This window comes from Kitasatospora sp. NPDC093550 (assembly GCF_044764985.1).
GTDB lineage: Bacteria > Actinomycetota > Actinomycetes > Streptomycetales > Streptomycetaceae > Kitasatospora.
This window is the reverse complement of record NZ_JBIWJF010000024.1, coordinates 1-57,671: the sequence shown is the minus strand read 5'-3', so window position 1 is coordinate 57,671 and position 57,671 is coordinate 1. Positions and strand designations below refer to the sequence as shown.

44 protein-coding genes (1 of these 44 running past the window's edge) are annotated in these 57,671 nt (G+C 72.5%); 20 read left to right on the top strand and 24 right to left on the bottom strand.

What is annotated here, in order from left to right; genetic code table 11:
- A protein-coding gene (locus ACIRD3_RS30600) for a hypothetical protein (RefSeq protein ID WP_402223104.1) crosses the window boundary here: on the bottom strand, nucleotides 1-321 show its 5' portion. Its footprint begins 297 nt before the window's first position; only the first 321 of its 618 coding nucleotides appear in the window; its start codon is at nucleotides 319-321; its stop codon lies off the left edge, out of view.
- Nucleotides 322-368: 47 nt separating this feature from the next.
- Here ACIRD3_RS30600 and npdG point away from each other — a divergent pair, with 47 nt between their 5' ends.
- Nucleotides 369-1,061 (top strand): NADPH-dependent F420 reductase, encoded by a 693-nt coding sequence (gene npdG / locus ACIRD3_RS30595; RefSeq protein WP_402223102.1) that lies wholly within the window; start codon nucleotides 369-371, stop codon nucleotides 1,059-1,061.
- 130 nt (nucleotides 1,062-1,191) lie between these two features.
- Nucleotides 1,192-1,383: a hypothetical protein gene (locus ACIRD3_RS30590; RefSeq protein ID WP_402223100.1), complete on the top strand. Its 192-nt coding sequence runs from the start codon at nucleotides 1,192-1,194 to the stop codon at nucleotides 1,381-1,383.
- A gap of 25 nt (nucleotides 1,384-1,408) precedes the next feature.
- On the opposite strand, the gene ACIRD3_RS30585 is transcribed toward ACIRD3_RS30590, so the two are convergent.
- Complete coding sequence (locus ACIRD3_RS30585) at nucleotides 1,409-2,224, bottom strand: site-2 protease family protein (RefSeq protein WP_402223098.1); 816 nt, start codon at nucleotides 2,222-2,224, stop codon at nucleotides 1,409-1,411.
- Between the two features lie 242 nt (nucleotides 2,225-2,466).
- Here ACIRD3_RS30585 and ACIRD3_RS30580 point away from each other — a divergent pair, with 242 nt between their 5' ends.
- The gene (locus tag ACIRD3_RS30580; protein ID WP_402223096.1) at nucleotides 2,467-5,895 is read left to right on the top strand and encodes an AfsR/SARP family transcriptional regulator; all 3,429 of its coding nucleotides are present in this window, start codon (nucleotides 2,467-2,469) and stop codon (nucleotides 5,893-5,895) included.
- 151 nt (nucleotides 5,896-6,046) lie between these two features.
- Here the strand turns inward: ACIRD3_RS30580 and ACIRD3_RS30575 are convergent, their stop codons facing one another.
- The 3 genes from ACIRD3_RS30575 to panB form a co-directional block, all read right to left on the bottom strand.
- Nucleotides 6,047-6,859, bottom strand: a complete 813-nt coding sequence (locus tag ACIRD3_RS30575) for an ABC transporter permease (protein ID WP_402223094.1) — start codon at nucleotides 6,857-6,859, stop codon at nucleotides 6,047-6,049.
- Nucleotides 6,856-7,875 carry an ATP-binding cassette domain-containing protein gene (locus ACIRD3_RS30570; protein WP_402223093.1) on the bottom strand — a complete coding sequence of 340 codons (1,020 nt, stop codon included), beginning with the start codon at nucleotides 7,873-7,875 and terminating at the stop codon, nucleotides 6,856-6,858. Before ACIRD3_RS30570 ends, ACIRD3_RS30575 begins: the two co-directional genes overlap by 4 nt.
- Before the next feature lie 166 nt (nucleotides 7,876-8,041).
- Nucleotides 8,042-8,911 (bottom strand): 3-methyl-2-oxobutanoate hydroxymethyltransferase, encoded by an 870-nt coding sequence (gene panB, locus ACIRD3_RS30565; protein ID WP_402223091.1) that lies wholly within the window; start codon nucleotides 8,909-8,911, stop codon nucleotides 8,042-8,044.
- 288 nt (nucleotides 8,912-9,199) lie between these two features.
- On the opposite strand from panB, the gene ACIRD3_RS30560 reads away from it, so the two are divergent.
- The 3 genes from ACIRD3_RS30560 to ACIRD3_RS30550 all read left to right on the top strand — a co-directional run bounded on the left by ACIRD3_RS30560 (nucleotide 9,200) and on the right by ACIRD3_RS30550 (nucleotide 12,943).
- A complete protein-coding gene (locus ACIRD3_RS30560; protein ID WP_402223089.1) occupies nucleotides 9,200-10,810 on the top strand; it encodes a DHA2 family efflux MFS transporter permease subunit in 1,611 nt (536 codons plus the stop codon).
- Between the two features lie 205 nt (nucleotides 10,811-11,015).
- Nucleotides 11,016-11,669: a TetR/AcrR family transcriptional regulator gene (locus tag ACIRD3_RS30555; RefSeq protein ID WP_402223088.1), complete on the top strand. Its 654-nt coding sequence runs from the start codon at nucleotides 11,016-11,018 to the stop codon at nucleotides 11,667-11,669.
- Between the two features lie 224 nt (nucleotides 11,670-11,893).
- Complete coding sequence (locus ACIRD3_RS30550) at nucleotides 11,894-12,943, top strand: endonuclease/exonuclease/phosphatase family protein (protein ID WP_402223086.1); 1,050 nt, start codon at nucleotides 11,894-11,896, stop codon at nucleotides 12,941-12,943.
- Between the two features lie 11 nt (nucleotides 12,944-12,954).
- Here ACIRD3_RS30550 and ACIRD3_RS30545 read toward each other — a convergent pair whose 3' ends face one another.
- A complete protein-coding gene (locus tag ACIRD3_RS30545) occupies nucleotides 12,955-14,709 on the bottom strand; it encodes an NAD+ synthase (RefSeq protein ID WP_402223085.1) in 1,755 nt (584 codons plus the stop codon).
- 219 nt (nucleotides 14,710-14,928) lie between these two features.
- Between ACIRD3_RS30545 and glnA the strand changes: the two genes are divergently transcribed.
- Both glnA and ACIRD3_RS30535 read left to right on the top strand, forming a co-directional pair.
- Nucleotides 14,929-16,290, top strand: coding sequence for a type I glutamate--ammonia ligase (glnA, locus tag ACIRD3_RS30540; RefSeq protein ID WP_402223083.1), 1,362 nt, complete (start codon nucleotides 14,929-14,931; stop codon nucleotides 16,288-16,290).
- Between the two features lie 187 nt (nucleotides 16,291-16,477).
- Nucleotides 16,478-17,635, top strand: a complete 1,158-nt coding sequence (locus tag ACIRD3_RS30535) for a hypothetical protein (RefSeq protein ID WP_402223081.1) — start codon at nucleotides 16,478-16,480, stop codon at nucleotides 17,633-17,635.
- A gap of 82 nt (nucleotides 17,636-17,717) precedes the next feature.
- Here ACIRD3_RS30535 and ACIRD3_RS30530 read toward each other — a convergent pair whose 3' ends face one another.
- The gene (locus ACIRD3_RS30530; RefSeq protein WP_402223079.1) at nucleotides 17,718-18,506 is read right to left on the bottom strand and encodes a class E sortase; all 789 of its coding nucleotides are present in this window, start codon (nucleotides 18,504-18,506) and stop codon (nucleotides 17,718-17,720) included.
- Nucleotides 18,507-18,719: 213 nt separating this feature from the next.
- On the opposite strand from ACIRD3_RS30530, the gene ACIRD3_RS30525 reads away from it, so the two are divergent.
- Nucleotides 18,720-21,773 carry a bifunctional [glutamine synthetase] adenylyltransferase/[glutamine synthetase]-adenylyl-L-tyrosine phosphorylase gene (locus ACIRD3_RS30525; protein ID WP_402223077.1) on the top strand — a complete coding sequence of 1,018 codons (3,054 nt, stop codon included), beginning with the start codon at nucleotides 18,720-18,722 and terminating at the stop codon, nucleotides 21,771-21,773.
- Between the two features lie 68 nt (nucleotides 21,774-21,841).
- Here the strand turns inward: ACIRD3_RS30525 and ACIRD3_RS30520 are convergent, their stop codons facing one another.
- Complete coding sequence (locus ACIRD3_RS30520; protein ID WP_402223076.1) at nucleotides 21,842-22,810, bottom strand: phosphatase PAP2 family protein; 969 nt, start codon at nucleotides 22,808-22,810, stop codon at nucleotides 21,842-21,844.
- 317 nt (nucleotides 22,811-23,127) lie between these two features.
- Between ACIRD3_RS30520 and pulA the strand changes: the two genes are divergently transcribed.
- The 4 genes from pulA (at nucleotide 23,128) to ACIRD3_RS30500 (ending at nucleotide 34,003) form a co-directional block, all read left to right on the top strand.
- The gene (pulA, locus tag ACIRD3_RS30515; RefSeq protein ID WP_402223074.1) at nucleotides 23,128-28,647 is read left to right on the top strand and encodes a pullulanase-type alpha-1,6-glucosidase; all 5,520 of its coding nucleotides are present in this window, start codon (nucleotides 23,128-23,130) and stop codon (nucleotides 28,645-28,647) included.
- Between the two features lie 556 nt (nucleotides 28,648-29,203).
- Nucleotides 29,204-31,534, top strand: a complete 2,331-nt coding sequence (locus ACIRD3_RS30510) for a M4 family metallopeptidase (RefSeq protein ID WP_402223072.1) — start codon at nucleotides 29,204-29,206, stop codon at nucleotides 31,532-31,534.
- Nucleotides 31,535-31,883: 349 nt separating this feature from the next.
- Entirely contained in the window at nucleotides 31,884-33,647 is a 1,764-nt protein-coding gene (locus ACIRD3_RS30505) for a carbohydrate-binding module family 20 domain-containing protein (RefSeq protein ID WP_402223070.1), read from the top strand.
- 134 nt (nucleotides 33,648-33,781) lie between these two features.
- Nucleotides 33,782-34,003, top strand: a complete 222-nt coding sequence (locus ACIRD3_RS30500) for a hypothetical protein (protein WP_402223069.1) — start codon at nucleotides 33,782-33,784, stop codon at nucleotides 34,001-34,003.
- An 89-nt stretch (nucleotides 34,004-34,092) separates the two neighbouring features.
- Here the strand turns inward: ACIRD3_RS30500 and ACIRD3_RS30495 are convergent, their stop codons facing one another.
- Complete coding sequence (locus ACIRD3_RS30495; RefSeq protein ID WP_402223067.1) at nucleotides 34,093-34,836, bottom strand: SDR family oxidoreductase; 744 nt, start codon at nucleotides 34,834-34,836, stop codon at nucleotides 34,093-34,095.
- 439 nt (nucleotides 34,837-35,275) lie between these two features.
- Here ACIRD3_RS30495 and ACIRD3_RS30490 point away from each other — a divergent pair, with 439 nt between their 5' ends.
- The 3 genes from ACIRD3_RS30490 to ACIRD3_RS30480 all read left to right on the top strand — a co-directional run bounded on the left by ACIRD3_RS30490 (nucleotide 35,276) and on the right by ACIRD3_RS30480 (nucleotide 38,599).
- Complete coding sequence (locus tag ACIRD3_RS30490) at nucleotides 35,276-36,331, top strand: alpha/beta hydrolase (RefSeq protein WP_402223065.1); 1,056 nt, start codon at nucleotides 35,276-35,278, stop codon at nucleotides 36,329-36,331.
- Nucleotides 36,332-36,557: 226 nt separating this feature from the next.
- Nucleotides 36,558-37,418: a hemerythrin domain-containing protein gene (locus tag ACIRD3_RS30485; protein ID WP_402223063.1), complete on the top strand. Its 861-nt coding sequence runs from the start codon at nucleotides 36,558-36,560 to the stop codon at nucleotides 37,416-37,418.
- A 218-nt stretch (nucleotides 37,419-37,636) separates the two neighbouring features.
- Nucleotides 37,637-38,599, top strand: a complete 963-nt coding sequence (locus ACIRD3_RS30480; RefSeq protein ID WP_402223061.1) for a DUF1152 domain-containing protein — start codon at nucleotides 37,637-37,639, stop codon at nucleotides 38,597-38,599.
- A gap of 26 nt (nucleotides 38,600-38,625) precedes the next feature.
- Here ACIRD3_RS30480 and ACIRD3_RS30475 read toward each other — a convergent pair whose 3' ends face one another.
- Together ACIRD3_RS30475 and ACIRD3_RS30470 are read right to left on the bottom strand one after the other, a co-directional pair.
- A complete protein-coding gene (locus ACIRD3_RS30475) occupies nucleotides 38,626-39,171 on the bottom strand; it encodes an FHA domain-containing protein (RefSeq protein WP_402223059.1) in 546 nt (181 codons plus the stop codon).
- 169 nt (nucleotides 39,172-39,340) lie between these two features.
- Nucleotides 39,341-39,901, bottom strand: a complete 561-nt coding sequence (locus ACIRD3_RS30470; RefSeq protein ID WP_402223057.1) for a DUF1697 domain-containing protein — start codon at nucleotides 39,899-39,901, stop codon at nucleotides 39,341-39,343.
- A 101-nt stretch (nucleotides 39,902-40,002) separates the two neighbouring features.
- On the opposite strand from ACIRD3_RS30470, the gene ACIRD3_RS30465 reads away from it, so the two are divergent.
- On the top strand, nucleotides 40,003-40,473 hold the full coding sequence (locus tag ACIRD3_RS30465) for a pyridoxamine 5'-phosphate oxidase family protein (protein WP_402223055.1): 471 nt from the start codon (nucleotides 40,003-40,005) through the stop codon (nucleotides 40,471-40,473).
- Nucleotides 40,474-40,510: 37 nt separating this feature from the next.
- Here ACIRD3_RS30465 and ACIRD3_RS30460 read toward each other — a convergent pair whose 3' ends face one another.
- Nucleotides 40,511-40,867: an arsenate reductase family protein gene (locus ACIRD3_RS30460; protein ID WP_402223053.1), complete on the bottom strand. Its 357-nt coding sequence runs from the start codon at nucleotides 40,865-40,867 to the stop codon at nucleotides 40,511-40,513.
- Between the two features lie 162 nt (nucleotides 40,868-41,029).
- Between ACIRD3_RS30460 and ACIRD3_RS30455 the strand changes: the two genes are divergently transcribed.
- Both ACIRD3_RS30455 and ACIRD3_RS30450 read left to right on the top strand, forming a co-directional pair.
- Entirely contained in the window at nucleotides 41,030-42,256 is a 1,227-nt protein-coding gene (locus ACIRD3_RS30455; RefSeq protein ID WP_402223051.1) for a cytochrome P450, read from the top strand.
- 221 nt (nucleotides 42,257-42,477) lie between these two features.
- Nucleotides 42,478-43,575 (top strand): PP2C family protein-serine/threonine phosphatase, encoded by a 1,098-nt coding sequence (locus ACIRD3_RS30450; RefSeq protein ID WP_402223049.1) that lies wholly within the window; start codon nucleotides 42,478-42,480, stop codon nucleotides 43,573-43,575.
- Nucleotides 43,576-43,713: 138 nt separating this feature from the next.
- Here the strand turns inward: ACIRD3_RS30450 and ACIRD3_RS30445 are convergent, their stop codons facing one another.
- From ACIRD3_RS30445 to ACIRD3_RS30405, 9 genes are all read right to left on the bottom strand, one after another.
- Nucleotides 43,714-44,484 carry an FAD-binding oxidoreductase gene (locus ACIRD3_RS30445; protein ID WP_402223048.1) on the bottom strand — a complete coding sequence of 257 codons (771 nt, stop codon included), beginning with the start codon at nucleotides 44,482-44,484 and terminating at the stop codon, nucleotides 43,714-43,716.
- A 55-nt stretch (nucleotides 44,485-44,539) separates the two neighbouring features.
- Entirely contained in the window at nucleotides 44,540-45,778 is a 1,239-nt protein-coding gene (locus ACIRD3_RS30440) for an MFS transporter (RefSeq protein WP_402223046.1), read from the bottom strand.
- A gap of 134 nt (nucleotides 45,779-45,912) precedes the next feature.
- Nucleotides 45,913-47,163 (bottom strand): hypothetical protein, encoded by a 1,251-nt coding sequence (locus ACIRD3_RS30435; RefSeq protein ID WP_402223044.1) that lies wholly within the window; start codon nucleotides 47,161-47,163, stop codon nucleotides 45,913-45,915.
- Entirely contained in the window at nucleotides 47,160-48,347 is a 1,188-nt protein-coding gene (locus tag ACIRD3_RS30430; RefSeq protein ID WP_402223042.1) for an acetyl-CoA carboxylase biotin carboxylase subunit family protein, read from the bottom strand. Before ACIRD3_RS30430 ends, ACIRD3_RS30435 begins: the two co-directional genes overlap by 4 nt.
- Nucleotides 48,344-49,600, bottom strand: a complete 1,257-nt coding sequence (locus ACIRD3_RS30425) for an acetyl-CoA carboxylase biotin carboxylase subunit family protein (protein WP_402223040.1) — start codon at nucleotides 49,598-49,600, stop codon at nucleotides 48,344-48,346. Before ACIRD3_RS30425 ends, ACIRD3_RS30430 begins: the two co-directional genes overlap by 4 nt.
- Before the next feature lie 88 nt (nucleotides 49,601-49,688).
- Nucleotides 49,689-50,444, bottom strand: coding sequence for an iron-containing redox enzyme family protein (locus ACIRD3_RS30420; RefSeq protein ID WP_402223038.1), 756 nt, complete (start codon nucleotides 50,442-50,444; stop codon nucleotides 49,689-49,691).
- Nucleotides 50,445-50,472: 28 nt separating this feature from the next.
- Nucleotides 50,473-50,745, bottom strand: coding sequence for a 2Fe-2S iron-sulfur cluster-binding protein (locus tag ACIRD3_RS30415; RefSeq protein ID WP_402223036.1), 273 nt, complete (start codon nucleotides 50,743-50,745; stop codon nucleotides 50,473-50,475).
- A gap of 12 nt (nucleotides 50,746-50,757) precedes the next feature.
- A complete protein-coding gene (locus ACIRD3_RS30410) occupies nucleotides 50,758-51,696 on the bottom strand; it encodes a 2-dehydropantoate 2-reductase (RefSeq protein ID WP_402223034.1) in 939 nt (312 codons plus the stop codon).
- Nucleotides 51,697-51,726: 30 nt separating this feature from the next.
- On the bottom strand, nucleotides 51,727-51,891 hold the full coding sequence (locus ACIRD3_RS30405) for a hypothetical protein (protein WP_402223032.1): 165 nt from the start codon (nucleotides 51,889-51,891) through the stop codon (nucleotides 51,727-51,729).
- Between the two features lie 278 nt (nucleotides 51,892-52,169).
- On the opposite strand from ACIRD3_RS30405, the gene ACIRD3_RS30400 reads away from it, so the two are divergent.
- A complete protein-coding gene (locus ACIRD3_RS30400; protein ID WP_402223030.1) occupies nucleotides 52,170-53,087 on the top strand; it encodes a LuxR C-terminal-related transcriptional regulator in 918 nt (305 codons plus the stop codon).
- Between the two features lie 299 nt (nucleotides 53,088-53,386).
- Here ACIRD3_RS30400 and ACIRD3_RS30395 read toward each other — a convergent pair whose 3' ends face one another.
- From ACIRD3_RS30395 to ACIRD3_RS30385, 3 genes are all read right to left on the bottom strand, one after another.
- Nucleotides 53,387-54,946, bottom strand: a complete 1,560-nt coding sequence (locus ACIRD3_RS30395; protein ID WP_402223028.1) for a hypothetical protein — start codon at nucleotides 54,944-54,946, stop codon at nucleotides 53,387-53,389.
- Nucleotides 54,947-54,954: 8 nt separating this feature from the next.
- On the bottom strand, nucleotides 54,955-55,920 hold the full coding sequence (locus tag ACIRD3_RS30390; RefSeq protein ID WP_402223026.1) for a restriction endonuclease: 966 nt from the start codon (nucleotides 55,918-55,920) through the stop codon (nucleotides 54,955-54,957).
- Nucleotides 55,921-56,336: 416 nt separating this feature from the next.
- A partial coding sequence (locus tag ACIRD3_RS30385) for an NAD(P)-binding domain-containing protein (protein WP_402223024.1) occupies nucleotides 56,337-57,671 on the bottom strand: 1,335 nt, incomplete at its 5' end.

Genomic DNA, 57,671 nt, shown 5'->3' with positions numbered 1-57,671 from the left:
GGCGATCACCAGGACGGTGGCGCCGCGCCCGGCCTCGGTCAGACGTCGCAGGCCGTGGGCCAGATGGGCCGGGGCGCCGGGCGCCGGGCGGTGCCGCAGCAGGGTGGGGGCCAGCCGGGGGACGGCGGACCAGGCGGCCTCGTCCGCCAGGTGCGCGGCCAGGTGCCAGGGCTCGTACGCCTCGGTGCCGACCAGCAGCAGCCCGTCCGCCCCGCGCCGCTCCACCGAGCGCCGCAGCGACCCGGCGAAGCCGCCGACCGCCTCCCACCAGCCCGTGCCCGCCAGCCGTTCCCGGAGTGCCGAAACTCTCACCGCGTCCATGCGGGCCAGAATGTCGCGCCGGGGCCGGGGTTTGGCAGGATCGGCCCATGACTTCCCTCGATTCAGCGACAAACCCGGCCCACGACCTGCCGGACGTCTCGCAGCTGGTGGTCGGCGTCCTCGGCGGCACCGGCGACCAGGGGCGGGGCCTCGCCCTGCGGCTGGCCAAGGCCGGCCAGCAGGTGATCATCGGCTCCCGCGACGCCGCCCGGGCCGAGGCCTCGGCCGCCGAGCTGGGCCTCGGCGTGCGCGGCGCCGACAACGCCACCGTCGCCCGGGAGAGCGACGTGGTGATCATCGCGGTCCCGTGGGACGGCCACGCCGCCACCCTGACCGCACTGCGCGAGGACCTCGCCGGCAAGATCGTCGTCGACTGCGTCAACCCGCTCGGCTTCGACAAGCAGGGCGCGTACGCGCTGAAGCCCGAGGAGGGCAGCGCCGCCGAGCAGGCCGCCGCCCTGCTGCCGGACTCCCGGGTCACCGCCGCGTTCCACCACCTCTCGGCGGTGCTGCTGCAGGACGAGTCGGTGGAGGCGATCGACACCGACGTCATGGTGCTCGGCGAGGACCGGGACGCCACCGACGTCGTGCGCGCCCTGGCCGCCCGGATCCCCGGCATGCGCGGCATCTACGCCGGCCGGCTGCGCAACGCCCACCAGGTCGAGGCGCTGGTCGCCAACCTGATCTCGGTCAACCGCCGCTACAAGGCCCACGCGGGCCTGCGGATCACCGACGTGTGACCTCGGGGCGCCGTGTCGACCTCACCCCTGGACCCGCTCCGGAGGTGAGGTCGGCGACAATGGGTGCGGCCGCGCCCCGGCCCGGCCGCACGCGTTCCACCGGCCGCACCCGTTCTAGGAGCCTCCCGCCATGCCCCGCACGTCCCTGCTCGCCCTGATCGTCGTCGTCCTCGCGCTGGCGGCCGCCGTCTTCTCGCTGACCCAGGGCCTGTGGCTGGGCCTGATCTGGCTGCCGCTGGCGGGCGTGGCCAGCAACGTGCTGTGGCTGAACCGCCGCCGGGCGAAGATCGCCGAGGCCGCCGCGGCCGCCGAGCAGGGCTAGCGGGGCTAGCGGGGCACGCCGGCCCTCAGTTCTTCCAGAAGCTGAACAGGTACCGGCCGAGCGTCGCGTAGTCCTGGTCCACGCCGAACAGGTTCATCAGGCCGTGGACGATCCCGAAGAAGAACGAGTTCACCGAGGGCTGCCACAGCAGCGCGAACACCGCGAGCATCCCGTACGGCGCGAACGGCTCGACCGCGCGCCGGGTCTTGTACGACAGCCAGGGCTCGACGATGCCGTAGCCGTCCAGGCCGGGCACCGGCAGCAGGTTCAGCACGGCCGCGCTGAGCTGGAGGAAGCCGAGGAAGCCGAGCGCGCCGGAGAACGGCGAGATGGTCAGCTCGTAGCCGTGCCAGAACGCGTGCACCGTGGGGTCGTCCAGCCAGCCCGCGCCGATCGGGATCAGCAGCACGGCCGCGAACAGCAGGTTGACCAGCGGGCCGGCCGCCGAGATCAGGCTGTGCTTGAGCCGGCCCTGGATCCGGTGCCGCTCGATCCACACCGAGCCGCCGGGCAGGCCGATGCCGCCGAGGATCACGAAGACGATCGGCAGGACGAAGCTGAGCAGCACGTTGGCGTACTTCAGCGGGTTCAGCGTCAGGTAGCCCTTGGCGCCGACGGTGATGTCGCCGCCGTGCAGCGCGGTCCGGGCGTGGGCGTACTCGTGCAGGCAGAGCGAGACCATCCAGCCCGCGACCACGAACAGGAACACCCCGAACGAGGTGTTGCCGTAGCCCGAGTACACCGCCCAGCCGGAGGTGCCGAGTATGGCGAGGAGCACCCAGAACACCGGGCTGATCCGGCGGTCCTCGCTGCGGGAGCGCGGCGTGGCGGCGAAGGTCATGGTGTGGGTGCTCCGTGGGCAGAGGGGGGCGGGACGCGGGCCGGGGTCGATCATGCCGGTCGGGCCGGTGACCGGACAAGCCGCTCCGGGTGAACGTCCGAGCGCCCGGCCGCGTTCCTCCGGCCGTACGGAGGCAGGGCCGGAGGGGGCGGACGAGGCCCGCGGGGACGGCTGGTCGGGGACGGAGCGGAGGCCAGCACAATTGTGCGGCCGGACCCGCGCCGATCGACCAGAATGGTCCGGTGCACTACGGCATCCTCGGGACGACCACGGCCCACCACGACGACGGAACCCCGGTGCCCCTCGGCGGCGCCCGGCTGCGGGCGCTGCTCACCGCCCTGGCCCTGCGGCAGGGCCGCCCGGTGCCGGCCGACCTGCTGGTGGACGAGGTGTGGGACGCCGATCCGCCGCAGGACTCCTCCGCCGCGCTGCAGACCCTGGTCGGCCGGCTGCGCCGCACCGTCGGCCGGGACGAGATCGGCTCCGGCCCGGCCGGGTACTGGCTGACCGGCCCGGGCACCGACCTCGCCGACTTCCAGCGGCTGAGCGCCGAGGGCCGCCGCGCCCTGGACGCCGGGGACCACGCGGTCGCCGCCGAGCGGCTGCGTGCCGCCCTGGCGCTGTGGCGCGGCCCGGCCCTCGCCGACCTGCCGGACCGCACCGGCCCGGCCACCCGGCTGGAGGCCCAGCGCGAGGAGGCCCGCCGGCACCGGATCACCGCCGACCTCGGGCTCGGCCGGGCCGCCGAGCTGGTCGCCGAGCTGGCCGAGCTGTGCGAGCGGCAGCCGCTGGACGAACCGCTGCAGCTGCTGATGCTGCGGGCGTTGCACGAGAGCGGCCGGACGGCCGAGGCGCTGCGCCACTACGAGCGGACCAGGCGTGCCCTGGCCGATGAGCTGGGCGTCGACCCCGGCCGGCAACTCCAGGCGCTCTACGGCGAGTTGCTCGCCCCGCCGGTCGAGGCGCCGAGAAGGCCCCAGCAGCGGCCGGAATCGACGCCGGGGCCGCCGCCGGGATCGACGCCGGGGCCGGCCTCCGGGCCCGAGTCGACCAGGCCCGCCCCGGCGCCGCCACTCCCGCGCGCGGCCGGCAACCTGCGCGGCCGGCTGACCAGCTTCGTCGGCCGCGAGGCCGATCTCGCCGCGCTGCGCGGGTTGTTGGCGGAGCGTCGGCTGGTGACCCTGACCGGCCCCGGCGGCTCCGGCAAGACCAGCCTCTCGGTCGAGGCGGGGCGCGCCGAACTGTCCGCCGGGAGTTGGCCGGACGGCGTCTGGGTGGCCGAACTCGCGCCGCTGGAGAGCCCGGAAGCGGTGCCCGCCGCCGTGGTCTCCGCGCTCGGCCTGCGCGAGATCCTGCTGCACAGCACCAGCATGGTCGCCGAGGTGATCGAGAAGCGCGCCGAGGACCCGGTGCGCCGGCTGGTCGAGCACTGCGGGCACCGCCGGATGCTGCTCGTCCTGGACAACTGCGAGCACCTGATCCAGGCCGCCGCCGACCTGGCCGACGTCCTGCTCGCCGAGTGCCCCGGGCTGACCGTGCTCGCCACCAGTCGCGAGCCGCTCGGCGTGCCCGGCGAGACGGTGCTGCCGGTCGAGCCGCTGCCGGACCCGGTCGCGCTGCGGCTGTTCGCCGAGCGCGCCGCCACCGCCCGCCCGGGCTTCGACCCGCAGGGCGACCCGGAGGCCTGCGCGGAGATCTGCCGCCGGCTGGACGGGCTGCCGCTGGCCATCGAACTGGCCGCCGCCCGACTGCGGGTGATGACGGCGCGCCAGATAGCCGACCGGCTGGACGGCCGGTTCGCGCTGCTCACCGCGGGAAGCCGCACCCTGCTGCCGCGCCAGCAGACCCTGCGCGCGGTGGTCGACTGGAGCTGGGACCTGCTGGGCAAGCGGGAGCGCGCGGTGCTGCGCCGGCTCTCGGTGTTCGCGGGCGGCTGGCAGTTGGAGGACGCCGAGGCGGTCTGCGCCGACGGCACCGACGTGGCCCCCGGCGAGGTCGCCGACCTGCTGCTGTCGTTGGTCGACAAGTCGCTGCTGGTCGCCGACCTGGACGGCGCCAGCCTGCCGCGCTACCGGATGCTGGAGACCATCCACGAGTACGCGGACGAGCGCCTCGCCGAGTCCCCCGCCGAGCGCACCGCCACCGAGGCCCGCCACCTGGCGCACTTCCGCGCCCTGGTCGCCGAGGCCGACCGCGACATCCACGGCCCCCGGCAGCTGCACTGGCTGGCGGTGCTGGAGCGCGAACAGGACAACATCCGGGCCGTGCTGCGCCGCGCGATCGACCTGCGGGACGAGCAGCAGGCGCTGGTGCTCGCCCTCGGCATGAGCTGGTACTGGTCGCTGCGCGGCTACAGCATGGAGGCCCGCGGCTGGTACAACGCGGTCGCCGCCCTGGGCCCGGACCCGCTCGCCGAGGACGCTCCGCCGCCGCTGCCGCTGGAGCGCGGTGTGCTCGCGTACGGCGTGCCGATGCCCGAGGGCGTGGTGGAGGAGTCCCGTCGGCTGCTGGCGATGTACCGGCTGATCGGGCTGTTCGAGGGGAACCTGGACGTGCTGGCCGACCAGGAGGCGGTCGCGGTCGCCCGGCGGCTGCTGGACGTCTACACCCCGGAGCTGCCGCAGGCGTACCGCTTCCCGGCGCTGATGCGCGTGTTCGGCGCCTTCCTGTCCGGCCGGCTGGAGCTGATGAAGGACCTGCTGGACGACGCGGTGGCCGGCTGCGAGCGCTACGGCGGGCCGAGCGACCTGGCGTTCATCCTGCAGGTCCGGGCCAGGATGCTGAACGACTGGCCGCTCGGCGCCGAGCAGAGCATCGCGGACGGCGAGCGCTCGCTGGAGCTGTACGAGCGGGCCGGCAACCTCTGGGGGATCTCCCAGGCGCTGGCCGCCCACGGCGAGGCCCTCGCCAACCGGGGCGACTCCGCGGCCGCCGCGGCCGCGTACGCCCGGGCGATCGAGCTGGCCGAGGAGCTGGGGGCGCCGCAGGAGGTCCCGGTCCTGCGGGTGCAGCTCGGCACCGCCCTGCTGGAGCAGGACATGGAGCGCGGCGAGCGGGTCATCCGGGAGGCGCTGGCCTCCATCGAGTCCCCGGGCGCCGACCAGTCCACCACCGGCGCCCTGATGTTCGGCCACCTGACGCTCTGCGGCGTCCAGGCGCAGCGCGGCCGGTACGAGCTGGCCCTGGCCGAGCTGGACGAGCTCGACGTGGTCAAGCGGGGCGGTTTCGCGCCGAACGTCGTGGCCGGGCTGCTGGCCAGCGCCCGCGGCTGGATCACCGCCCGGGCCGGGGACCCGGACGGGGGCCGAGCCCTGCTGCGCGAGGGCCGCCGGACGCTGCTCTCGACGGTGGCCGGGAGCGGCTTCGCCGAGCACATGACGGCGATGGTGGTCCCCGCGGTGACCGGGGTGCTCTGCGCCTTCGCCCAGCGCGACGGGGATCTGGACCGGGCCCGGACGGCGGCGGTGCTGATCGGCGCGTACGGCGGCCTGCACGGCCCCAAGGGCGGCTACCTGGACCGGGTCGAGCAGGCCCGCGTCTCGGCGGCCCTGCGGGAGCTGCTCGGGGACGAGGAGTTCGAGGCGGCCCGCGCCCGCGGCGACGGGATGTCCCAGCACGAGACGAACGAGCTGCTGGAGGAGCTGATCGGCGAGGGGGCCGCCGAAGCCTGACGGGGGCCGGGCACCCGGTGCGGCCCGGCGGGCCGGTGCCCGTCCCCTGGTCACCGGCCCGCCGGGCCCGTACGACGGCCGGCGCCTGTCCCGGGCGGCCGGCCGCCCCGTCCGCCGGCCCTCCCCCGCGGAGGGCCGGCGCGGTCCGTGGTCAGGTCCGCTTGCGGAAGCGGGCGACCGCGAGCGGGGCGAAGACCGCGGTGGCGGCCACCGACCAGACCAGGACGATCATCACCGGGTGGGCCACCGCCCCTTCGCCGTTGAGCAGCGCCCGGGAGGCGTCGGCCAGCGCGGAGAGCGGGTTGACCTCGGTGAAGGAGCGCAGCCAGCCCGGCATGGTGCTGGTCGGCGCGAAGATCGAGCTGCCGAACTGCAGCGGCATCAGGACCAGCATGGCCACGCCCTGGACGGCCTGGGCGCTGCGCAGCGACATGCCCAGCAGCATCGAGACCCAGACGATCGACATGCCGAAGAGCAGCGACAGTCCGACGGCCGCGAGCACCTCCAGCGGGCCGGTCTTGACCTCGAAGCCGATGCACATCGCGAAGCCGATCAGGATCGCGAAGGAGAGCAGCGCCCGGCAGGTCTCGGCGACGATCTTGGAGAGCAGGACGGCGGAGCGGCCGATCGGCAGGGTCCGGAAACGGTCCATCACACCGGTCTGGAAGTCGCTGTTCAGGCCGGTGCCGACGGCCATCGCGAGGGTGAGCCCGGTCTGCCCGAGCAGGCCGGGGACCATGTACTGCTTGTAGGCGTCCTGGTTGCCGGAGACGGCGCCGCCGAAGACGTAGACGAACAGCACGGTGAAGATCACCGGCATCAGCACGGCGTCGAACATCGACTCCGGGTCGGCCTTGATCCGCATCAGGTTGCGCCGGGTCAGCGCGCCGACGTGGCGCAGGGTTCCGGACAGCCCGATCCGGGAGTCCTCCACCCGGGCGGGGGCGAGCGTGGCGGTGGTCATGCGACGGGCTCCTTGACGAGGCTGGGGGCGGCGTCCGCGGGGGCGGGCTTGCCGGTGATGGCGAGGAAGACCTCGTCGAGGCTGGGCACCTTGGTGTCGATGCCGGCGATCGCGAAGCCGCGGCCGCCGAGCACCGCGATCACGGCGGTCAGCTGCTCGTCGTCGGTGATCGGCACCGCGAGCAGGCCGGTGTCGGCGGAGAAGGTGGCGGTGGTGATGCCGCTGTCGTGCAGGCAGCGGGCCATCTCGGGGAGTTCGGCCGGGCGGGCCGGGCGGACCTGCAGGGTCTGGCCGCCGACCTTGGCCTTGAGCTCGGCGACGCCGCCGTTGGCGATCACCTTGCCGCGGTCGATGACGGTCAGCTCGTTCGCGAGCTGCTCCGCCTCCTCCATGTACTGGGTGGTGAGCAGCACGGTGCTGCCCTCGGCGACCATCCGCTGCACCTCGTCCCAGACCTCGTTGCGGGTGCGCGGGTCCAGGCCGGTGGTGGGCTCGTCCAGGTAGAGCACCCGGGGGCGGCCGATCATGCTGGCGGCCAGGTCGAGGCGGCGGCGCATGCCGCCGGAGTAGGTCTTGGCGGGCCGCTTGGCGGCCTCGGTGAGCGAGAAGCGCTCCAGCAGTTCGGCGGCGCGGGACTTGGCCTCGCGGCGGGGGAGGTCGAGCAGGCGGCCGATCAGGTAGAGGTTCTCGTACCCGGAGAGCAGTTCGTCGACCGAGGCGTACTGGCCGGTGAGGCCGATCGTGCGACGCAGCTGCTTGGGCTGGCGCAGGACGTCGTAGCCGCCGACGAAGGCGGTGCCCGCGTCCGGCTTGATCAGGGTGGAGAGGATCCGGACCAGGGTGGTCTTGCCCGCGCCGTTGGGGCCGAGCACGCCGAGGACGGTGCCCTCCTTCACGGTCAGGTCGACCCCGTCGAGGGCCTTGGTGGCGCCGTAGTGCTTGACGATGCCGCGGACCTCGACGGCGTTGCCGGCGGCGGCTCCCCGGTCGTTCGGGGCGGTGGCGATTCGTGTCATGCCCCAAGGTTGTCCGCGCGGGCTGTCAGCCCCCTGTCAGCCCGGTGCCCGCCGCGGCGGGCCGCTGCCAGGCGGCTGTCACTCCGCTGTCACCGGTGGCCGGGCACGGCAGCGCCCCCGCTCCGGAGTACGGAACGGGGGCGCGGAACGGGTGGCGCTGGCGGGATCAGTGGAAGCTGTGCTCCTCCGCCGGGAAGGCACCGCCGCGGACGTCCTCGGCGAAGGCCCGGGCGGCGTCGCCCAGGACGGTCCGCAGGTCGGCGTACTTCTTGACGAACTTCGGCACCCGGCCGGCCGTCATCCCGGCCATGTCGGTCCAGACCAGGACCTGGGCGTCGGTGTCGGGGCCGCCGCCGATGCCGACGGTCGGGATCGCCAGCTGCTCGGTGACCTGGGCGGCCAGCTCGGCCGGCACCGCCTCCAGCACCACCGAGAACGCACCCGCCTGCTGGACGGCCTTGGCGTCGCGCAGCAGCTGGTGCGCCGCCTCGTCACCGCGGCCCTGGACCGGGTAGCCGCCGAAGGCGTGGACGGACTGCGGGGTGAGGCCGATGTGCGCCATCACCGGGATGCCGGCCTCGACCAGCAGCTCGATCGAGCGGGCGCTGCGCTCCCCGCCCTCCAGCTTGACCGCGCCGACCCCGGCCTCCTTCATCAGCCGGGCCGCGTTGTGCATGGCCTGCGCGGGGGACTCCTGGTACGAGCCGAACGGCAGGTCGGCGACGATCATGGCGCGCTTGGTGCCGCGGACGACGGCGGCGGAGAGCATCACCATCTGATCCATGGTCACCGGCACGGTGGTCTCGTAGCCGAGGTGGCAGTTGCCCGCCGAGTCGCCGACCAGCAGGACCGGGATGCCGGCCTCGTCGAACACGCCCGCGGTCAGGGCGTCGTAGGCGGTGAGCATCGACCACTTCTCGCCGCGCTGCTTGGCGGAGGCGAGGTCGCGGACGGTGACGCGGCGGCTGGTGACCCCGCCGTAGAGGGTGCTGGTCGACGCCTGGTTCTGGGCAGGCGAAGGCGAAGAAGCGTTCATCGAACGGACTCCTGAAGGGTTGTCGTCTCGTGGCGCCGTGCGGCGTCCCCGGATCACCTCCATGCTTGCACGCCCCGGCGTGCGCGCAAAGAGGCGTGCGTTCGTCCCGGTGCGATCCACGCCACACGGCGTGACCGGTGGCCGTGGACGGCGGCCGGGCTTTGCCTCGTTTTTACGAAACGGGGTCGTCTCGTATCGTATTCCCCGCTACTCTGGTGCGGGGGGTTACGAGACGGATCCGGCTCGGAATTGCCCGCCAGTGCCACGCCAACACGGACGGGAAGACCAATGACCACCGCAGCCGCGCCACCCCGTGTGCCGGAAGCCATCCACCGTCGGCGCTGGGCGATCCTCTGCACCCTGGTGCTCGCCCTGCTCGTCGTCGTCCTCGACAACTCGATCCTCAACGTCGCGATGAAGACCATCGCGACCCCCGCTCCGGTCGGCCTCGGCGCCACCCAGAGCGACCTGGAGTGGTCGATCAACTCCTACACGCTGGTGTTCGCCGGGCTGCTGTTCACCTCGGGCCTGCTCGGCGACCGGTTCGGCCGCAAACTCGCGCTGCTGGCCGGCATGGTGGTCTTCGGGATCGCCTCGCTGCTGTCCTCGATGGCCGGCTCGCCCGGTGAACTCATCGGCTTCCGCGCCCTGATGGGCGTCGGCGCCGCGCTCGCGATGCCCGCCACCCTGGCGATCATCATGAACGTCTTCGAGCGCTCCGAGCAGCCCAAGGCGATCGGCATCTGGGCGGGTGCGGTCGGTCTGGCCATCGCCATCGGCCCGATCACCGGCGGTCTGCTGATCGAGCACTTCTGGTGGGGCTCGGTCTTCCTGATCAACGTCCCGATCGTGATCGTCGCGGTGATAGCGATGGCGGTCCTGGTGCCCGAGTCCAAGGACCCGAACCCGGGCAAGCTCGACCCGGTCGGCGTCCTGCTGTCGATCATCGGCCTGGTCGCCCTGATCTACGGCATCATCAAGGGCGGCGAGCTGGCCGACTTCACCGCCGCCGAGGCCTGGGTGCCGACCCTGGTCGGCGTGGTCGCGCTGGCCGCCTTCGTCTGGTTCGAGCGCCGCACCGCGTTCCCCGCCCTGGACGTCACCTGGTTCCGCAACAAGGTGTTCAGCGCCTCCGTGGTGGTCGTCGGCGTGATCTTCTTCGCGCTGATGGGCGTCTCCTTCTTCGGCGTCTTCTACATCCAGAGCGTGCGCGGCTACAGCGCGCTGCAGGCCGGCCTGCTGATGCTGCCGCTGGCCGTGGCCCAGCTGCTGTTCGCGCCGCGGGCCCGGCTGGTGGTCGACCGCTTCGGCGTCGCCGCCACCGCCGCCGCCGGCATGCTGCTGGTCGCGATCGGCTTCGTCGGCTACACCGTGCTGACCGCCACCACCCCGATCTGGGTGCTGATCGTGCTCGGCCTGGTGATGGGCGCCGGCATGGCGCACGTCATGCCGCCGGTCACCGTCGCGATCATGGGCTCGCTGCCCCGCGAGAAGGCCGGCGCGGGCTCGGCCGTCAACAACACCTTCCGCCAGGTCGGCGGCTCGCTCGGGGTCGCCGTGCTCGGCGCGGTGCTCTCCACCGTCTACCGCGACGGGATGTCCGACACGCTGAACCAGCTGCCGGAGAACCTGCGCGACAAGGCCGGCGAGTCGCTGGAGGCCACCCTGGCCATCGCCGACCGGATCCCCGGCGGCGCGGCGCTGATCGGCCCGGCGAACGACTCCTTCATCCACGCCATGCACGTGGTCGCCTCGCTCTCGGTGGGCATCTCGGTGATCGGCGCACTGGTCGCCTGGTTCCTGCTGCCGCGCCGCTCGGCGGCCCCCGCCGGTCCGGCGGGCCCGGCCCCCGAGCAGCAGGGCGAGCCGCTCGTCGAGACCGCGGCCGCGGACGCCTGATCCGCGCCGGGGCGGGTCGGACCCGCCCTCCGGGGCCGGACCGGCCCGGACGACGGATCACGACTGAGTGACAATGGCCCTGTCACCCCGGGTGCGCCCGAGGTGACGGGGCCTCGGTCCGACGGCGGGCGCCCGCCCGCCCCACGGACCGCCAACGACACGGACGGCGCCCGCGCGCCCGGGCAAGCGAGGGAGAACAGCGGGGATGAAGACGGACACCCCGACCGCCGACACGGGGCAGGACTCCGCCCCGGACAGCGGCCAGGCCTGCGCCGCCGCTCGTCGCGGCCGCCCCCGCAGCGAGGCCGCCGAGCAGGCCATCTTCACCGCGGTGGTGGACCTGATGGCGGGCGGCACCACGATGTCCGAGCTCACCATCGAGGGCATCGCCACCGCCGCCGGCGTCGGTAAGGCCACCATCTACCGGCGCTGGCCCAACAAGGAGGCCCTGCTGGTCGACGTGGTCGGCAAGCTGGAGGTCCCGATGCCCGAACCCACCGGCCGCGGCGCGCGGGCCGACCTGATCGAGATGATCGACTACATGCGCCGGCGCGGCCTCGCCAAGCGCACCCGCTGGGTCCTCAAGGCCGCGCTGGGCCAGATGCACAGCCTGCCCGAGCTGCACAACGCCTACCGCGAGCGGGTGGTCAAGCCGCGCCGCGAAGCCGGGCTGGAGCTGATCCGCCGCGCCATGGACGAGGGCGTGCTCCGCTCCGACCTCGACCTGGAGCTGCTCGGCGACCTGCTGATGGGCCCGATCCTCTACCGCAGCATCCTGTGGGACGACTCCGACCTGGAGGACCCGGACCTGGCCCGCACGATGGTGGACTCGCTGATCGACGGCCTCGGACCGCGCTGACCCCGGCCGTCCCCCCGGCGCGCGGCGGGGCCGCCCGCCGGTCCTCCCGGTCGGACGTGGTCTAACTCACCAAACCGGGCCACGCCGGAACCCGCTCCGGGGGAGTGGCGTCTGTCCCGGCATAGGCTGAGCCGGGCGCCCGATCGAACCGGCACCGGTCCGGTACCGCGCCCGTTCCCCCGGGCCCCGGAGCGGCGGACGGCACGAACGAACGGGAGCCAGGGATGACGCAGGCGGACAGGACCGAGCGGACCGCGGCCCCCGGAGGTGCCGAGGACTCGGCCCCCGCGGCCCGGTCCGGCGGCTTCCTCGGCCTGCGGGACTGGGGCCGGGACGCCCGCGGCGCCACCACCTGGCGGCGCGGCCTGGTGATCGCCGTGCTGGCCGTGCTCACCGCGGCCCTGTTCGCCTTCCACGCCGAGGTGCCCAACGGCGTGGGCAACCTCGGCAGCCTGCTGGAGACCTTCCTGCCCTGGGTCGGCCTGGCCGTCCCGGTGCTGCTGGTGCCCGCGCTGCTGCGCCGCTCCGCCACCGCGCTGATCGCCCTGCTGCTGCCCGTCGTGCTCTGGGCCAACCTGTTCGGCGGCCTGCTGAGCGACAAGAGCGGCGGCAAGGGCGACTGGACGGTGGTCAGCCACAACGTGGCCGCCGCCAACACCGACGTACCGGCCACCGTCCGGGGGCTGGTCGCCTCCGGCGCCCAGATCGTCGCCCTGCAGGAGCTGGCCGGCAAGGCGCTGCACGCGTACGAGACCGGGCTCGCCGAGGCCTACCCGTACCACACGGTGGAGGGCACGGTCGGGCTCTGGTCGAAGTACCCGATCAGCGGAGCCACGCCGGTGGACCTCAAGATGGGCTGGACCAGGGCCTTCCGGGCCGAGGTCGGCACCCCGCAGGGCCCGGTCGCGGTGTACGTCGCGCACCTGCCCTCGGTGCGGCTGAAGGCCGAGGGCGGCTTCACCGTCGACCAGCGGGACGTCAGCGCGCAGGCGCTCGGCGACGCGATCGAGGCCGAGCCGGTCAAGAAGGTGCTGCTGCTCGGCGACCTCAACGGCACCATGAACGACCGCAGTCTGGCGCCGATCACCTCGCAGATGCGCTCGGCCCAGGGCGCCGCCGGGGACGGCTTCGGCTTCAGCTGGCCGGCGGCCTTCCCGATGGCCCGGATCGACCAGATCATGAGCAAGGGCGGGCTGAAGCCGGTGGACTCCCGCACCCTGCCCCGGGACGGCAGCGACCACCTCGCGGTGGCCGCCACCTACCGGTTCTCCTAGGCCCTCGTCGGTCAGCCCCGGCGCCAGCGGTTGGTGATCGGCAGGCGGCGGTCCCGGCCGAAGTTCTTCACCGAGATCTTCGGGCCCGGCGGGTACTGGCGCCGCTTGTACTCGGCGGTGTCGACCAGGCGCACCACCCGGTCCACCACCGCCGGGTCGAAGCCCGCCGCCACGATCGCGTCCCGGCCCTCGTCACCCTCGATGTAGCGGGCCAGCACGCTGTCCAGCAGGTCGTAGTCCGGCAGCGAGTCGGTGTCCTTCTGGTCCGGCCGCAGCTCGGCGGACGGCGGCTTGACGATGGTGTTCTCCGGGATCGGGGGCACCTCGCCGCGCCGCTCGGCCTCCTCGTTGCGCCAGCGGGCCAGCCGGAAGACCAGCGACTTGTAGACGTCCTTGATCGGCCCGAACGCGCCCACCGAGTCGCCGTACAGGGTCGAGTAACCGACCGCCAGCTCGCTCTTGTTGCCCGGCGCGAGCACGATGTGCCCCTCCTGGTTGGAGATCGCCATCAGCAGGGTGCCGCGCAGCCGGGACTGCAGGTTCTCCTCCGCCAGGCCGGTCAGCTCGGTGGCCGCCAGGTAGGCGTCGAACATCGGGGCGATGGAGACGGTGCGGAAGTGCAGGCCGGTGCGGCGGGCCAGGTCGGCGGCGTCGTCCTTGGAGTGGTCCGAGGAGTAGCGGCTGGGCATCGAGACGCAGTACACGTTCTCGGCGCCGATCGCGTCCACCGCGATCGAGGCCACCAGCGCGGAGTCGATGCCGCCGGAGAGGCCGATCAGGACCGACCTGAAGCCGTTCTTGGCGACGTACGCCCGGGTGCCGGAGACCAGGGCGGCCCAGATCTCGGCCTCGTCGGACAGCCGCGGCGCGACCCCCGCCGTCAGCGGCTCGGAGGGCGCGGGCCGCGGCCCGCCGTCCAGCTCGGTGCGGACCAGGTGCAGCCCGTCGCTCAGCAGCAGGCCGTCGGTGTGGTCGCTACTGGCGGCCGGCAGGTCGAGGTCCAGCACCAGCAGGTGCTCCTCGAACTGCGGGGAGCGGGCGAGGACCTCACCGTCCGCGCCGACCACGATCGAGTCGCCGTCGAAGACCAGCTCGTCCTGGCCGCCGACCATGTTGACGTACGCCAGGGTGCAGCCCGCCTCGGCGGCCCGGCGCCGGACCAGCTCCAGCCGCTGGTCGTCCTTGTTCCGCTCGTACGGCGAGCCGTTGATCACCAGCAGCAGCCCGGCCTCGGCCTCGCGGGCCGCGGTGACCCGGCCGCCGTCCTGCCAGATGTCCTCGCAGATCGCCAGCGCGACGTCCACCCCGTGCACCCGGACCACCGGCAGCTGGTCGCCCGGGACGAACCAGCGGAACTCGTCGAACACGCCGTAGTTGGGCAGGTGGTGCTTGGCGAAGCGGGTCACCACCTCGCCCCGGTGCAGCACGGCGGCGCAGTTCTGCGGGGACCCGGCCGGGCGGTTGAAGCGCGGCGAGGCGTGCTCGGAACGCCCGAGGTAGCCGACCACCACCGGCACCTCGCCCAGCCCGTCGGCCGCCAGCCGGCCGGCCAGCTCGACCAGCGCGCCGCGGGAGGCCTCGACGAAGGAGCGGCGCAGGGCGAGGTCCTCGACCGGGTAGCCGGTGAGGGCCATCTCGGGGAAGGCGACCAACTGCGCGCCGGCCTCGACGGCCTGCTTGGTCCAGCGCACCACCTCATCGCTGTTGCGGGCGAGGTCACCGACCCAGGGGTCGATCTGGCTCAGGGCGAGACGGAGATTGGGCATGCCCCCGAGTGTAATCGTCTATCTGACGCAATGTCCCGCGAGGGGGTCGCTCCCGGGATTCCCCCCGCCGGCCCGCGTAGGCCGTCGCGTGCCCTTCCCGGGGGTCGGCACTGCCGTGCCGCGCGGTGATCGGCCATGATGGGGTCATTCGCTCACAGGGTCTTCCGGAGGCCTTCCGGGCGTAACACGAGCGTAAAGAGCAGAGGTGAGACTGTCCCCATGGGCAAGCAGCAGCAGTTCGTGCTTCGGACGCTCGAAGAGCGTGACATCCGGTTCGTCCGGCTGTGGTTCACCGACGTGCTCGGGTTCCTCAAGTCGGTCGCGGTGGCTCCGGCCGAGCTGGAACAGGCCTTCGAGGAGGGCATCGGGTTCGACGGCTCGGCGATCGAGGGCTTCGCCCGGGTGTACGAGTCCGACATGATCGCCAAGCCGGACCCGACCACCTTCCAGATCCTGCCGTGGCGCTCGGAGACCCCGGGCACCGCCCGGATGTTCTGCGACATCCTGATGCCGGACGGCTCGCCGTCCTTCGCCGACCCCCGGTTCGTGCTCAAGCGCACCCTGGAGAAGGCCTCCGACCTGGGCTTCACCTTCTACACCCACCCGGAGATCGAGTTCTTCCTGCTGAAGAACCTGCCCGGTGACGGCACCGCACCGGTCCCCGCCGACCAGTCCGGCTACTTCGACCACACCCCGCGCGGGGTGGGCCACGACTTCCGCCGCCAGGCGATCACCATGCTGGAGTCGATGGGCATCTCGGTCGAGTTCTCGCACCACGAGGGCGCCCCCGGCCAGCAGGAGATCGACCTGCGCTACGCCGACGCGCTCTCCACCGCCGACAACATCATGACCTTCCGTCTGGTCATGAAGGAGGTCGCGCTGGAGCAGGGCGTGCACGCGAGCTTCATGCCCAAGCCCTTCTCCGAGCACCCCGGCAGCGGCATGCACACCCACGTCTCGCTGTTCGAGGGCGACCGCAACGCCTTCCACGAGTCCGGCGCCGAGTACCAGCTCTCCAAGGTCGGCAGATCCTTCATCGCCGGCCTGCTGAAGCACGCCGCCGAGACCGCCGCCGTCACCAACCAGTGGGTGAACTCCTACAAGCGGATCTGGGGCGGCTCCCAGCGCACCGCCGGCGCCGGCGGCGAGGCGCCGTCCTACATCTGCTGGGGCCACAACAACCGCTCGGCGCTGATCCGGGTGCCGATGTACAAGCCGGGCAAGCAGGGCTCCACCCGGGTCGAGATCCGCTCCCTCGACACCGGCTGCAACCCCTACCTCGCCTACGCCGTCACCCTCGCGGCCGGCCTGAAGGGCATCGAGGAGGGCTACGAGCTCCCGCCCGGCGCCGACGACGACGTGTGGGCGCTGACCGACTCCGAGCGCCGCGCCCTCGGCATCCAGCCGATGCCGCAGAACCTCGGCGAGGCCATCGACCTGATGCAGCGCAGCGAGCTGGTCGCCGAGACGCTGGGCGAGCACGTCTTCGACTTCTTCCTCCGCAACAAGCGCCAGGAGTGGGAGGAGTACCGCTCCGAGGTCACCCCCTTCGAGCTGCGCAAGAACCTCCAGGTGCTCTGACGTCCGGTCAGGAACTCCTCGGGCCCGCTCCGTTTCGGAGCGGGCCCGACCCGTTCGCCCGGAAGGGTGTCCTCCGCGCTCGCTAATCCGTTGAGCCGATCTGATGACTCTGCAGCGGTGCGAACCATGGCAGGGTGACGCAGGGACGTATTCAGAAGATCCGTTTTGCGGATCATCCTGGAGTGTCATGCGTACTCGAATCACCACCCTGGTCCTGTCCGGACTGGCCTCGGCCACCCTCGTGCTGGGCGCCGGTCACACGGCCTACGCTTCGACCTTCGTCGACCACGGCACGGCCTCCGAGTCGGCGGAGGCCCAGGGCGCATGGGTCGACAGCCTCCTGAGCCTGGCCGGCGAAAGCACGGGCTCCGGCACCAACACCTGGAGCGTCACCAGCCGCAGCCTCACCCAGTGGGACGCCGCGGGGCCGGCCGACACCACCGAGCAGGTCGACCCGGCCCTGGCGGGCGAAGGCAGCCCCGAGCGCGGCCAGTCGATGGACGAGCCGTCGGGGCCCGGGCTCCCCGGGACACTGGGGGCCGGCGGCGAGTCCTGCGAGCAGGGCCCCCACGGGAACTCCGGGGGCCCGGACTGCGTCTGCCCCCCCGGTGAGCACGGTGAGCACGGTGAGCACGGTGAGCACGGTGAGCACGGTGAGCACGGTGAGCACGGTGAGCACGGTGAGCACGGCGGCCACGAAGGCCACGGCGAGCACGGCGAGCACGGGGAGCACGGTGAGCACGGCGGCCACGAAGGCCACGGTGGGCAGCAGCAGGGGCAGGGCAACGAGCAGAACCAGGGGCAGGGCCAGGACCAGGCGCAGGGTCAGGACCAGAACCAGGCGCAGGGCCAGGACCAGAACCAGAACGTGGACCAGAGCCAGACCGGGCAGCAGAGCCAGGGTCAGGACCAGCACGTCGACGTGACCGTCATCGTGCAGAACAACCTCAACAACAGCGCGAACAACAGCGCCGCCAGCACCTCGAACAACAGCTCCACCAGCAACTCGAGCAACGCCGCCAACAACTCCGCGACCAACAACGCGAACAACAACGCGCAGAACAGCCAGGCGGTCTCGCAGTCCAACACCATGGCGAACCAGCAGAGCCAGACCAACCAGCAGTCCGCGTACAACCTGAACAAGGTCAAGTTCGTCTCGGAGGCGCGGCCGCCGCACAAGTCGTCCCACCACGGCGGCTCCGGGCACGAGTCGAAGCCCGCCCACCACCACCACGGGGAGCTGGCCCACACGGGCGCCCAGGGGACGCCGGTCATGCTCGGGCTCTCGGCCGCGCTCCTCGCGGCGGGTGCGGCAGCGATGAGGTTCGGCCGCCGCCGCGCGTGAGGAAGCGCAGGGCTAGCGACGGGCACCGCCCCGGCCGGTCATCGGCCGGGGCGGTGTGCTGTGCGCGTCCGCCGGGCGGGCGCTAGCGCAGCTCGGGGGGCGGGGTGCGGGCCGGGTCCATCGGCTCGTCGCGGACCAGGCTGCCCCAGACGGCCATGCGGTACAGCGAGGTGTAGACGGGGGTGCAGGTCGTCAGGGTGATGTAGCGGCCCGGCTCGGTGTAGGGGGAGCCGGTGGGCACCGGGGCGATGACGCCGGTGTCGGTCGGGGAGGTCTCGGGGAGTGTGGCGTCCACGCGGTAGACGTACCAGTGGTCGCGGGTCTCCACGACCAGGGGGTCGCCCGGCTTGAGCCGGTCCAGGTCGTGGAACATCGCGCCGTGGCCGTCCCGGTGGGCGGCGAGGGCGAAGTTGCCCCGCTCCTCCCACGGCATCGCCGCGGCGTAGGGCGCGGTGTAGGCCCCGGCGACGCCCTCGGAGAGGGTGTCGTCGTCGGTGCCGATCTTGATCATCACCTGGTAGCCGGCACCCAGCGCCGGCACGTGCAGGAAGCCGATGCCGCCGTCGGCACCGACCGGGGGCGGGGCTGCCGGGCCCGCCGGGTCGGTCGGCGGCGCCACGGGGGCCGCAGGGCCGGTCGGGGTGACCGCGGGGGCCGCCGCCGACCAGCTCCGGCGCAACTGCTCGGCGGCGGCCCCCGCGTGCCGGGCGGCCGTCAGGTCCGTCCACCAGAGCGAGTACGCGACCAGCAGGGCGAGCAGCACACCGGTGGTGAACAGCAGGTCGCCGAGCACACCGGCCGCGGCCCGCAGGGGGCGTCGGCGCGGGGACGCGGTGGGGGAGCCCTCGCCGAGGGAGTCCTGGCTGGTCATGCGGGTACTCCACCGCGTCCGGAAGGCGGCGGGCAAGGCGACACGCCACTTCGGCGGCCGGGTGGGTCCGGTCCGCGGCCGCGCCCGGCGGAGGGCCGCGCGGGCGCGTAACCTGCTGAGGGCCTGCCGTCGAACTCCCGTCGTCCGCCCGGAGGACGCCCCGCGGACGGGGAGTTCGAGGACGGGCCCTTGGGCGGACGGATGGAGGGGCCGATGGCGGTGGACGAGCAGCGGGCCGGGAGCCGGGTCAGCCGGCCGGAGAACCGGCTGGTCCGGCGGGGGTTCGGCGACCCGGCGCAGGCGGTGCGGCTGTTGGACGGCCCGGGGCTGGAGGGCCTGGCCGACGACCCCGTGCTGCTGGACGCGCTCGGTGCCACCGCGGACCCGGACCAGGCGCTGCTCGGCCTGGCCCGGTTGATGGAGGCCGCCGACGAGACCGACCGGCACACCCTGCGCGACACCCTCACCACCTCCAAGCCGCTGCGCGACCGGCTGCTCGGCGTGCTCGGGGTCTCCACCGCGCTCGGCGACCACCTGGCCCGGCACCCGCACGACTGGCACGTGCTGGTCACCTTCGAGCTGCGCGACATGCACCCCGGCCCGGAGGACTTCCACCGCGCGCTGACCGAGGGCGTCCGGTCCGGGGGCGCCGGCCCGGGGGGCGGCCGCGAGGGCGACCGCAGCCCGGCGGACGCGCTGCGGATCGCCTACCGCCGCTGCCTGCTCGCCATCGCCGCCCGTGACCTCACCGGCACCACCGACCTGGCCCGGACCGCCGCCGAGCTCGCCGACCTGGCCGGCGCCACCCTGCAGACGGCCCTGGAGCTCGCCGCCGAGCAGGATCCGGAGGCCGCCGCGGCCTGCCGGCTCGCGGTGATCGGCATGGGCAAGTGCGGCGGACGCGAACTCAACTACGTCTCGGACGTGGACGTCATCTTCGTCGCCGAGCCGCGCGAGGGCGTGGACGAGCACCAGGCGGTCAAGGCCGCCACCCGGCTGGCCGCGGCCCTCACCCGGCTCTGCTCGGACACCACCGGCGAGGGCACCATCTGGCCGGTGGACGCCAACCTGCGGCCCGAGGGCCGCAACGGCCCGCTGGTGCGCACCCTGGCCAGCCACCTCGCGTACTACCAGCGCTGGGCCAAGACCTGGGAGTTCCAGGCCCTGCTCAAGGCCCGTCCGGTCGCCGGGGACGCCGAGCTCGGCGCCGAGTACGTCGAGGCGCTCGCCCCGCTGGTCTGGCAGGCCGCGGCCCGGGAGAACTTCGTCGCCGACGTGCAGCAGATGCGCCGCCGGGTGATCGACTCCATCCCCGTCACCGAACTGGACCGCCAGCTCAAACTCGGTCCGGGCGGGCTGCGCGACGTCGAGTTCTCCGTCCAGCTGCTGCAGCTGGTGCACGGCCGCACCGATCCGGCGCTGCGCAGCGGCAACACCCTGGAGGCGCTGGCCGCGCTCTCCCGCGGCGGTTACGTGGGCCGGGCGGACGCCGCCTCACTGGACACCGCGTACCGCTTCCTGCGCTCGCTGGAGCACCGGATCCAGCTGCACCGGCTGCGCCGCACCCACCTGATGCCCACCGGGGCGGAGGACCTGCGCCGGCTGGCCCGCTCGCTGGCCGCGCTGATCAACGACGACACCCGCGCCGATCCGGTCGCCGCGCTGCAGCGGGAGTGGAAGCGGCACGCGGTGGAGGTCCGGCGGCTGCACGAGAAGCTGTTCTACCGGCCGCTGCTCGACGCCGTCGCCGAGCTGCCGCCGGGTGCCGCCGGGCTGAGCCCGGACGCGGCCCGGGCCCGGCTGGAGGCGCTGGGCTACGCGGACCCGGCGGCCGCGCTGCGGCACATCAGCGCGCTCGCCTCCGGGGTGAGCCGCAAGGCGGCGATCCAGCGCACCCTGCTGCCCGTGCTGCTCGGCTGGTTCGCCGACTCGGCCGACCCGGACGCCGGGCTGCTGAACTTCCGGCAGGTCTCCGACGCGCTCGGCCGCACCCCCTGGTACCTGCGGCTGCTGCGGGACGAGAGCGCCGCCGCCGAGCAGCTCGCCCGGGTGCTGTCGGCCGGGCGGCTCGCCCCCGACCTGCTGCTGCGCGCCCCCGAGGCGGTGGCCATGCTGGGCGATCCGCAGGGACTGGAGCCACGCGGCCGGGCGGCGCTGCAGTCGGAGGTGCTGGCCGCCGTCGGCCGGGCCGGATCCACCACGGCCGCGGTGGCCGCAGCCCGCTCGGTGCGCCGCCGGGAGCTGTTCCGTACGGCCGCCGCGGACGTCCTCGGGCGGCTCGGGGAGGACCCGGCGCAGGCGCTGGACGCGGCGGGGGAGGCGCTCACCGCGCTCAACGCCGCCACCCTGCAGGGCGCGCTGAGCGCGTGCGTGGCCGGCTGGGAGGCCGAGCACGGGGACCTGCCGACGAGGATCTCGGTGGTCGCGATGGGCCGCTTCGGCGGCCACGAGCTGGGCTACGGCTCGGACGCGGACGTGCTCTTCGTCCACGAGCCGCTGCTCGGTTCGCTGGAGGAGGAGGCCGCCCGGGCCGCCCAGGCGGTCTGCCACGAGCTGCGCGCCCAGCTGGGCGCGCCCTCCCCCGAGCCACCGCTGCTGGTCGACGCCGACCTGCGGCCGGAGGGGCGCAGCGGCCCGCTGGTGCGCAGCCTCGCCTCGTACGCGGCGTACTACCGGCGCTGGTCGCACGCCTGGGAGAGCCAGGCGCTGCTGCGCGCCGAGCCGGTGGCCGGGGACGAGGAGCTGGGCACGCGGTTCCGGCAGCTGATCGACCCGCTGCGCTACCCGGGCAACGGGGTGCCGGAGCGGGATCTGGTGGAGATCCGTCGGATCAAGGCCCGGATCGAGGCCGAGCGGCTGCCGCGCGGGGCCGACCCGACCACCCACACCAAGATCGGCCGGGGCGGGCTGGCGGACGTGGAGTGGACGGTGCAGCTGCTGCAGCTCCAGCACGGGCACGAGCTGCCGGCCCTGCGCACCACCCGCACCAGGGCCGCGCTGGCGGCGGCGGTGGACGGCGGGCTGGTGCGGCGGGAGGACGCGGAGGTGCTGGACGCGGCCTGGGTGCTGGCCTCCCGGGTGCGGGCGGCGGTGATGCTGGTGCGCGGCCGGCCCGGGGACAGCTTCCCCGGGGAGGCCCGGGAGCTGGCCGGGGTGGCCCGCTACCTCGGGTACGGCGCCGGGCACAGCGGGCAGCTGCTGGATGACTACCGGCGGACCACCCGGCGGGCGCGGGCGGTGGTGGACCGGCTGTTCTACGGGCTCTGAGCCGCCCGCGGCAGGTGTCCGAGTACGCGGAAGGGGCCCCTGCGCGGGGCCCCTTCCGGTCGTGCTCGCTAGCGGCGCGCGGTGCTGACCGCGGGCTCGCTCCACTGCTCGGGGACGGTGATCGGCCGGTCCGTCTCCGTCTCCCGCGCAGGGACCTTCGGCAGCTTGTAGACCCACTCGTGGTACAGCCAGCGGGCCGCGAGGAATCCGACCGCCAGGCACAGCAGGCCGCCGACGGCGTCCATCCAGAAGTGGTTGGCGGTCGAGACGATGACCACCAGGGTGGCGACGGGGTACAGCAGACCGAGCGCCTTGACCCACGTCCGGCGGGCCAGGAAGAAGATCGCCAGGCCGCACCAGGTCGACCAGCCGATGTGCATCGAGGGCATCGCGGCGTACTGGTTGGAGACGTGTGCGGCGGGGCCGGAGGCCATCGAGCCCCAGGTGCCGTGGGTCTTCACGGTGTCGATGAAGCCGCCGTCGGTCATCAGCCGGGGCGGGGCCAACGGGAAGAAGTAGAAGCCGACCAGGGCGATCGCGGTGGTCACGAACAGGACGGTGCGGGCCGCGACGTAGCGGCCGGGGTGACGGCGGTACAGCCAGACCAGCACACCGATGGTGATCACGAAGTGCAGCGTCGCGTAGTAGTAGTTCATCCCGGTGATCAGCCACCCGACGCCGTCCACCGCGTGGTTGACCGAGCGCTCGACGGCGATGCCGAGGTTCTGCTCCAGGTCCCAGATCCAGCCCGCGTGCTTCTGGGCTATCGCTTCCTGCTCGGGGACCGCGTTGCGGACGATCGAGTAGATCCAGTAGCTGATCCCGATCAGGGCCAGCTCGAACCAGATCCGCGGCCGGGCCGGTGACCGGCGCTGCTCGCGGAAACGATTGCGCAGGGCTGCGCCTCGGGACTGGGCGGCACGGGTGGCTCCGTCGGGCAGCCGGCCGGGGAGGGCCGTCGCCGCCTCGGAACCGCCACCGCTGGCCGCGTCGGCGCGCCGGGCGTCGCCTCGCTGGATCTCGGTCGGTTCCCCCATGGACGAGAAGTCTGCCAGACCGCTCGTAGCCGTCTGCTCATCCTCTGGAAGTGGATTCTTCACCGGCTGTCCCCCTTGAGGGCTAGGGGCCGGCTCCCACCGGGGTAGGGGGTGCTCGGGGTTCTGGCGCATACCGGTGGGACGGACATACGTCCCATTGTCACGCCCGTCGCTCCGGGACAGTAATCGGGGTGGCCGGAGACGGTCCGGGGCCTGGATTTTTCCGGTACGAAACGGTTTCTGCATCTTGCTGAAACATATTGCAGCCCGCTAGCTTCCTGGGAACCCGCTCGCCCCTTCCCCTCAGGGAGCCCTCCGTGGCCGACGCCCCGCTCCGCCCCCGGCGGAGCAGATCCCCCCGCAGACCCGGCCGCACGGCCGTGCTGCTGGCCGCCGCGCTGACCGCCGCCACCCTCGGCAGCGCCCCCGCGGCCCTCGCCGCCGCCCCACCGGCCCCGCCCTCCGACGCCGCGCTCGCGGCCACCGCCGGGCGGCACGACCTCAGCCGTGAGCAGTTCTACTTCGTCCTGCCCGACCGCTTCGCGAACGGGGACACCGGCAACGACACCGGCGCAAGACTCCCGGACGGCAGCACCGGCGGCCGGCTGGAGAACGGCTTCGACCCGGCCGACAAGGGCTTCTACCACGGAGGTGACCTGGCCGGACTGATCCAGAAGCTCGACTACATCCAGGACCTCGGCACCACCGCGATCTGGATGGCCCCGATCTTCAAGAACAAGCCGGTCCAGGGCAGCGGGGCGGACGCCTCCGCCGGGTACCACGGCTACTGGATCACCGACTTCACCCAGGTCGACCCGCACTTCGGCACCAACGAACAGCTCAAGGAGCTGATAGCCAAGGCGCACGCCCGCGGGATCAAGGTCTTCTTCGACGTCATCACCAACCACACCGCCGACGTCATCGACGCCGCCGAGCAGCAGCACGGCTACCGCTCGGCCGGCGCCTACCCGACGCTCGACGCGGACGGGAACCCGGTGGACGAGACGGCCGTCGCCGACGCGGGAGCGCCCTGGCCGCGGATCACCAAGGACTCCTTCCCCTACACCCCGGTCTTCCGCGACCCCGGCGACGCGAACGCCAAGACCCCGTCCTGGCTCAACGACCCCTCGCTGTACCACAACCGGGGCGACTCCACCTTCGTCGGGGAGTCCGCCACCGAGGGCGACTTCAGCGGCCTGGACGACCTCGACACCCAGAACCCCCGGGTGGTCAAGGGCTTCGAGAAGGTCTACCAGCAGTGGGTGAAGGACGCCGGCGTGGACGGCTTCCGGATCGACACCGTCAAGCACGTCAACATGGCGTTCTGGCAGCAGTGGGCGCCCGCACTCAAGGACTTCGCCGCCAAGCAGGGCAACAAGAAGTTCTTCATGTTCGGCGAGGTCTACTCCGGCGACCCGGCGATCACCTCGCCGTACGTCACCCAGGGCAAGCTGCAGGCCACCCTGGACTTCCCGTTCCAGGGCGCCGCCCGCTCGTACGTCTCCCAGGGCGGCTCCGCCAAGGCCCTGGCCGACGTCTACGGCCAGGACTACCGCTACACCGGCGCCGACACCGACGCGTACGAGCTGCCGACCTTCCTCGGCAACCACGACATGGGCCGCTTCGGCTCCTTCCTGCTCGCCGACAACCCGGGCGCCGACGAGGCGACCCTGCTCAAGAAGGACCGCCTCGGCAACGAGCTGCAGTTCCTCACCCGGGGCCAGCCGGTGGTCTACTACGGCGACGAACAGGGCTTCACCGGCGCGGGCGGCGACAAGGACGCCCGGCAGGACCTGTTCGCCTCCAGGACCCCCTCCTACAACGCCGACCGGGTGCTCGGCGGCGCCTCCGGCCCGGCCGACCGCTACGGGCGGAACGGGGAGCTCTACCAGGGCATCGCGGGTCTGGCCAAGCTGCGCCGCGACCACCCGGCGCTGGCCGACGGTGCCCAGATCGAGCGCTACGCGGCCGACGGCCCGGGCGTGTACGCCTTCTCCCGGATCGACGCGGGGCAGCAGGTCGAGTACCTGGTGGCGGTCAACAACGCCACCGAGGCCAAGACCGTCACGCTGGACACCTTCTCGGCCGGGACGGGCTTCGACCGGATCTACCCGGCGGCGGGGGAACGCGTCACCAGCGGCGCGGACCGCAAGGTGACGGTGACCGTCCCGGCGCTCTCCTCCGTGGTGTTCAAGGCGGCCGGCCGGCTCCCCGCCGCCGGCGCGGCGCCGCAGCTCTCGGTGCAGCCGCCCGCGGACGGCTCGACCGGCCTCGTCACGGTCGGCGCGAAGGTCGACGGCGGCGGCTTCGACCGGGTGAGCTTCGCCGCGCAGATCGGCAACGGGCCCTGGCGGACGCTGGGCACCGCCGACACCGGGAAGTACGCCGTCACCCAGGACCTGGGCGCCGTCGCCCCCGGCACGGTCGTGCGCTACAAGGCCGTCGTCCAGGACTCCGGCGGCCACCTGCGCTCCGCCACCGCGAGCTTCATCACCGGCGCCCCCGCGCCCAAGCCGGTGCCCACCGCGGGCGCCCGCCCGTACGCCGTCGTCCACTACAACCGGCCGGACGGCGACTACGACGGCTGGAACCTCTACGCCTGGGGCGACCTCGCCGACGGCGAGGGCACCCAGTGGCCGGCCGGGCACGCCTTCACCGGGCGGGACGCGTACGGCGCCTTCGCGTACGTGCGGCTGAAGCCGGGCGCCTCGGACGTCGGATTCATCGTGGAGAAGAACGGCGTCAAGGACGTGGACGCCGACCGGCACCTCGACATCGGCAGCACCGGCGAGGTGTGGCTGAAGCAGGGCGACCCGGCGGTGCGCACCGCGAACCCTGGCCCGGCGAACACCCAGCCGGCGAACACCGCCGTCATCCACTACAACCGGGCCGACGGCGACTACGACGGCTGGGGCCTGCACGACTGGACCGGCGCCGCCACCCCCACCGACTGGGGCAAGCCGCTGATGCCGGCGCGCCGCGACGCCTTCGGCGCCGTCTTCGAGGTGCCGCTGGCCCCCGGCGCGACCAGCCTCAGCTACATCCTGCACAGGGGCAACGACAAGGACCTGCCCGCCGACCAGTCGCTGGACCTCGCGGTCAACGGCAGGGAGGTCTGGATCCTCGGCGGCCGCGAGGGATACCTGCTGCCGCAGAACCCGGCCGCCTCCTCGCAGGTCGACCTCGGCAGCGCCAAGGCGCAGTGGATCGACGCGAGGACCGTCGTCGTCCCGGCGAACTACGGCGCGGGCGACGACGCCCTGGCCGGCGGCACCAGCGCCCAGCTGGTGTACGACCCGGCGGGCGGCATCCGGGCCGACAAGGGCGTGCTGAGCAAGCCCGGCCAGTGGCTGCGGCTCACCCCGGTCAAGGGCGGGCTGACCGACGCGCAGAAGGCGAAGTACCCGCACCTGGCGGGCTACCGGGCCTTCACCGTGGACGCCCGGGACACCGCCCGCGTCCCGGCCGCGCTGCGCGGTCAGCTGCTGTTCACCGAGCACCTGCCCAGCGGCGCCGTCCTGGCCGCGACCGGGGTCCAACTCCCGGGCGTGCTGGACGACCTGTACGCCGGGCGGACCGCCAAGGTCGACTTCGGGCCGGCGTACTACGACGGCAAGGTGGCGCTCTCGCTCTGGGCGCCGACCGCGCAGGAGGTGTCGGTCCAGGTCTTCGACGGCCCGACCGGCGGCAGCCCGAAGACGCTGCCGCTGAAGCGGGACGACGAGACCGGCGTCTGGGAGATCGTCCGGGACAGGGGCGAGTTGGACGGCAGGTACTACCTGTACCAGGTGAAGGTCTGGGCGCCCTCGGTGCAGCAGCTCGTCGTCAACACCGTCACCGACCCGTACTCGGTGGCGCTGTCCACCGACTCGAAGCGCAGCCTGGTCGCCGACCTGGACGCCAGGGAGCTCAAGCCCGCGGGCTGGGACGACCACGCCCGCCCGCAGGCCGTACCGCCCGCGCGGCAGCAGATCCAGGAGCTGCACGTCCGGGACTTCTCGGTGGAGGACCCGACCGTCCCGGCCGCCGAGCGCGGCACCTACCTGGCGTTCACCGAGTCGCAGTCGGCCGGCATGCGGCACCTGCGGGAGCTGGCCGCCGCCGGGGTCACCACGATCCACCTGCTGCCGACCTTCGACATCGCCACCATCCGGGAGAACCGGGCCGAGCAGAAGCTGCCGGCCTGCGACCTCGCCGCCCTCCCCGCGGACGGGCCGAAGCAGCAGGAGTGCGTGGCGGCCGTCGCCGCCGACGACGCGTACAACTGGGGCTACGACCCGCTGCACTACAACGTGCCGGAGGGCTCGTACGCCACGGACCCCGCGGGCACGGCCCGTACCGTGCAGTTCCGGCAGATGGTGCAGGCGATGCACGCGGCCGGGCTGCGGGTGGTGCTCGACGTGGTCTACAACCACACCGCCGCCAGTGGGCAGGCCGAGCACTCGGTGCTGGACCGGGTCGTCCCCGGCTACTACCAGCGGCTGGACGCCAACGGCAAGGTGACGACGGACAGTTGCTGCGCCGACACCGCGCCCGAGCACGCCATGATGAACCGGCTGGTGGTCGACTCGGTGACCCTGTGGGCCCGTGAGTACAAGGTGGACGGCTTCCGCTTCGACCTGATGGGCCTGGACCCGAAGTCCACCATGCTGGACGTGCGGGCCGCGCTGCGGAAGATGACGCCGGACTCGGACGGCGTGGACGGGAAGAACGTCTTCCTCTACGGCGAGGGCTGGAACTTCGGCGCCGTCGCGAACAACGCCCGGTTCGAGCAGGCCACCCAGGCGAACATGGCCGGCACCGGCATCGCCACCTTCGACGACCGGATCCGCGACGCCGCCCGCGGCGGCGACTTCATGCTCGGCTCCGCGCCCCAGCAGGGCTTCTCCTCGGGCCTGTTCACCGACCCGAACGGCTCGCCCGCGAACGGCACCCCGGACCAGCAGAAGGCCCGACTGCTGCACCAGATGGACCAGTTGAAGGTGGGGCTGACCGGCAACCTGGCCGGGTACTCCTTCACCGACAGCTCCGGGAAGGCCGTCACCGGCGCCCAGGTCGACTACAACGGCGCCCCGACCGGGTACGCGGCCGCGCCGGGCGAGGCGGTGGAGTACGTGGACGCCCACGACAACACCGACCTCTTCGACGCGCTCGCGTACAAGCTGCCGACCGGCACCGCGCCCGCCGACCGGGCCCGGATGCAGGCGCTCGGGCTCTCGCTCACCGCGCTCACCCAGGGCGCGGGCTTCGCCCAGGCGGGCAGCGACCTGCTGCGCTCCAAGTCGCTCGACGCCAACTCCTACGACTCGGGCGACTGGTTCAACGCGATCCACTGGGACGCCGCCGCGGGCAACGGCTGGGGCCGCGGCCTGCCGCCGGCGGCCGACAACAAGGAGCTGTGGCCGACCGCCCAGTCCCTGTTGGCGAACCCGAAGCTGACCGTGGGCGCGGCCGACATCCGGGCGACCTCGGCGCAGTACCAGGAGTTCCTGCGGATCAAGCAGTCCTCCCCGCTGTTCTCGCTGCCCACCCTGGCCGCGGTGCAGCAGCGGCTGTCGTACCCGCTCTCCGGCACCGCCGGGGAGACGCCCGGGGTGATCACCCTGCACCTGGACGGCACCGGGCTGGCGGGGGCGGAGAAGGGCCTCACGGTGGTCTTCAACGCGACGCCCACCGCGCAGGCGCAGACCGTGACGGCCCTGCGGGGCACGGACCAGGCGCTGCACCCCGTCCAGGCGGGCGGGGCGGACCAGGTGGTGAAGCGGTCCGGCTTCGACACCGCGACCGGTACGTTCACCGTGCCGGGCCGCACCGTGGCGGTGTTCGTCCAGCACTGATCGGTGTACGACGCGATTCCCGGGCCCCGTAACGCCGTTGAGGCGGTGCGGGGCCCGGTTCCGTTCCGGCCACAGAATGGCCGGAAACCTCCACTGGCACGGCCGGAACTGTGACGTGCCGCGCCCGTTCGGCGCTACGGGCTACCCGGCGGTACGAACGGCGGTCCCGACTGCTGGTCAGTGACCGCCGATAGTGATCGAACCGTGCGCCGGGCATGAAAACCGTGTTCACGAGTTTGCAAGGGCGTAGCACAACTGACGGACCGGCATGCATACGGTTTCGGTAATGAATCGGCCAATCGGTGGCATGCATCTGTCATTGCCAGCCGGTTTGCTGCCACGATTCCTCCCGGCTGCAGACGAGGGGGCCCCACCTCCCGGTGCAGCTGTTCCAGCCAAGGTGCAGCGCGTCCCGACCTGCAACGGGTTGTGAGCACCGCAACCCGCAAACCGCACCCCCGTCGCACCCGCCGGGGGCCCCCACTGCGCCGCAACCCCGCGGCCCAGGTTTCTCTCCACCGTGCGCGACCCAGCGCCGGTCGGAAAAGGAGTCCGCATGTCCCGTTACGCTCACGCCCGGAAGGCGGCGGTCGTCCTGGCCGCCTCCACGGCGTTGCTGGTCACCGGCATACCCGTCATCGCCCAGGCGGCCACGCCGGACGCGCCGGCCGCCGTCGCCGCGCAGCAGAGCCGGGCCGCGCTGATCGCCTCGGCGAACCAGCAGACCGCCTCCCTCGCCCAGGCCCTCGGCCTGAGCGGTCAGGAGAAGCTGGTCACCAAGGACGTCGTGCAGGACGCCAACGGCGGTCGCCACCTGCGGTACGAGCGCACCTACGCCGGACTCCCGGTCCTCGGCGGCGACCTGATCGTCCACCAGGACGCGGCCGGCGCCACCAAGAGCGTGACCAAGGCCAGCGAGGCCAGCCTCGCGGGCGTCGAGACCACCCCGGCCCTGGCCGCGCCGAAGGCCCAGGCCGCCGCGCTGGCCGTCGAGGCGGGCTCCGTCGACACCGCGCCGCGCCTGGTCGTCTGGGCCGCGGACGGCACCCCGAAGCTCGCCTGGGAGACGGTCGTCAACGGCCGCGAGTCCGACGGCACCCCGAGCAAGCTGCACGTCGTCACCGACGCCAAGACCGGTGACGTCCTCAGCAAGGCGGACGGCATCCAGCGCGGCTCCGGCACCGGCGTCTTCGTCGGCAACGTCCCGCTGACCACCACCCAGAGCGGTTCGACGTACCAGCTCAAGGACGGCACCCGCGGCGGCCAGAACACCACCGACATGAAGAACGGCACCTCCGGCAACGGCACGCTGTTCTCCAAGTCCTCCGACACCTGGGGCAACGGCCAGGCCAGCAACCGCGAGTCGGCCGCCGTGGACGCCCAGTTCGGCGCCGCGGCCACCTGGGACTTCTACAAGAACACCTTCGGCCGCAACGGCATCCGCAACGACGGCGTCGGCGCCATGAGCCGGGTCCACTACGACACCGGCTACGTCAACGCGTTCTGGGACGACTCCTGCTTCTGCATGACCTACGGCGACGGCTCGGGCGACACCCACCCGCTCACCGAGCTCGACGTGGCCGGCCACGAGATGAGCCACGGCGTCACGGCGGCCACCGCCAACCTGAACTACTCCGGGGAGTCCGGCGGCCTCAACGAGGCCACCTCGGACATCTTCGGCAACATGGTCGAGTTCTACGCGAACCTGCCCGCCGACAACCCGGACTACCTGGTCGGCGAGCTCATCGACATCAACGGCAACGGCACCCCGCTGCGCTACATGGACAAGCCCTCCAAGGACGGCCAGTCGGCCGACTCCTGGTACTCGGGCGTCGGCAACCTGGACGTGCACTACTCGTCCGGTGTCGCCAACCACTTCTTCTACCTGCTGGCCGAGGGCAGCGGCGCCAAGGTGATCAACGGCGTCAGCTACAACAGCCCGACGGTCAACAACATCACCGTCACCGGCATCGGCCGGGACAAGGCCGCGCAGGTCTGGTACAAGGCGCTGACCGCGTACATGACCTCCACCACCAACTACGCCGCCGCCCGCACCGCGACCCTCAACGCGGCCACCGACCTGTACGGCGCGAACAGCGCCGAGTACAACGCGGTCGCCACCGCCTGGGCCGCCGTCAACGTCGGCTCGCTGCCCAACCCGGGCGGCGTCACCGTCACCAACCCGGGCAACCAGTCGACCGCCGTCGGCACCGCGGTCAACCTGGCCATCAAGGCCTCGGGCGGCACCGCTCCGCTGTCCTACTCGGCCACCGGCCTGCCGGCCGGCCTGGCGATCAACGCCTCCACCGGCGCGATCACCGGCACCCCGACCACCGCGGGCACCTCCAACGTCACCGTGACGGTCAAGGACTCGGCCGGCAAGTCCGGCACGACCAGCTTCACCTGGACCGTGACCAGCGGTGGTGGCGGCAGCTGCACCCCGGCGCAGCTGCTGGGCAACGCGGGCTTCGAGACCGGTTCGGCCTCGCCGTGGACCTCCACCTCGGGCGTGGTGGACAACAGCGCCAGCCAGGCCGCGCACGGCGGTTCGTGGAAGGCGTGGCTGGACGGCTACGGCTCCAGCCACACCGACACGCTGTCGCAGACGGTGAGCATCCCGGCGGGCTGCAAGGCGACGCTGAGCTTCTGGCTGCACGTCGACACCGCGGAGACCGGCACCACCGCGTACGACAAGCTGACCGTGTCGGTGAACGGCACCACGCTGAAGACGTACACCAACGTGGACGCCGCGAGCGGCTACCAGCAGCGCAGCTTCGACCTGTCGGCCTACGCGGGCCAGACGGTCACCGTGAAGTTCAACGCGGTCGAGGACTCCTCGCTGCAGACGAGCTTCGTGATCGACGACACCGCCGTCCAGACCGGCTGAGGTCGGACCGGCTCCTCGCGGGGCCGGTGAACCAGGACAGGTGAGGGGCCCGGCAGCCACGGCTGCCGGGCCCTTGTCGTGCGCGAAACGGGTGCGGGTCGTGTCCGAAGCGGGTGCGGGTCGTGTCCGAAGCGGATGCCGGTCGTGCCCGAAGCGGGTCAGCGTCGGGCCCGTACCGCTCCTGTGCGGGGCCGTACCGTCTGCGGCCTGCAGAAACGTTACTGTCCTACATCTTGACGATGTCTCCCGGCGATCCTAGGTTCAGCGCTGCAAGTTTCCGGCAAGTTACAGAAACTTCCTGCAGGCTTCACCACCGGCTGCCCCACCCCAGCCACCCCCAGGAGACGACGTGGTCACCACCGCCCCCACCCGCCCCCGGCCTTCGGCCGGGAGGACCCGCAAGCCCGCGCGCGCGGCCGGCGCCCTCGCCGCATCGGCGGCGCTCGCGCTCTCGCTCGCCACCTCCCTGGGCGCCCCCGCCGCCCAGGCCGCCCCGCCCGCGAACAACGGCAAGGACGTCACCGCCACCCTCTTCGAGTGGCGCTTCGACTCCGTGGCCCAGGCCTGCACCTCGACGCTCGGCCCGAAGGGCTACGGCTTCGTCGAGGTCTCGCCGCCGCAGGAGCACATCCAGGGCCCGCAGTGGTGGACCTCCTACCAGCCGGTCAGCTACAAGATCGCCGGCCGGCTCGGCGACCGCACCTCCTTCAAGAACATGGTCGACACCTGCCACGCGGCCGGGGTCAAGGTCATCGCCGACGCGGTGGTCAACCACATGTCGGCCGGCTCCGGCACCGGCACCGGCGGCACCGCGTACACCAAGTACGGCTACCCGGGCACGTACCAGGACCAGGACTTCCACGGCTGCCGCCAGCCGATCACCAACTACCAGGACCGCACCAACGTGCAGACCTGCGAGCTGGTCAACCTCTCCGACCTGGACACCGGCAGCGCGTACGTCCAGAGCACCATCGCCCACTACCTGGACGACCTCGGCTCGCTCGGCGTCGACGGCTACCGGATCGACGCCGCCAAGCACATCGCCGCCGCCGACCTCGCCGCGATCAAGGCCAAGACGGCCAATCCCAAGGCCTACTGGGTCCAGGAGGTCATCTACGGCGCCGGCGAGCCGATCCAGCCCGGCGAGTACACCGGCAACGGCGACGTCGACGAGTTCCGGGTCGGCACCGACCTCAAGCGGATCTTCACCAGCGACAAGCTCGCCAACCTCAACGGCTGGGGCGCCTCCTGGGGCTACCTGCCGAGCGGCCAGGCGCGCAGCTTCCTCGACAACTGGGACACCGAGCGCAACGGCTCCACCCTCAACTACACCTACGGCAACACCTACACGCTGGCCAACGTCTTCCTGCTGGCGTCCACCTACGGCTCGCCCAACGTCTACTCGGGCTACTCCTTCACCAACAAGGACGACGGCCCGCCGAACGGCGGCACCGTCAACGCCTGCTACCAGGACGGGTGGAACTGCACCCACGCCTGGCGGCAGGTCGCCAACATGGTCGGCTTCCGCAACGCCGTCGCGGGCACCGGGGTGACCGACTGGTGGTCCAACGGCAACAACGCGATCGCCTTCGGCCGCGGCAACAAGGGCTACGTCGCCATCAACCACGAGGGCGGCGCGATCACCCAGACCTTCCAGACCGGGCTGCCGGCCGGCACCTACTGCGACGTCCAGCACGGCGACCCGCAGCCCGGCGGCGGCTGCACCGGCCCGACGTACCAGGTGGGCGCCAACGGGCAGTTCACCGCGACGGTCGGCGCGGGCGACGCGGTCGCGCTGTACGTCCAGCCCGGTACCGCCGTGTCGGGCGCCTCGTTCAACGTCAACGCGACCACGGCGTTCGGGCAGAACGTCTACGTGGTCGGCGACGCCGCGGCGCTCGGCGGCTGGGACCCGGCGAAGGCGCTGCCGCTGTCGTCCGCCGGCTACCCGGTCTGGTCGCTGGCGCTCTCGCTGCCGGCCGGCACCTCGTTCCAGTACAAGTACGTCCGCAAGGACGCGAGCGGCGCGGTGACCTGGGAGTCCGGCGCCAACCGGACGGCGACGGTGCCCGCCGGCGGGGTCGTCACCCTGAACGACACCTGGCGGCCGTAGGAACCTGGCGGGCGTAGGACACCCCCACCCGCACGAGGGAACCCCGTCAGGTCAGGCTGACGGGGTTCCCTCGTGTGGGTGGACGCGACGTTGCCGACCCCCGGCGCGGGGCGCGGCTCCGGCACCATCGCGGCATGAGCACCACCCCCCTCGTCCTGGACGTCGAACTCCGCGGCGGCCGCTGGGACGGCCACCGCAAGCGCGTCAACGCCACCGCCCCGCCGCCCGCCCTGCGGATGGTGCTCCGGGCCGAACTCCCGGCCGCCGAGCGCGGCGAGTACTGGCCGACCACCAGCGTCTACCGGCTGGACGAGGACGGCGGGGTGCTGCGCTACCGGCACTCGCACGACGAGTGAGCGCGCCGTGACCGCGAGGGGATGCGCGCCGTGAGGGCGTTGAGGGCGTTGAGGGCGTCGAGCGCGTTCCCGGGGCTCCGGCCCCGGTGTCAGCCGCGCCCGATGTACGGCATGGCCGTCGCCATCACGGTGGCGAACTGCACATTCGCCTCCAGCGGCAGCGCGGCCATGTGCCGGACGGTGCGCGCGACGTCGGCCACGTCCATGGTCGGCTCGGGGGCGATCCGGCCGTCCGCCTGGCGGACGCCCGCGCCCATCGCCGCCGTCATGTCGGTCGCCGCGTTGCCGATGTCGATCTGCCCGCAGGCGATCCGGTACGGGCGGCCGTCCAGGGACAGCGACTTGGTCAGGCCGGTGACCGCGTGCTTGGTCGCGGTGTAGGCGATCGAGTGCGGGCGCGGGACGTGGGCCGAGATCGAACCGTTGTTGATGATCCGGCCGCCCTGCGGGTCCTGGGCCTTCATCTGCCGGAACGCCGCCCGGGCGCACAGGAAGGCGCCGGTCAGGTTGAGGTCGACCACCGCCCGCCAGGCCTCGACCTCCAGCTCCTCCACCGGGACGGCCGGGCCGAAGCTGCCGGCGTTGTTGAACAGCAGGTCCACCCGGCCGTGGTGCTCGGCGGCCGCGGCGAACAGCGCGTCCACGGCGGACGGGTCGGTGACGTCGGTGGGCAGCACCTCGGCCGGGGCGCCGCAGAGCCGGGCGGTCTCGTGCAGCGGCTCGGCCCGGCGGCCGGCCAGCACGGGCAGCCAGCCGGCCGCGGCCAGCTCGACCGCGACGGCCCGGCCGACGCCGCTCCCGGCTCCGGTGACGACGGCGATCTGCTGGGGCATGGCACTCTCCTCGGTGGCGGTGTCCCGGTCGGTGGCGGTGTCCCGGTCAGTGCCGATGGTCACAGCCGGGGCCGCGGCCGGTCCCGGGAGAGATCGTTCCGGATCCGGAGGCCGTCGTCACTGGTCGAAAGCACCCAAAATCCGACGTCCGGAGGGGCTCGCGGCTGTGACCCCCGCCGTCCGGCCCCCGTCGTCCGACGGGCGTGGTCGAGGGCTTTACCCGATCGCGAACAAACATTGGATTCCCGGTGGCCGACGCGCAACCGGCCCGCCCCGGCCCACGTCATAAGATCGCAGGAAGGCGCGCCCCCGCGAGGGACGGCGCGCCACCATTCCGGGGGCCGCACCTGCGCCGCGCCTCCGGGTCTGTCCGGCCCCACCGGGGGGCCGCCGCCCGGTCAGACGGACCGGGCGCGACATCGGTCGGAGAGTCCTCACCGTGCTTAGGCAGTCGTCCCGTTCCCGTGCCGTCCTGTCCGGCGCCGCCGTCCTCGCCCTGGCCGCCACGCTGGCGGCCTGCGGGAGTTCCGGTGGTGGGAAGAGCAGCGACAAGGCGGACGCCACCCCGGCCGCGGCCGGGAGCACCTCGGGCACCCCGACCGCCACCGGTACCGCCTCGGGCACCCCGGGCGCCGCGTCGCCCACCGCCGGCAGCGGCAAGGTGCTGATGCCGACCGGCCCGGCCGCCAACCTGGCGAAGGCGCGGGACACCGCCGCCGGACCGATCTTCCTGGCCACCGTGACCGGCGCGAAGTCCGGCGTCTCCGGCAAGGTCTGGGTCTGGCTGCCGCCCGAGTACAACGACCCCAAGTTCGCCAAGACCGGCTTCCCGGTGCTCACCCTCTTCGCGGGCGGCCAGAGCAACGGCTACAACACCTGGACCGACAACCAGCTGCCGATCCAGGAGGAGAACGAGCGGCTGGTCAAGGAGGGCAAGTCCCACCCGTTCATCATGATCATGCCGGTGCAGAACTTCAACGGCGACGAGAAGAACGCGCTGGACTGCTCCGACATCCCGGGCCAGCCCAAGATGGGCACCTGGATGGCCGAGGACATCCCGGACTTCGTCCGCGCCAACTTCCGCACGGTGGCGGGCCGCGACGGCTGGGGCGTGATGGGCGCCTCCACCGGCGGCTTCTGCAGCGCCAAGCTCGCCCTGCAGCACCCCGAGGTCTACAAGGCCGCGGTGCCGATCGACGGCTACTTCATCCCGGACTCGCTGCTGTGGAAGGGCCACGACGCCGAGCGCGCGGCCAACAACCCCGACGTGCTGGTCGCCCAGGGCAAGGCCGACGTGAAGATGCTGGTCACCGCGGGCGGGGCCAACCCGTACGAGACCAAGGTGGTCAAGTCCTGGGTGGCCAAGGCCGTCCCCCCGGTGGGCATCACGTACTACGAGCAGCCCGGCGGCAAGCACCTGACCTCGGACTTCAAGAAGATGATCCCGGACACCCTGGAGTGGCTGACCAAGAACCTGGCCGGACCGGCCGACTGAGCCGGCCCACGCCCCGGGTGCCGACGGCTCCTCCCCGCGACCCCCTGACCGCCCGAGCGGTCAGGGGGTCGCGGTCTGTCGGGGGCCTCGTCCACCCCCGGTAAACGCCCTGACCTGCGCGTCAATCGGACATTGATTCGCTTCTGATCGACTGCGGGCACCTTGGCTGGGGTGGTCCTCACCGGCCGCCACCACCCGTCCTGCCCCAAGCCGTGAAGAGAGTGCCATGCCCATCCACCTGCTGCCCCAGCCCGCCCCCGCCGTGCCCGCGCAGGGGCAGCCCGGCGCCGACCCCCGGGGCGCGGACGCGTACGGGCGGTCCGCGGACGACGACCCGGCCACCGTGCGGTTCGCCGGGCTGCGGCTGGTGCACGCCGCGCTCCGCCGGGACCTCGCCCGGCTGCCGAACGCGCTGCGCCTGCTCCAGCCCGAGGAGGAGCACAAGGGCGAGGCGCTGCTGCGGCACTGGAACTTCATCACCGCCATGCTCACCTGCCACCACGAGCAGCAGGACACCCGGATCTGGCCGATCGTGCGCCGCTTCGCGCCCGAGCTGCGGCTGCTGCTCAACTGGCTGGAGGCCGACCACCACAACCTCGACCACTCGTTCACCCGGGTCACCACGCTGGTGCGGATCGCCAGCCGGGACACCGGCAGCGCCTGGCCGGTCGCGTACGCGATGGAGGACCTGGCGGCCCGGCTGGAGACCCACCTGCGGATCGAGGAGCGCCAGTTGCTGCCCCGGATGGAGCGGGTGGTCGCCGACGGCTCCCGGCTCGGCGGCCTGGGCGAGCTGCTGGACCTGCTGCGGGTGGCGGACGGACCGGGCACGGCGGACGCGCTCGCCTGGCTGCTGGACGGCGTCGAGCCGGCCGCGGTGGAGCGGCTGCTGGCCGAGTGCGACGACGACGTGGCCCGCAACTGGCCGCACTGGCAGGCGACCTACCAGCGCTGCACGGCGCCGCTGTGGGGGCCGGGCCTCGGCGCGGAGGACGGTCCGGTCGGCGGACTGGACGGTCTCGGGGACGGGCCGGCCGGAGGCGGCGCCGAGGGCTTCGGCGGGGCCCTGGGGACCATCGCCGACTGACCGCCGGGCCTTTTCGCGGGCCGTCGATCTACGCGCGTGGCACGTGCTGACGGCATAGGCGGGCGACTGGCGGCCATCGGTCTTCCGGTCAACTCCTCCCGCCCCCTGGGGGATCGGGCCCATCGCTCTCGGGGTCGATCGCCCGGCCGATCCCGGCCGATCCCGGCCGGATCCCGGCCGCCCGGGGAGTCCCGGCCGCGCGGTGCTACCGTCCGCCGGTGACCTCTCTGCTGCAACCTCCGTTGATCACCCGGCTGCTGGCCGCCGAACGCGTCCTGATCGCCGGTGCCGGAGGCGGTTTCGACGTGTACGCCGGGCTGCCGATCGCCCTCGCCCTGCGCGCCGCGGGCAAGGAGGTGCACCTGGCCAACCTCTCCTTCACCCACCTCTACGGCCTGCCGACGGAGGTCTGGGCGGAACCCGACGTGGCCATGGTCCGACCGGACACCCCGGCCCCCGAGGGCTACTTCCCGGAGCGCACCCTGGCGCGCTGGCTGCACCTGCACGGGATGCCGGACACCGTCTGGGCGTTCCCGACCGTGGGCGTGCAACCGCTGCGCGAGGCCTACCGCGCGCTGGTCGCCCGGCTCGGCGTCGACGCGATCCTGCTGGTGGACGGCGGCACCGACATCCTGATGCGCGGCGACGAGATGGGACTCGGCACCCCCGAGGAGGACATGGCCAGCCTGGCGGCGGTGGCCGGGCTCCGCGAGGTGCCCGAACGGCTGGTCGCCTGCCTGGGGTTCGGCGTCGACGCCCACCACGGCGTCAACCACTCGCTGGTGCTGGAGAACCTCGCCGCCCTGGACCGGGCCGGCGGCTACCTCGGCGCGTTCTCCATCCCGCGCGACAGCCGGGAGGCGGTGCTCTACCTGGACGCCGTCGAGCACGCCCGGGCCGCCTTCCCGGACCACCCCAGCATCGTCAACGGCTCGGTGGCGGCGGCGCTGCGCGGCGAGTTCGGCGACGTCGAGTTCACCGAGCGGACCAGCGGCAGCAAGCTGTTCGTCAATCCGCTGATGGCGATGTACTTCGGCGTCACGGTCGAGGCGCTGGCCGCCGAGAACCGCTACCTGGACCGGCTGGAAGACACCGTGGTGATGCGTCAACTCGCCAGTGTCATCGCGCGGTTCCAGGACGAGCTGCCCCGGCAGCGGCCACCCCGGCAGTTCCCGCACTGACCCCGGGGGCGGTTACGGTCGGCGCCTCAGGCCGCGGCCAGCCGGAACTCCAGGTTGCCGAACCGCACCAGGTCGCCCGGTCGAACCCGCACACCGCCCGCGATCCGGCGCCCGTTGACGTGGGTGCCGTTGGTGGAACCCAGGTCGTACAGCACCCAGCCGCCGTCCTCGTGCCGCAGTTCGGCGTGGTGCCGGGAGACCGAGGCGTCGTGCAGCCGCAGCCCCGAGCCGGGGATCCGGCCGATGGTCAGCAGCGCGGCGCCGGCCTGCGGCAGGCTCAGGCCCGGCAGCCGCTCGGTCCGCCAGGCCCGGTTGATCCGGTCGCCGAAGCCGGAAACCCGGCCGACCGTGCGCAGCACGAAGCGCTCGACCGGCCCGCCGGTCGGCAGCCCGGCCACCGCCGCGTCCAACTCGCTCCGGCTGGTGGCCTGCAGGACGATGTCCATCCGGCCGAGGAAGGTGTCGTGCGAGAGCCGCCCGCTGCCGGCGCCGTCCTTCAGTACCCCGAGCGCCTGGTCCCGTTCGGCGTCGGAGGGCCGGACCCGGCCGGTGGGGTACTCAGGAGGCGTCATGGCCGAATTGTCGGCGCGGCCGACCGGGGCTGTCCAGATCACGCCGGGAGCGGGCGCTTCGTTCGTACGTCACGGGAGTCCAGACGCGCCGCCCGGGCACGCGGTTCCGCGCCGCCGGCGACTCGGTTCCGCGCCGCCGACCCGCGGTTCCCGCAGGCCGTACGGGTCGTCAGGCCTTGCGCGCGGCGGCCAGGATCTTCTCCGTGGTGTGCAGGAACCGGGAGGTGACCGAGCCCCGGTAGGCCTTGCCGAACAGGTCCTTGGTGACCCACTTCCCGTCCTTCAGGTGGACCACCGCGTACGCGGCCCCCGGATCGGCGCCGAGCACCTCGACGTCGCCCTTGGGCGAGCGGTACGGAAGGGCCAGCCCGGCGGGCAGCGGCTCGGAGAGGAAGGCGACGACGAGCCGGACGTCCGGTGTGACCTCGACGCCCCGGAACGGCTCGGCGGCGAGCAGCTCGGCCACCTCGTCGACCGTCCGCAGCATCACCGGCACGGGGTAGCCGAGCGCCTGCTCCAGGTGCTCCTCGATCCGCCTGGTCAGCGCGGCGCGCTCCGGCCCGTCGGCCCGGCCCTCGGTGGTGAAGAAGACGTTGCCGCTCTGGATGTACGAGCGGACGTTCCCCAGCCCCAGCTCGGCGAAGAGCGCCCGCAGCCGCTCCATCGTCACCGTGCGGCCGCCGACGTTGATGGCCCGCAGGAACGCGATGTACGTGGTCGTGGTGGTCACCCCGCCAGTCTGGCACCGGCCTGTGACAACGGCCCGGCCGGTACCGCGCCGGTCCGTACCGGGGAAGGGCGGCTGTCGGTGCCCGGTGCCAGACTGGCGCCATGGCTACCTGGCAGGATTTCGAGCAGCAGGCTCCGGATCTGGCACCCCTGGTGCGGGCCCGGTTCGAGGCGGCGAAGCACCACGTCCTGGCGACGCTGCGCAAGGACGGCTCGCCCCGGGTGAGCGGGACGGAGGTCGACTTCGTCGGCGCCGACCTGTGGCTCGGGTCGATGTACGGCGCGGTGAAGGCGCGCGACCTCCAGCGGGACCCTCGCTTCGCCCTGCACGCGCACCCGGGGGACGAGACCCTGGCCGGCGGGGACTCCAAGGTCTCCGGCCGGGCCGTGGAGATCACCGACGAGACCGAACTCGCCGCGTTCGCCGCCGACCTTCCCGAGCCGCCGCCCACCCCGTTCCACGCCTTCCGGCTGGATCTGGAGCAGGTGGTGCACACCGCCGTCGAGGGCGAGCACCTGGTCGTCCACAACTGGCACCCGGGCCGGCCGGTGGAGCGGATCCAGCTCCACTGACCAGCCGGGCGGCGGGCCGGGGATCACGTCACGAGCCCTACGGCAGAACGGACTTGAGCGCCTCGGGGGTGCGGGCCACGACGGCGTGACCGTCGTCCGCGGTGATGATCGGGCGCTGGATCAGGATCGGGTGCTCGGCCATCGCCGCGATCCAGCGGGCCCGCTCGCCCGCCTCCCGGGGCCAGTCCTTCATCCCGAGGTCCTTCGCGGCCTGCTCGTCGGTGCGGGTGATGTCCCAGGGCTCCAGGCCCAGGCGCTCCAGCACCTGCTCCAGCTCGTCCGCGGTCGGCGGCTCCTCCAGGTAGCGCCGCACGGTGTACTCGACCCCGGCGTCGTCCAGCTCACCGAGGGCGGTCCGGCACTTGCTGCAGCGCGGGTTGATCCAGATCTCCATGCCGGCCAGCCTACCGAGCCGGCCCCGCCCGCCCCGGGAGCCGGCCGCGGGGAACCGCCCGTCGGGGAACCGCCCGTCGGGGAACCCGGCGGTACGGGAACTCCGCCGCGCCCACCGGTGGTTCACGAGCCGGGAAGCGTGCTCTCGGGAGGGGAGAACCGCATGAGCCGGATCGACGGCACGGCGATCATCGAGTCTCTGATGACCACGGCGGTCAGGGCCGATCCGTACCCGCTGTACGCCGAGGCGCACGAACTGGGAGCGGTGGCCCCGGCCGGGGACGGGCTGTTCGTGGTGAGCGGTTACCAGGCGGTCGACAAGGTGCTGCGCACGCCGGCCTTCGGGGTCGCCACCGCCGAGATGATGGCGGGCCTGACCCCGGACTCCCTCGCGCACTCCTCGCTCGCGCTGTTCGGCCGCTCGATCCTCCAGCGCAACGCCCCCGACCAGCCCCGGGTCCGCTCGCTGATCGCCTCGGTGTTCAACGCCCGCCGGGTCGCCGCACTGCGCCCGGCGGTGCGCAAGGCGGTGGACCGACTGCTGGACGAGATGGCCGAGCGGGGCGCCGACGGCTCACCGGTGGACTTCATGGACGCCTTCGCCTTCCGCCTGCCGGTCGGGGTGATCTGCGAGCTGCTCGGCGTCCCCGAGCGGGACCGCTACCGCTTCCGTGAGCTCGCCTCCGACCTGACCGTGGTCCTGGAGATCAGCGCGGACCTCGACGAGCTCGCCGAGGCCGACCGGGCCGCGGACGAGCTGTCCCGGTACTTCGCCGACCTGGCCGCCGAGCGGCTGGCCCGCCCGCAGGACGACCTGGTCGGCGACCTCGCCCGGATCGCCGCCGAGGACAGCGGGCGGCTGACCGCCGAGGAGCTGCTGGCCAACCTGGTGCTGCTGCTGGTGGCCGGCTTCGAGACCACCACCAACCTGCTCGGCAACGGCCTCGCCCTGCTGTTCCGCCACCCCGACGCGGCCGCCGGGCTGCGCAACGGCGCGATCACCCCGGCCGGCTTCACCGACGAGGTGCTGCGCTTCGACTCCCCGGTACAGGCCACCGGGCGGGTCGCGCTGGAGGACGGCCTGGCCGTCGGCGGGCTGCCCGTTCCGCCCGGCAGCGAGCTGACGCTGCTGATCGGCGCGGCCAACCGGGACCCGGCCCGGTACGAGCGGCCGGACGTGTTCGACCCGACCCGCACCGACAGCCAGCCGCTCAGCTTCGGCGGCGGCCAGCACTTCTGCCTGGGCTCCCGGCTGGCCCGGCTGGAGGCGGAGCTCGCGGTGCCCGCCCTGCTCGACCGCTTCCCGAGGCTCGCCCCGGGCGGCGTCGCCACCCGGCGGGACCGCCTGGTGCTGCGCGGCTACGAGACCCTGCCGGTGACCGTCCGCTGACCCCGGCCGGCGACCCCGGCCTGTGACGGTCCGCTGACCCCGGCCGGTGACCGTCCGCCGACCGGACGGGGACCGCGGGACGCGCCCGCGACCCGTCCGGCTCCGCAGGACGGGACGTTCGGCCGTTCGTGGCTGGGCCGTTCGTAGGAGAGCATGGAGGGACGAAACCGGTCATTCAGGGCTGTAACACCCGGAACGGCCGCCAGCCAGGAGGTCCCGCCGTGCCCACCGCACCCCGCCCGTCGCGCCCGGCCGCGCTGGAGCCACGGGTGCCGCGCTGGGTCCCCTGGCTCCCGGTCGTCCTGCTGGCCCTGGACCTGCTCGCCGAGGCCGTCGTCCCGGACGCCGTCGCGGCCGGCTTCCTGCTGACCGCGCTGCCCGTGGTGGCCGCGTTCAGCTACGGCCCGGCGCTCACCGCCACCGCCACCGGCGGCTCCTTGGCGCTCCAGCTCGTCCTGGCCCTGCGCGCGGGCCACCTCGACGAGCAGCACCACGTCTGGGTCTACATCGCCACCCTGCTCTCCGGGGTGATGGGCACCGCGCTGTCCTGGCAGCGCACCCGGCAGAACCGCAACCTGCTGCAGGCCCGCACGGTCGCCGAGACCCTGCAGCGCACCGTGCTGCGGCCGGTCCCGGAGCGGGCGGGCGGACTGCGGGTGGCCGGCCTCTACCGCTCGGCGCAGGCCGACGTGCTGGTCGGCGGGGACCTGTACGAGGTCTGCGACACCCGCTTCGGCGTCCGGGTGCTGCTCGGCGACGTCCGCGGCAAGGGCCTCGGTGCGGTCCGTACGGTCGCCGACGTGCTCGGCGCGTTCCGGGCGGCCGCGCACGACACCCCGGGGCTGGTCGAACTCGCCGACCAGCTGGACCGCGCGGTCCTGCGCGACGCCGCCGACCGGGGTGACGACGAGCTGTTCGCGACGGCCGTCCTGCTGCAGTACCGCCCGGGCTCCGACTGCGTGGAGATCGTCAACCGCGGCCACACCACCCCGCTGCTGCTCGGCGGCGGCGCGATCTCCCCGGTGCCCTGCGCCGACGAGCTCCCGCTGGGCCTCGGCCACCTCGGCCCCGCCGAGGAGCGCGGAAAGCCGATCGCCGTCGCCCTGCCCGCGGGCCACACCGTGCTGCTGTACACCGACGGCGTCAGCGAGGCCCGGGACGCCACCGGCACCTTCTACCCGCTGGCCCCGCGCCTCGCCGCCCTCGGGACCACCGCACCCGACCGGCTGGTCTCCTTCCTCGCCCAGGACGTCCACCGCTACGCGGGGCTGCTCGCCGACGACCTCGCCGTCCTCGCCCTCACCCCGGACACCCCGTAGCCCGGGCACCCGGGCACCCGGGCACCCGGGTGTCCGGGCACCCGGCACCCCGGACACCCGGCACCCCGGACACCCGGTAGCCCCGGACACCCCGTGACGCCGGGCCGCGAACGGCGTGGCCCGGTGCCACGGGGTGCGTCACAGCCCCGCGAGGGCCGCCACCACGAAGCGCTCGCAGTGGACCCGACGCCGTTCGACCCCGGCGTCCGCGAGGAACGACCCGACGGCGGCGACCAGGCCCGCGGGGCCGCACAGGTAGTACTGCAGCTCCGGGTCCGCGGTGGCGCAGCCCGCCGCCTCGATCAGGGCCGGCAGCTTCTCGGGGACGATCCGCCCGGTGCGCAGCGGATCGGGCCCGGACTCGCGGGAGAGCACGTGCAGCACGGTGAACCGCTCGGCGTGGCGGCGCCCGAGCTCGGCCAGCTCGTCGGCGAACAGCACGCTCTCCGAGGTGCGGTTGCCGAGGATCAGGGCGAACTCGTCGCCGCGCCGCAGCGCGGCCTCGGCCATCGCGAGCACCGGGGTGATGCCGGAGCCCGCGGCGACCGCGAGGTGCCGCCGGCCGGGCCGCAGCCGGAACCGGCCGGCCGGCGGCAGGACGTCGACGGTGTCACCCGGGCGCAGTCGGGCGTGGGCGAACTCGGCGAAGCCGCCGGGGCCGAGCAGTTTGACCGCGATCCGCAGCGAGGCCGGGGCGTGGTCGTCGGCCGGCGGGGCCTGGCAGATCGAGTAGGAGCGGCAGACCTCCTCGCCGTCCGCGTCGGTGCGCCGGACCATGACGTACTGGCCCGGCTGGTACCGGAACTCCTCGCGGAGGGCGGCGGGGACGGCGAAGCTGACGGTGACCGCGTCCTCGACCGGCCTGCCGATGTCCTGGACGGTGAGCGGGTGGAAATCCTGGCTACTCATCGGTCTTCCTCGGTTGCGGGTCCGGGTCCCGGGGACCCCGGGGACGGACGGGACTTCAGGCCGCGACGGCGGCCTCGGCCGGGCGGGCGGTGACGGCCCGCCCCTGCAGGGGGCGGAACAGCAGCAGGTACGCGACGGCGGCCAGCGCCGCGACCGCGAAGAAGAGCGCCTGCACCGGCAGCCAGCCGCCGACCACCGCGACCAGCAGCCCGGAGAGCGGCATGGTGCTCTGGTTGAGCAGCACGATGAGGCTGATCACCCGGCCGCGTTCGGCCTCCTTGATCCAGTGCAGCCGTTCGATCCGGATGAAGACGTTGAAGAGCCCGCACATGCCGATGCACAGGCCGTAGCCGAGCACGTAGAGCGGGAAGAGCGGGGCCACGGCGACCAGCGTGCCGCCGACGGCGATCGCCGCGAACGAGACGATGCCGATCCGGTAGACCGAGACCCGGCGCAGCAGCCACGGCATCAGGAACAGGGTGGCCAGCGAGAGCACCCCGACCGTCATCTGGAGCGAGGCGAAGACGCTGTCGCTCTGCCCGAAGTGCCCGACGGTCAGGGCCGCACCGGTCGCGGTGGAGATGCCGACCATCAGGTTGACCGTCATCGTCAGCCCGACCAGGGAGAGCAGGACCGGCTCGGCCCGCAGGCTGCGCACGCCGACCCGCAGGTCGTGCAGCACATTGCGCCGTTCCGCGCCGGTCGCCCCGGCCGTGGCCGGGGCCGACTCGCCGAGCCCGCGCAACGAGAGCACCCCGCACGAACTGACGGCGAAGACCAGGGCGGCCGCCCAGAGCAGGTCGGCCGGCCGGATCCAGATGAGCAGTGCCCCGCCCGCCGCCGGCCCGAGCACCCCGGAACCGCTGTTGATCATCTGGAGCAGGCTCTGGGCCTTGGCCAGGTCCTCCTTCGGCACCAGCTGCGGCACGGTCGACTCCAGCGCGATGAACGCCTGGGCGTAGCAGAAGGCGCACAGCGCCATCAGGGCGGCGGTCAGCTTGAAGGTCTCGCCGGGCCACTGGCCCAGCGCCAGGGCGGTGAGCAGGCAGGCCGCGGCGCGCAGGACGTCGGCGGTGGTGTAGAGCCGGCGGCCGCCGACCCGGTCGGCCAGCAGTCCGGCCAGGGGGAGCGAGGTCAGCCGGGGCAGCCATTCGATCAGGAAGGCCAGCCCGGACATCGTCACGCTGCCGGTGGCGTCGTAGACGATGAGCGGCACCGCGAACTGCAGCAACTGGTCGCCCAGCGTGGAGAAGACGCGCGAGCCCAGGAAGACCCAGATGCGCCGGTTGTACATTCCGCCTCCTCGGGGACGGTTGCGGTGCGCCCCCGACGGTGCGTCACCGGATGGTGGTCGGACCCGCCCTCGGAACGGCGGTCACCGGTCCTGCGGTCACCGGTCCTGACGGCGGTCGCCGCTCCTGGCGGCGGTCACCGGTCCTGGAGCGCGATCCGTGCCTCGATCGCGGAGGCGAGCCCGTCGAGCCGGTCCACCAGGGTCTTTGCGTCGTCCGCGGTCAGGACGATGTGGCCGACGAAGCCCGCGTTGTCGGTGACGTCGGCGCTCACCCGGTCCGCGGGCGAGACGGCGAAGGCCGCCCGGTGGAGCGGGATGTCGAGCGAGTCGGCGAGCGCCCGGACGTCGGGCAGCGCGGCCAGCACGCCGTCGCCGGGGGCGCGCAGCATGCGGATCCCGCTGAACGCGCGCGGCTCCGGCCGGGCGGGCCGGAACTCGCCGGTCACCGCCCAGTGCAGCCACGCCCGCCAGGGGTCGAAGTCCTCGAAGGACAGCCGGGCGAGGTCCCAGATGTGCATCCCGCCGGGGCGCATGTTGGTCTCCACCGCCGAGACGCCCTCCTCACGCAGGAACAGCTCGTTGTGGAAGGCGCCGTTGCCCGGCGAGACCAACTGCCGTACGTGCTCGCCCGCCCGGTCCAGGTCGGCGGCCCGGTCCGGTTCCAGCGGGGCCGGCACGATCTGCTGGACCTCCGCGCGGAAGCGGTCCTGGGTGGTGGTCTTCTCGGTGAGCCAGCGGGTGCCGCCGACGAAGTCCCAGCTGTACTCGCGGGCGTCGCGCACCAGCGTCTCGACCATCACGCCCGAGTCGTGGTACGGCGCGAGTCCGGCCCAGATCTCCGGGCACCGGGCGAGGTCCGGAACCACCTGGCAGCCACGGCTGTTGCCCTCGTTCGCCGGCTTGGCGAACGCCGTGCCGCCGAGCCGGGCGACCGCCGCCTCGAACTCGCCGAGGGTACGGGCGGGCAGGCTCAGCAGCGGCCGGAAGCCGTCCGGGTGCGTCGCGGCGGCGGCTTCGAGCCCGCGGTAGTGCCGCTTGTCCAGGCCGGCCTCGGCCTCGTGGGGTTCGGCGCCGGGCAGCGCGAAGTGCCGGGCCAGCCAGGCGCCCAGCGGGACGCCGCGGTCGGAGAAGGGCAGGACGCCGATCGGCCGCAGGCCGCGCCGGCCCAGTTCCGCGGCGACCGGCCGGACGGCTTCGGCCGACTCGACGGCGCCGAGCGGGGCGACCAGCACCACGTCGGCGGCGTCGTGGTCCTGCGGCTTCGCCTGCTCGGTGACCAGCACGAGCCGTGCCCGGTAGGCGCTGTGGCAGAGGTCGCGCAGTTTGGCGATGTCGTAGATGCGGGTGTTGTTGTACCCCGTCACCACGAAGCACGGGTTGCTCATCGCTGCTCCATGACTGCCGGCCCGGAGGGCGCCCCGGCCGGCTGGGTGAGGATCTCACCGAGGGTGCGGCGCACCTCGGGTGCGCTGCCCTGGACCACTCCGGACAGCGGCGTCGCCGCGGTGGCGTAGCTGATCCGGCCCGCGTGCGCGGCGGGGCGGGTGTTGCGGACGTAGGAGCGCAGTCGCGTCCCGAACCGCTGCGGGTCGAAGTCGACGGCCGCCCGCTCCGTCCGGTGGTGCCCGGGGAAGACGAACCAGCCGTAGTGGTCCTGCGCCGGTCGCGGCTCGACCGGCCCGGTGTCGCCCCAGAGCTGGTAGCGCAGGTCGGCCTGGTACAGGTCGACGCCGGTGCGGAGTTCGAAGGTCTCGGCGACCCCGGCCCCGCCGATCCTGCTGGCGGTCTCCAGGAAGCGGAAGCGGCCGTCCGGCTCGCGGATGGCCTCGAAGTGGAAGCAGCCGTGGCGCTGCCCGAGGGCGGCCAGGGTGCGGCGCAGCAGGTCGACGGCCTCCGGGTGGTCGGAGGTCTGGGCGGAGCCGAGCGGGCTGCCGTGCGCGTAGGCGAGGCAGTCGCCCACGTAGACGCTGCTGACCAGGGCCACGAGCTCCCCGTCGCGCAGGCAGCCGTCGAGGTGCCAGATCTCGCCCGGGACGAACTCCTCGACGAAGACCGCGTCCGGGTCCGGGCAGGCGTCGAGCCGTTCGAGGACGACGTCGGCCGGGCCCAGTTCGATGCCGGTGCTGGAGGCCTCCAGCCGGGGCTTGATCAGGTAGGTGCCCTCGCGCGGCGGGTCGGCGCGGAAGGCCTCGACGCTCCGGAACGCGGGCTGCGGGATTCCGGCCCGTTCGGCGAGGGTGCGCATCAGCCACTTGTCGCGGACCGGGAGCACCGCGCCCGGCAGGTCGCCGGGGATGCCGAACTTCTCCCGCAGCAGGGCGGCCGGCAGCAGGTCGTACTCGGAGCGGGCGATCAGCCGGTCCGCGTCGGCGAGCCAGTCGCCGTGGCGCTCGATCATCGCCTGGATGTCGTCGGTCGGGACGCCGAGCAGGCGGCGCTCCGCGTCGGCGGGCAGCTCGTCGAGGCCGTCGGCGGCGCTGAGGTAGCGGACGGTGTGCTGCCGGTGGTCGACCGCCAGGTCGTAGCGGATCTTCCGGAAGGGGATCCGGTGCAGGATGACGATGTTCACGCGCTGTACTCGATTCTGAGGTGCGACTCGCTCTCGCGGAGGAACGCGTCGAGGGCGTCCGGGCTCAGCGAGGTGACGTCCCACAGCGCTTGGCCGACGAAGATCTCCCGGTCCACTTCCGGCAGTCGCTCGCCCTCCCGCACGAACAGCTTGTCCTCGACCAGGTCGACCGGTACGGCCCCGCGGGCCACCCGCGCCACCCGCCGGCCCGGCTCGCCGTAGAAGACCCGGAAGAACGTGCTGCGTTCCTCGCTCGCCGTCGGCTCGACGGGCCGTCCGAGCAGCTGGTCGATCCAGAGCTCCAGGACGTCGACGCCGCGGTGCCGCAGGGTGCTGGCCACGATGTACGCCCCGCCGATCCGCGGGTTGACCTCGACGATCTCCCAGCCGCGGCCGCGCTGGAACCTGGCCTCCACGTGGTGGACGCCGGTGTCCACGCCGAGGGCCCGCAGGCAGCGCTCGACGTGCTCGACGCCGAGGCGCACCTCGGCCGGGTCGAGGGAGCGCGGCGGGCAGACGCAGGCGTTCTCCAGCGTCGTCCGGCCGGCCTGGCGCAGGTCGACCTTCTCGTGCACGGCGTGCACGGTCACCGCGTCGCCGGTGACGCTGGTCTCGAAGCTGCACTCGACGCCGTCGATGAACTCCTCGACGATGAACGAGGGTTCGCCCTCGAAGACGCCGGCGTAGGCGCGGTCCGCGCAGGCCTGCTGCCAGAGGCCGTCGAGTTCGGCGACGTCGGTGAGCCGGTCGGCGCGGAAGGCGCCCATGGAGGCCAGCCCCTCGCGCGGCTTGACGAAGTAGCGCGACTTGTCCTCCAGCGCCTCGAAGCGCGCCTCGGTGAGGGGCCAGGCGGCCACCTCCGACAGCCCCTGGACGCGCAGGAAGGTGCGCATCGCCAGCTTGTCGCGCACTCCCCGGACGGTCTCCTCCGACAGGTCGGGGGTGCCGAGCCGCCGGTTCGCGTAGGCCATCAGCACCCGGTAGGCGTCCCAGACGGTCAGGCAGCCGAGCAGCCGTACGCCGTCCGCCGAGAGCTCCGCCAGGAACCGGTCGACGTCGGCGCTGCGCAGGGCGGGGGCGTCGGTGATCCGCACCAGCTCGACCTCGTCCTGCCAGGCCGCCTCCACCTCGCGGGTCGGGCTCGATGACAGCACGTACGCCCTGATCCCGCGGCGCTTGAGCGCGGCCGCCAGCGGCGGAACCATCGACATCAATTGGTGCGAGAGGATCAGGAATCCAGTTTTCTCAGCCACGTGAACGAATCCTCTTCTCGACCGCCCGGCCGCCCGCGGTGCAGCGGGCGGCCGGGCAGGGTTACCGAGTGGTCCGGAACGGTCCGGTTCAGGCGGCCTTGGCCGCTTCGTCGCCGAAGCGCTCGTACAGGTCGACGAAGAACATCTTCAGCAGCTCCTGGATCTCGGCCAGGTAGCGCTTGATGTCGACGATGTCCTGCTCGCTCTCGATGAAGAGGCTGAGGATGTCCCACATGTCCTGGGTGTGGTCCTCGACCAGGTCGGTGTTCAGGTGCGAGGCCTGACCGACGATCATGTCCTTGCCGAGGGACTCGGACATCGCCTTGATCTGCTTCGGGGTGATCTTCTGGGTGGTGTACTCGACCAGGTAGCTGTAGCAGATCACGCCGAGCGGCTTCTCGTGCTCCGCGACGAAGTAGAGGTAGCCGGCCAGCAGGCGGGTGTTGAAGTTCGGCTCGGTGGCGAAGATCTCCTCCGCCGAGATGCCGACCTTCTCGGCGTCCTTCACGAAGAGCGTGTCGTGCAGCATCTCCTCGTCCTGGTAGGCCGCGTAGAGCTGGGCGGCCTCGGCGTTGATGCGGGTGATCTTGTGCAGGGCGTTGGCCTGCGCGGTGCGCATCAGCCGGATGCGCCACGCGTGCTCGACCAGCGTCTGCTTGTAGTACGCCAGGTTGACGTCGCTGCCCTCCAGGTGGCGCGCGTACGGGACGGTGGCGTTCCACTCCTCGATCTTCCCGTCCAGGAAGGTGTCGATCTCCTGCTTCACGCGCTTGCTGTCCTCACCGGACAGGAAGGGCTTGCGGCGCAGCAGGGCGGTGTCGGTCAGACGGTTCGTGTTCTCCATGACGGATCCCTCCAGGGGGTAGTGACTGCTAGTTGATTTCGAAGAGGACGGCGTCGCCGTGGGCCCGGCTCTGGCAGGCGAGCCGCACCGCCGGATCGTCCATTTCGAGCAGCTCGAAGAGGCGCTCCTCATTGGGAGTTCGGGGCGACAGGTTGTCGCCGCCGCTCACCACTCGAACCGCACAGATCCCGCATTTCCCGGACCGGCAACCGAAGGTGATGTAATCCCCCATCTCCTTCAGGTCGACGTGGCCCTCGAAATCCACACTCTCTTCGGCGTTGACAAATTTCAGATTGGGCACGATGTACCTCGGTTACGGCCATTCGGTGGTCAGCGCGGTCTGGGCCGCGCGCAGACTCAGCACCTCGTACAGGAACCGGTGGACCGGGGTCGCGGTGGCCGTCCTCGCGCCGAGGTGGACCACGGCCCCGATCCAGGCCTCGAGCTCGGAGGGCTTGCCCGACCGGATGTCGCGGTGCAGCGAGGAGATGCCGGCCGGGGGCTGGCGGTCCAGCAGCGCCACGGTGGTGCCCACGACGTCCGCCGGCAGGCGGACTCCCAGTGCCTCGGCGACGCGGTGGACCTCGGTCATGGCGTCGACGAGCAGCCCCCGGGTGCCCGGGTGCGAGCGCAGCGCGCCGACCGGTGCGTCGGCCACCGCGCCCAGCCCGCCCGGCGGTGCGACGAGCAGGAACTTCGTCCAGAGGTCCGCCCAGACGTCCTCGGCGACCACCGGGTTCAGCCCGGCGTCGCCCAGGGCGTCGCGCAGCCGCTCCACCCGCTCGGTGACGCGGTTGTCCCACTCGCCGAAGGTCAGCGTCCCGGCCGAACCGACGTGGTGGATCCGGCCCGGGCTGTCGAGGTACGCGATGACCTTCGCGACGCCGGGCAGCACCGCGTCACGGCCGAAGACCGCCGCGACCTCCTCGGGCGTCCGCACGCCGTTCTGCAAGGTCAGCACCGCCGTGCCGGGTCCGATCAGCGGCCCCGACCCGGCTAAGGCCGAGGCCACCTGCCACGTCCTGACACCGAGGAGGACGTAGTCGACCCGGCCGATCTCCCGGGCGTCGGCGGTGGCGCGCACCGCCCGTACGGAGAAGCCCTCGGTCGGGCTCTGCACGGTGAGTCCGTGCCGGCGCAGGGCCTCCAGGTGCGCACCGCGCGCGACGAAGTGCACGTCCCGCCCGGCCGCCGCGAGGCGGCCGCCGAGGTATCCACCGAGCCCCCCGCTGCCCACCACCGCGATTCTCACGGCGCCTCCTCGTGGAGTGGCGAGGTGGGCTTACGGACGGGCGGGCGCGCTGCCCCACTGCGAGTCGGCCACCGTGACCGCGGTGCCCGGACGCCCGCTGTGCCCCGGACCGCCGGCGGCGAAGCCGATCACGGCCAGGGCGCAGACGGCCGCCGCGATCGCTGCGGCGAAACGGTGAACAGTGGACTTCGGCATAGCGGCCCCCGTACTTTCGAGTCAGCCGGGGAGTCGTTTTCCCCGATGTGCCCATCCTGTCGAGAACCGGCCCCGGGTGGCCAGCGGATTGGCCTGCACGAATGCGCGCTGCACTGTTGTGAGGCCCCCCCGAGCTTCTTCATGAGGCCGACCTATGATGCACAATCATGCGCTGCACTTTTATGAACCAGGGCCAAGCCTGCCCGAATACGGACAACCCGGATTACTCGGGTGGCGCTGGATTGTGCGAAGCCGCGCTGCAGTTTTACCGAACTGCCGTGGCAGAGCAGGCCGTTCCGCGCGCGGACACACCCGACTGTCTGATCGCCCTGCGGCTGATGGCGGAAAGCCCGGAAAATCCGGAGCTCGCCCATGTGCTGCCGCCGTCCACGGCCTCCGGCTTCGTCATCCGGCCGATGGAGCGCAGGATCGCCGCGCTGGAGGAGGCCACCCGTTCCACCCGCGCCGTCTTCACCGCGCTGGAGGGCGTCTACGCGGACGCCAGGCGGCGCGAGAAACCCGGGTACGCGCTGCTGCAGGGGTCCGAGACCATCAGCGACGTGCTCGGCGCGGCGGTGGACGCCTGCCGGGCCGAACTGCTCACCGCCCAGCCCGGCGGCGCCCGCCCGCACGAACTGCTGGAGCGCGCGCTGGAACACGAGATCCCCAGGCTCCGCGCGGGGGTGGTCCAGCGCACGCTCTACCAGCACGCCGTGCGCTCGGACTCGCCCACCATGGCCTACATCGAGCGGATCACCGAGGCGGGCGCCCAGGTGCGGACCACCGCCGAGGTGCTCGACCGCCTGGTGGTGGTGGACCGCGAGGTCGCCTTCATCCCGGTCCAGGACGAGCGGAGCACCGCCGCGCTGGAGATCCGCCAGCCCGCGATCGTCCGCTACCTGGTGCGGGTCTTCGAGCACGCCTGGGACCGCGCCATCGTCATCGACGGCTCCCTGCGCCGCAGCGCACCGATCACCTCCGACGTCCAGCGCGCCATCCTGCACGGCATCATCTCCGGCGAGACCGACGAGAGCGTCGCCCGCCGGGTCGGCATGAGCCGGCGCAGCGTCGCCGAGCACGTCCGCAAGATCTCCGAGCGCCTCGGCAGCAACAGCCGCGCCCAACTCGGCTACCTCATCGCCATCAACGGCCTGCTCGACAACCTCGGCGACGCCCCCGCCCCACCCGGCCCCTGAGACCCCACGGCCACCCGCCGCACGACGGCCCCGGCCCGGCACCCGCGGGATCTCCGCGAGCACCGGGCCGGGGCCGTACGCCGGGCGCGTGCCTACAGGTCGTAGTTCTGATCGAACATGCCTCTGACCTGCGGAAACGCGGGCCTAAAGGAAGATCATTTCACAACCAGTGCACACGCGGCAGTGATGACTATGAGAGGCGGCGAGAAGCGCCGAGCGCAGACCACGACGTCGAGCCGGCTCCTCGCCGTGTGGTGCGGTGCTGGACTACTGATCGTGGCGGTGTGGCATCGCTCCACTCAGCGGCCTTGTGGCTCGACCATGGCGGCGAAGAAGTCTCGAAGCATGGTTGGAGCTGTCGCTTGTCCGAGTTCGTGGCCGCCGAATCGGTACACCTGGTATCCCTTGAGCCGTAGGGCCCGGTCCTCAGCGACCATCTTCGAGTACAGGCGCGGAGAGGCAACGTTGCCCTCGGCATAATGCTGCTTGCCGTCGACCTCCAGGACGATTCGCTCGGCTCCGGGGAGCAGGAGCAGGAAGTCCATACGCTCACGGCCCAGAACACTGTCCTTGCCCCCGCGCTCTGAGCGGGTCCGAGGGTCGAGGTGCAAGTAGACCTGAGGGAGCAGAGCGGGGTAGATGGCCCCTGTCTCGTTGATCGGATAATGCCAGCAGTAGGTCCGAAAGAGGAGCCTTTCGGGGGTGATCGCTTCAGGTTGCTTCGGGTCGTGGTGCAGTGACGCCCAGAGCCGCCTGTATAGGGATTTGCCGACGGCCTCGTCTGCTGTGCCCTTGGGGAAGGGCACCTGTGTTCGCCACCAGTCGATCAGGCCACCCCAGGTGAGGCCGGAAGTCGGCAGGGGGCGGTCGTACTGGAGGCAGAACTCGCCGTTCTTCACGACCAGGACGTCGTTGTTGATGGCGTCGCCCAGTACGAAATCTGGCTTGGGCCCGTTGGAGGCGAAGAACAGGTTCTTCATGGTGCCGGGAACGCTGGCGCCGATGGGACGGGGCGTGAAGACGGGTGCGCCGCTGATGCTGTCGGTTTCGGCGAGTTCGTATCCGTCGTGCATCAGTATTCCGTTGATGAGTGCCTGGAGTTGCTCGACCTCCTTGGCGTCGGTGCGGACTGCGGGGTGCAGCATCTCGGCGAGGAACCGGAGCAGATACTCGTCGCCGTCCGCGAGGGCCAACCTTGGGTCGGTCCAGAACCAGCCCGCGTCCCAGTCGTACGGATCGGCGATGCAGTGGTGGCCGATGTCCTGGGTGGCGGAGGCGTGCTTGGGATCGCCGCTCGGCAGGTTGTCGAGGTCGTACAGGCGCTTGAGGAATTCCACCTCGTCAAGGGTTCCCCACCAGTTGGTCGGCAGGCGCTCGCGCAAGCGCCGGCGCGTGACATCGGTGATGCGTTGGGACTTCGGGCGGTCGGGCACCAGGTGTGGATGGTGGGTGTCGAGCTGAGCCAGAATCGGGCCGACGAGGCTTGCGACGTATGCGCGCCGCGCCTCGTGGCTTCCGGTCATTCCCTCTTGCTTCCAGTAGCTTCTGAAGCTCTTGAAGTCATGGAAAGGCAAGCTGAAGCTCACACCGAGCCGGCGGAGGACTGCGGAAAGCGTTCTGAGAAGTAGAACGATCTCATCGCTGTCGAGGAGTTCCCCGCCGGATGTGGCGAACGCCTCCAGGTCGGCCCTGGCGATTCGAACGAGCTCGTAGGCGGCGTCCAGATCGGTCAGGTCATACAGGGGAGCGGCACGCAACTGCTCCACCCGTCCGGAGTCGAGACCGAGCTTGGCGAAGCCGAACCCGCCGTAAGGGGTGGGCTGGCGTACGAGGAACTGGCGGTTCACAGCACCGTTCATTCGCGGTCCTAGAAGTCGACGCCGAGGAGGGTGTGGGGGCGCCGGTCGAGTTTCGCGTTGCGGGTCTTCTGGCGCAGCCAGTCGGCAAGGCTCTCCTCGCGTTCCAGGAGCAGCACCAGCTCACGCAGCTCGCCGAGCACCATGACCTTGAGCGCGAGGAAGCGCTCGCACTCCGCCACAGCCGGGGCGCTGTAGCCGGATGCTGAGATCATCAGGCCGCTGACGTCGGCGCGGGTCATCAGCCTGGTCATGTGGCGGCTGACCGGGTTGATGTCCAGTGGCTTCGCCCACCATTTCACTTCTACGAGGTAGGTCTGGCCGTCTAGTTCGACGACTCCGTCGATCTGCTCGGCTGCTTCGCCGTCTTCCAGCCGGAGAGTGAACGACTCCCTGACGCCGATCCCGTCCAGGGCGAAGAAGCGGTTGAGGAGGCTCTCCAACTCCAGGCCACGCTTGTGGGGGTCCTCCATAGGGAAGAGAGCGGTCAGTTGGGCTCTCAGGTCCGAGTAGAGGGCACTTCGGCGCCTGCGCTCTTCCTCTGCGGCGCGGCGATCGGCCAGGCGAGCCTCGTGTTCCCGGTCGCGCTCCTGCTGCATGCGGGTGAAGGAGTCCTTCACGCCGACGACTTGGCGTATCTGCCCGACGAGACCGCGGGCCTTGAGCTGGTCGTCGGGCCAACAGGTCGAGAAGTCCTCGAACTCGGTGACCCTGCGAAGCAGCGCACGGCGTACTCCGAGCCCTTGGTCGCCTTGTTCGTTCAGCTGCCGGAGCACCTCGCGGGCGATCCTGTACTTGCTCACTGCGCCGCGATCGACTGCGAGTTGCTGCCGGAATTGGCCGAGGAGCGCCTCGCTGGTCCCCGCTCCGCGTAGGAAGTCGACGACGTCGTCCTTGCTGCGGCAGAGCAAGGGGATGGTGTCAGTGAGCAACGCCATCAGCTCCGGGGGCCAGTGATACGCGGCGTCGTGGGCCATCGAGGGCTGCGCTCCCAACTCTTCGCGGCTTAAGGCTTCGGAGAGGTGCCTCCGTAGCGGAAACCATCATCCATCCGGCCGCAGGACGATGTCCTGGAGTCGACCGAGAACGATGCTTCGCAGCGTGTCCCTAGTGCCAATGAACTTACACAAACAGGTAGTCCTGACCTGGGGCGTTGCCAGGGGGTAATCGCGTGGACACGTACGATGAGGAGCTGGGCAGGAGCATAGACGCTTGGGTGGAGGCCGCATTGGCCGCCTCGCCCGAGCGGAGGCCCGAGAAGTACGCCAGCATCCGCCAGCGTCTGGAGGACAGCGCAACGGCTGTCGCCGCTGACGAGTAAGGGCGCGAAGTCGTAGAACGCAGCCCGGGGTCCAACCGGCCGGAAGGCAGGTTGGACCCCGGGCTGTCTGGTTCAGCAGCAGCCGCCAGCGGGAGCCTCGACGGGGGCACCGATGCTGATGGCCACCGGGACTGGCGCGGCGGCGGGGGCCGCGCAGCAGCCGCCGCCCGCGTCCTGCTGCGCGTCGGGCTGGTCGAAGAGGCCGGCTCCGCCGCAGACGCCGGTCTCAGGGAGAGTGAGTTCGACGCGGGTAGCGGCCTCGTGGTCGCCGGCGAGGTGGGCGGAGATGGAGCGGACCTGCTCGTAGCCGGTCATGGCGAGGAAGGTCGGGGCGCGGCCGTAGGACTTCATGCCGACCAGGTGGACGCCCTGTTCGGGGTGGGAGAGTTCAGCGGCGCCGTGGGGGTAGACGGTGCCGCAGGAGTGCTGGTTGGGGTCGATCAGCGGGGCGAGGGCGGTGGGGGCCTGGAGGCGTTCGTCCAGGCCGAGCCGCAGTTCGCCGAGGAAGGACAGGTCGGGGCGCAGCCCGGTGAGGACGATGATCTCGTCCAGGTCTTCGGCGCGGTGGCCGTCCTCGGAGACCATGGCAAGCTTGTCACCGGTCTGCTCGACGGCCGTGGTGCGGAAGCCGGTGAGGGCGCTGGCGTGGCCGTTCTCGACGGCGGCCTTGGCTGCCTGGCCGAGGGCGCCGCGGGCGGGGAGCTGGTCGGCACTGCCGCCGCCGAAGGTGGAGCCGGTGATGCCGCGTCGCAGGACCCACACCGCGTGGGTGCCGCTCTCCGTCTTGGCGAGGTCGGCGAGGGTTGCTAGGGCGGTGAAGGCGGAGGCGCCGGAGCCCACGATCGCGGTGCGCTTGCCCGCGTACCGGGCGCGGACCTGGGGGTCCTTCAAGTCCGGGATGCGGTAGGAGATGCGGGCGGCGTGGGTCTTCTCGCCGAGTGCGGGCAGGCCGTCGGCGCCGAGGGGGCTGGGGGTGGCCCAGGTGCCGGAGGCGTCGATGACGGCGGCGGCGGTGATGCGCTCCTCGCGGCCGTCCGCGTGGGTGACGTGGACGGTGAAGGGCTGGTTCTCGCGGCCGGAGTCCACGACGCGGTCGCGGCCGGCGCGGGCGACGCCGGTCACCGTCGTGTTGTAGCGGACCTTGTCGCCGAGGGCGTCGGCGAGCGGCTGGAGGTACAGCTCGACCCAGTCCGCGCCGGTCGGGTAGGTCGCGCCGTCGGGGCGGGTCCAGCCGGTGGGCGCGAGGATCTTCTCCGCGGCGGGGTCCACGAGTTCGGCCCAGGTGGAGAACAGCCGCACGTGGCCCCACCCACGCACCGCGCTGGCGGCTGCCGGGCCCGCTTCGAGGACCAGCGGGGTCAGGCCGCGCTCGGTGAGGTGGGCGGCGGCGGCCAGGCCGATCGGGCC

Excerpts from the sequence above, each read along its gene's own strand:
- npdG (WP_402223102.1), top strand. The coding sequence starts at position 369 with ATGACTTCCCTCGATTCAGCGACAAACCCGGCCCACGACCTGCCGGAC.
- ACIRD3_RS30590 (WP_402223100.1), top strand. The coding sequence starts at position 1,192 with ATGCCCCGCACGTCCCTGCTCGCCCTGATCGTCGTCGTCCTCGCGCTG.
- ACIRD3_RS30585 (WP_402223098.1), bottom strand. The coding sequence starts at position 2,224 with ATGACCTTCGCCGCCACGCCGCGCTCCCGCAGCGAGGACCGCCGGATC.
- ACIRD3_RS30575 (WP_402223094.1), bottom strand. The coding sequence starts at position 6,859 with ATGACCACCGCCACGCTCGCCCCCGCCCGGGTGGAGGACTCCCGGATC.
- ACIRD3_RS30570 (WP_402223093.1), bottom strand. The coding sequence starts at position 7,875 with ATGACACGAATCGCCACCGCCCCGAACGACCGGGGAGCCGCCGCCGGC.
- panB (WP_402223091.1), bottom strand. The coding sequence starts at position 8,911 with ATGAACGCTTCTTCGCCTTCGCCTGCCCAGAACCAGGCGTCGACCAGC.
- ACIRD3_RS30560 (WP_402223089.1), top strand. The coding sequence starts at position 9,200 with ATGACCACCGCAGCCGCGCCACCCCGTGTGCCGGAAGCCATCCACCGT.
- ACIRD3_RS30555 (WP_402223088.1), top strand. The coding sequence starts at position 11,016 with ATGAAGACGGACACCCCGACCGCCGACACGGGGCAGGACTCCGCCCCG.
- ACIRD3_RS30550 (WP_402223086.1), top strand. The coding sequence starts at position 11,894 with ATGACGCAGGCGGACAGGACCGAGCGGACCGCGGCCCCCGGAGGTGCC.
- ACIRD3_RS30545 (WP_402223085.1), bottom strand. The coding sequence starts at position 14,709 with ATGCCCAATCTCCGTCTCGCCCTGAGCCAGATCGACCCCTGGGTCGGT.
- glnA (WP_402223083.1), top strand. The coding sequence starts at position 14,929 with ATGGGCAAGCAGCAGCAGTTCGTGCTTCGGACGCTCGAAGAGCGTGAC.
- ACIRD3_RS30535 (WP_402223081.1), top strand. The coding sequence starts at position 16,478 with ATGCGTACTCGAATCACCACCCTGGTCCTGTCCGGACTGGCCTCGGCC.
- ACIRD3_RS30530 (WP_402223079.1), bottom strand. The coding sequence starts at position 18,506 with ATGACCAGCCAGGACTCCCTCGGCGAGGGCTCCCCCACCGCGTCCCCG.
- ACIRD3_RS30525 (WP_402223077.1), top strand. The coding sequence starts at position 18,720 with ATGGCGGTGGACGAGCAGCGGGCCGGGAGCCGGGTCAGCCGGCCGGAG.
- ACIRD3_RS30520 (WP_402223076.1), bottom strand. The coding sequence starts at position 22,810 with ATGGGGGAACCGACCGAGATCCAGCGAGGCGACGCCCGGCGCGCCGAC.
- ACIRD3_RS30510 (WP_402223072.1), top strand. The coding sequence starts at position 29,204 with ATGTCCCGTTACGCTCACGCCCGGAAGGCGGCGGTCGTCCTGGCCGCC.
- ACIRD3_RS30500 (WP_402223069.1), top strand. The coding sequence starts at position 33,782 with ATGAGCACCACCCCCCTCGTCCTGGACGTCGAACTCCGCGGCGGCCGC.
- ACIRD3_RS30495 (WP_402223067.1), bottom strand. The coding sequence starts at position 34,836 with ATGCCCCAGCAGATCGCCGTCGTCACCGGAGCCGGGAGCGGCGTCGGC.
- ACIRD3_RS30485 (WP_402223063.1), top strand. The coding sequence starts at position 36,558 with ATGCCCATCCACCTGCTGCCCCAGCCCGCCCCCGCCGTGCCCGCGCAG.
- ACIRD3_RS30475 (WP_402223059.1), bottom strand. The coding sequence starts at position 39,171 with ATGACGCCTCCTGAGTACCCCACCGGCCGGGTCCGGCCCTCCGACGCC.
- ACIRD3_RS30465 (WP_402223055.1), top strand. The coding sequence starts at position 40,003 with ATGGCTACCTGGCAGGATTTCGAGCAGCAGGCTCCGGATCTGGCACCC.
- ACIRD3_RS30460 (WP_402223053.1), bottom strand. The coding sequence starts at position 40,867 with ATGGAGATCTGGATCAACCCGCGCTGCAGCAAGTGCCGGACCGCCCTC.
- ACIRD3_RS30455 (WP_402223051.1), top strand. The coding sequence starts at position 41,030 with ATGAGCCGGATCGACGGCACGGCGATCATCGAGTCTCTGATGACCACG.
- ACIRD3_RS30445 (WP_402223048.1), bottom strand. The coding sequence starts at position 44,484 with ATGAGTAGCCAGGATTTCCACCCGCTCACCGTCCAGGACATCGGCAGG.
- ACIRD3_RS30440 (WP_402223046.1), bottom strand. The coding sequence starts at position 45,778 with ATGTACAACCGGCGCATCTGGGTCTTCCTGGGCTCGCGCGTCTTCTCC.
- ACIRD3_RS30435 (WP_402223044.1), bottom strand. The coding sequence starts at position 47,163 with ATGAGCAACCCGTGCTTCGTGGTGACGGGGTACAACAACACCCGCATC.
- ACIRD3_RS30420 (WP_402223038.1), bottom strand. The coding sequence starts at position 50,444 with ATGGAGAACACGAACCGTCTGACCGACACCGCCCTGCTGCGCCGCAAG.
- ACIRD3_RS30405 (WP_402223032.1), bottom strand. The coding sequence starts at position 51,891 with ATGCCGAAGTCCACTGTTCACCGTTTCGCCGCAGCGATCGCGGCGGCC.
- ACIRD3_RS30395 (WP_402223028.1), bottom strand. The coding sequence starts at position 54,946 with ATGAACGGTGCTGTGAACCGCCAGTTCCTCGTACGCCAGCCCACCCCT.
- ACIRD3_RS30390 (WP_402223026.1), bottom strand. The coding sequence starts at position 55,920 with ATGGCCCACGACGCCGCGTATCACTGGCCCCCGGAGCTGATGGCGTTG.